45 protein-coding genes (2 of these 45 cut by a window edge) are annotated in these 57,671 nt (G+C 65.7%); 28 read left to right on the plus strand and 17 right to left on the minus strand.

Annotated elements, in window-relative coordinates:
* Positions 1-592, minus strand: the beginning of a protein-coding gene (locus ACNFG0_RS10480) for a lytic transglycosylase domain-containing protein (RefSeq protein ID WP_196145732.1). The gene continues 833 nt to the left of window position 1, outside the view; the window shows 592 of its 1,425 coding nt (coding positions 1-592); the start codon lies at positions 590-592; its stop codon lies off the left edge, out of view.
* 100 nt (positions 593-692) lie between these two features.
* Positions 693-1,460: a hydroxyacylglutathione hydrolase gene (gene gloB / locus ACNFG0_RS10485; RefSeq protein WP_416764745.1), complete on the minus strand. Its 768-nt coding sequence runs from the start codon at positions 1,458-1,460 to the stop codon at positions 693-695.
* An 83-nt stretch (positions 1,461-1,543) separates the two neighbouring features.
* Between gloB and ACNFG0_RS10490 the strand changes: the two genes are divergently transcribed.
* The 3 genes from ACNFG0_RS10490 to dnaQ all read left to right on the plus strand — a co-directional run bounded on the left by ACNFG0_RS10490 (position 1,544) and on the right by dnaQ (position 3,954).
* Positions 1,544-2,302 carry a class I SAM-dependent methyltransferase gene (locus ACNFG0_RS10490; protein ID WP_196145730.1) on the plus strand — a complete coding sequence of 253 codons (759 nt, stop codon included), beginning with the start codon at positions 1,544-1,546 and terminating at the stop codon, positions 2,300-2,302.
* 32 nt (positions 2,303-2,334) lie between these two features.
* The gene (rnhA, locus tag ACNFG0_RS10495) at positions 2,335-2,781 is read left to right on the plus strand and encodes a ribonuclease HI (protein WP_196145729.1); all 447 of its coding nucleotides are present in this window, start codon (positions 2,335-2,337) and stop codon (positions 2,779-2,781) included.
* Positions 2,782-3,198: 417 nt separating this feature from the next.
* Positions 3,199-3,954, plus strand: a complete 756-nt coding sequence (gene dnaQ, locus ACNFG0_RS10500; protein WP_416764748.1) for a DNA polymerase III subunit epsilon — start codon at positions 3,199-3,201, stop codon at positions 3,952-3,954.
* A 56-nt stretch (positions 3,955-4,010) separates the two neighbouring features.
* On the opposite strand, the gene ACNFG0_RS10505 is transcribed toward dnaQ, so the two are convergent.
* Complete coding sequence (locus ACNFG0_RS10505) at positions 4,011-4,295, minus strand: pyrimidine/purine nucleoside phosphorylase (protein ID WP_416764750.1); 285 nt, start codon at positions 4,293-4,295, stop codon at positions 4,011-4,013.
* 73 nt (positions 4,296-4,368) lie between these two features.
* Positions 4,369-4,920 carry an exonuclease domain-containing protein gene (locus ACNFG0_RS10510; protein WP_196155086.1) on the minus strand — a complete coding sequence of 184 codons (552 nt, stop codon included), beginning with the start codon at positions 4,918-4,920 and terminating at the stop codon, positions 4,369-4,371.
* A gap of 161 nt (positions 4,921-5,081) precedes the next feature.
* Here ACNFG0_RS10510 and ACNFG0_RS10515 point away from each other — a divergent pair, with 161 nt between their 5' ends.
* Together ACNFG0_RS10515 and ACNFG0_RS10520 are read left to right on the plus strand one after the other, a co-directional pair.
* Complete coding sequence (locus tag ACNFG0_RS10515) at positions 5,082-5,885, plus strand: substrate-binding periplasmic protein (protein ID WP_196155087.1); 804 nt, start codon at positions 5,082-5,084, stop codon at positions 5,883-5,885.
* 63 nt (positions 5,886-5,948) lie between these two features.
* Positions 5,949-6,962: a GNAT family N-acetyltransferase gene (locus tag ACNFG0_RS10520; protein WP_416764752.1), complete on the plus strand. Its 1,014-nt coding sequence runs from the start codon at positions 5,949-5,951 to the stop codon at positions 6,960-6,962.
* Positions 6,963-7,093: 131 nt separating this feature from the next.
* Here ACNFG0_RS10520 and ACNFG0_RS10525 read toward each other — a convergent pair whose 3' ends face one another.
* Complete coding sequence (locus ACNFG0_RS10525) at positions 7,094-7,621, minus strand: RNA polymerase factor sigma-70 (RefSeq protein WP_196145723.1); 528 nt, start codon at positions 7,619-7,621, stop codon at positions 7,094-7,096.
* A gap of 327 nt (positions 7,622-7,948) precedes the next feature.
* Between ACNFG0_RS10525 and ACNFG0_RS10530 the strand changes: the two genes are divergently transcribed.
* A complete protein-coding gene (locus tag ACNFG0_RS10530; RefSeq protein ID WP_416764753.1) occupies positions 7,949-20,893 on the plus strand; it encodes a non-ribosomal peptide synthetase in 12,945 nt (4,314 codons plus the stop codon).
* 95 nt (positions 20,894-20,988) lie between these two features.
* Here ACNFG0_RS10530 and dsbG read toward each other — a convergent pair whose 3' ends face one another.
* The 3 genes from dsbG to dsbD are packed head-to-tail and all read right to left on the minus strand — an operon-like array spanning position 20,989 to position 24,297.
* On the minus strand, positions 20,989-21,747 hold the full coding sequence (gene dsbG, locus ACNFG0_RS10535) for a thiol:disulfide interchange protein DsbG (protein WP_196145721.1): 759 nt from the start codon (positions 21,745-21,747) through the stop codon (positions 20,989-20,991).
* Between the two features lies 1 nt (position 21,748).
* A complete protein-coding gene (locus tag ACNFG0_RS10540; protein ID WP_196166622.1) occupies positions 21,749-22,585 on the minus strand; it encodes a TlpA disulfide reductase family protein in 837 nt (278 codons plus the stop codon).
* A complete protein-coding gene (gene dsbD, locus ACNFG0_RS10545) occupies positions 22,585-24,297 on the minus strand; it encodes a protein-disulfide reductase DsbD (protein ID WP_416764754.1) in 1,713 nt (570 codons plus the stop codon). The genes ACNFG0_RS10540 and dsbD overlap by 1 nt, the downstream gene beginning before the upstream one ends.
* Before the next feature lie 291 nt (positions 24,298-24,588).
* Between dsbD and ACNFG0_RS10550 the strand changes: the two genes are divergently transcribed.
* The 3 genes from ACNFG0_RS10550 (at position 24,589) to ACNFG0_RS10560 (ending at position 28,515) form a co-directional block, all read left to right on the plus strand.
* Positions 24,589-25,272 carry a response regulator transcription factor gene (locus tag ACNFG0_RS10550; protein WP_196145718.1) on the plus strand — a complete coding sequence of 228 codons (684 nt, stop codon included), beginning with the start codon at positions 24,589-24,591 and terminating at the stop codon, positions 25,270-25,272.
* A complete protein-coding gene (locus ACNFG0_RS10555; protein ID WP_196145717.1) occupies positions 25,269-26,591 on the plus strand; it encodes an ATP-binding protein in 1,323 nt (440 codons plus the stop codon). The genes ACNFG0_RS10550 and ACNFG0_RS10555 overlap by 4 nt, the downstream gene beginning before the upstream one ends.
* 523 nt (positions 26,592-27,114) lie before the next feature.
* On the plus strand, positions 27,115-28,515 hold the full coding sequence (locus ACNFG0_RS10560; RefSeq protein ID WP_416764756.1) for an aspartate aminotransferase family protein: 1,401 nt from the start codon (positions 27,115-27,117) through the stop codon (positions 28,513-28,515).
* 92 nt (positions 28,516-28,607) lie between these two features.
* Here the strand turns inward: ACNFG0_RS10560 and ACNFG0_RS10565 are convergent, their stop codons facing one another.
* Positions 28,608-29,534 carry a siderophore-interacting protein gene (locus ACNFG0_RS10565; RefSeq protein ID WP_196166624.1) on the minus strand — a complete coding sequence of 309 codons (927 nt, stop codon included), beginning with the start codon at positions 29,532-29,534 and terminating at the stop codon, positions 28,608-28,610.
* A gap of 149 nt (positions 29,535-29,683) precedes the next feature.
* Between ACNFG0_RS10565 and ACNFG0_RS10570 the strand changes: the two genes are divergently transcribed.
* Positions 29,684-31,306, plus strand: a complete 1,623-nt coding sequence (locus tag ACNFG0_RS10570) for a twin-arginine translocation signal domain-containing protein (protein ID WP_196145714.1) — start codon at positions 29,684-29,686, stop codon at positions 31,304-31,306.
* A 47-nt stretch (positions 31,307-31,353) separates the two neighbouring features.
* Here the strand turns inward: ACNFG0_RS10570 and ACNFG0_RS10575 are convergent, their stop codons facing one another.
* The 3 genes from ACNFG0_RS10575 to ACNFG0_RS10585 are packed head-to-tail and all read right to left on the minus strand — an operon-like array spanning position 31,354 to position 35,916.
* Positions 31,354-32,775 (minus strand): efflux transporter outer membrane subunit, encoded by a 1,422-nt coding sequence (locus ACNFG0_RS10575; RefSeq protein WP_416764757.1) that lies wholly within the window; start codon positions 32,773-32,775, stop codon positions 31,354-31,356.
* Between the two features lie 3 nt (positions 32,776-32,778).
* The gene (locus ACNFG0_RS10580; protein ID WP_416764759.1) at positions 32,779-34,743 is read right to left on the minus strand and encodes a MacB family efflux pump subunit; all 1,965 of its coding nucleotides are present in this window, start codon (positions 34,741-34,743) and stop codon (positions 32,779-32,781) included.
* Entirely contained in the window at positions 34,744-35,916 is a 1,173-nt protein-coding gene (locus ACNFG0_RS10585) for an efflux RND transporter periplasmic adaptor subunit (RefSeq protein WP_416764760.1), read from the minus strand.
* A gap of 206 nt (positions 35,917-36,122) precedes the next feature.
* Here ACNFG0_RS10585 and ACNFG0_RS10590 point away from each other — a divergent pair, with 206 nt between their 5' ends.
* From ACNFG0_RS10590 to ACNFG0_RS10600, 3 genes are all read left to right on the plus strand, one after another.
* Positions 36,123-36,599 carry a sigma-70 family RNA polymerase sigma factor gene (locus ACNFG0_RS10590; RefSeq protein ID WP_196145734.1) on the plus strand — a complete coding sequence of 159 codons (477 nt, stop codon included), beginning with the start codon at positions 36,123-36,125 and terminating at the stop codon, positions 36,597-36,599.
* 201 nt (positions 36,600-36,800) lie between these two features.
* Positions 36,801-37,286 carry a histidine kinase gene (locus ACNFG0_RS10595; protein ID WP_416764761.1) on the plus strand — a complete coding sequence of 162 codons (486 nt, stop codon included), beginning with the start codon at positions 36,801-36,803 and terminating at the stop codon, positions 37,284-37,286.
* Between the two features lie 66 nt (positions 37,287-37,352).
* Complete coding sequence (locus ACNFG0_RS10600; RefSeq protein ID WP_196155098.1) at positions 37,353-38,678, plus strand: MFS transporter; 1,326 nt, start codon at positions 37,353-37,355, stop codon at positions 38,676-38,678.
* 213 nt (positions 38,679-38,891) lie between these two features.
* On the opposite strand, the gene ACNFG0_RS10605 is transcribed toward ACNFG0_RS10600, so the two are convergent.
* Positions 38,892-40,556 carry an electron transfer flavoprotein-ubiquinone oxidoreductase gene (locus tag ACNFG0_RS10605; RefSeq protein WP_196145708.1) on the minus strand — a complete coding sequence of 555 codons (1,665 nt, stop codon included), beginning with the start codon at positions 40,554-40,556 and terminating at the stop codon, positions 38,892-38,894.
* 547 nt (positions 40,557-41,103) lie between these two features.
* Between ACNFG0_RS10605 and ACNFG0_RS10610 the strand changes: the two genes are divergently transcribed.
* The 9 genes from ACNFG0_RS10610 to ACNFG0_RS10650 all read left to right on the plus strand — a co-directional run bounded on the left by ACNFG0_RS10610 (position 41,104) and on the right by ACNFG0_RS10650 (position 48,265).
* Positions 41,104-41,853, plus strand: a complete 750-nt coding sequence (locus ACNFG0_RS10610; protein ID WP_196145707.1) for an electron transfer flavoprotein subunit beta/FixA family protein — start codon at positions 41,104-41,106, stop codon at positions 41,851-41,853.
* Positions 41,854-42,783 (plus strand): electron transfer flavoprotein subunit alpha/FixB family protein, encoded by a 930-nt coding sequence (locus ACNFG0_RS10615; protein WP_196155099.1) that lies wholly within the window; start codon positions 41,854-41,856, stop codon positions 42,781-42,783.
* 207 nt (positions 42,784-42,990) lie between these two features.
* Complete coding sequence (locus ACNFG0_RS10620) at positions 42,991-43,812, plus strand: substrate-binding periplasmic protein (protein ID WP_196145705.1); 822 nt, start codon at positions 42,991-42,993, stop codon at positions 43,810-43,812.
* 9 nt (positions 43,813-43,821) lie between these two features.
* Positions 43,822-44,175: a DUF4398 domain-containing protein gene (locus tag ACNFG0_RS10625; RefSeq protein WP_196145704.1), complete on the plus strand. Its 354-nt coding sequence runs from the start codon at positions 43,822-43,824 to the stop codon at positions 44,173-44,175.
* Positions 44,172-44,981, plus strand: a complete 810-nt coding sequence (locus ACNFG0_RS10630) for an OmpA family protein (RefSeq protein WP_196155101.1) — start codon at positions 44,172-44,174, stop codon at positions 44,979-44,981. Before ACNFG0_RS10625 ends, ACNFG0_RS10630 begins: the two co-directional genes overlap by 4 nt.
* A 267-nt stretch (positions 44,982-45,248) precedes the next feature.
* Entirely contained in the window at positions 45,249-46,691 is a 1,443-nt protein-coding gene (locus ACNFG0_RS10635; RefSeq protein WP_196145702.1) for a PLP-dependent aminotransferase family protein, read from the plus strand.
* A gap of 61 nt (positions 46,692-46,752) precedes the next feature.
* Positions 46,753-47,253, plus strand: a complete 501-nt coding sequence (locus ACNFG0_RS10640; RefSeq protein ID WP_416764765.1) for a hypothetical protein — start codon at positions 46,753-46,755, stop codon at positions 47,251-47,253.
* A 118-nt stretch (positions 47,254-47,371) separates the two neighbouring features.
* Positions 47,372-47,626: a YkgJ family cysteine cluster protein gene (locus ACNFG0_RS10645; RefSeq protein WP_196145700.1), complete on the plus strand. Its 255-nt coding sequence runs from the start codon at positions 47,372-47,374 to the stop codon at positions 47,624-47,626.
* Positions 47,627-47,659: 33 nt separating this feature from the next.
* On the plus strand, positions 47,660-48,265 hold the full coding sequence (locus ACNFG0_RS10650; RefSeq protein WP_196145699.1) for an START domain-containing protein: 606 nt from the start codon (positions 47,660-47,662) through the stop codon (positions 48,263-48,265).
* 210 nt (positions 48,266-48,475) lie between these two features.
* Here ACNFG0_RS10650 and ACNFG0_RS10655 read toward each other — a convergent pair whose 3' ends face one another.
* Positions 48,476-50,983 carry an ABC transporter permease gene (locus ACNFG0_RS10655; RefSeq protein WP_416764766.1) on the minus strand — a complete coding sequence of 836 codons (2,508 nt, stop codon included), beginning with the start codon at positions 50,981-50,983 and terminating at the stop codon, positions 48,476-48,478.
* A complete protein-coding gene (locus ACNFG0_RS10660) occupies positions 50,983-51,666 on the minus strand; it encodes an ABC transporter ATP-binding protein (RefSeq protein WP_196145697.1) in 684 nt (227 codons plus the stop codon). Before ACNFG0_RS10660 ends, ACNFG0_RS10655 begins: the two co-directional genes overlap by 1 nt.
* A gap of 10 nt (positions 51,667-51,676) precedes the next feature.
* On the opposite strand from ACNFG0_RS10660, the gene ACNFG0_RS10665 reads away from it, so the two are divergent.
* The 3 genes from ACNFG0_RS10665 (at position 51,677) to ACNFG0_RS10675 (ending at position 53,692) form a co-directional block, all read left to right on the plus strand.
* Positions 51,677-52,282 carry an arylesterase gene (locus ACNFG0_RS10665; RefSeq protein WP_416764768.1) on the plus strand — a complete coding sequence of 202 codons (606 nt, stop codon included), beginning with the start codon at positions 51,677-51,679 and terminating at the stop codon, positions 52,280-52,282.
* Between the two features lie 58 nt (positions 52,283-52,340).
* A complete protein-coding gene (locus ACNFG0_RS10670) occupies positions 52,341-52,622 on the plus strand; it encodes a hypothetical protein (protein ID WP_196145695.1) in 282 nt (93 codons plus the stop codon).
* Between the two features lie 95 nt (positions 52,623-52,717).
* A complete protein-coding gene (locus ACNFG0_RS10675) occupies positions 52,718-53,692 on the plus strand; it encodes a L,D-transpeptidase family protein (RefSeq protein WP_196145694.1) in 975 nt (324 codons plus the stop codon).
* A gap of 155 nt (positions 53,693-53,847) precedes the next feature.
* Here the strand turns inward: ACNFG0_RS10675 and oprI are convergent, their stop codons facing one another.
* Positions 53,848-54,099, minus strand: coding sequence for an outer membrane lipoprotei OprI (oprI, locus tag ACNFG0_RS10680; protein WP_003259780.1), 252 nt, complete (start codon positions 54,097-54,099; stop codon positions 53,848-53,850).
* Positions 54,100-54,592: 493 nt separating this feature from the next.
* On the opposite strand from oprI, the gene ACNFG0_RS10685 reads away from it, so the two are divergent.
* The gene (locus ACNFG0_RS10685; protein WP_084854752.1) at positions 54,593-54,874 is read left to right on the plus strand and encodes a GNAT family N-acetyltransferase; all 282 of its coding nucleotides are present in this window, start codon (positions 54,593-54,595) and stop codon (positions 54,872-54,874) included.
* A 65-nt stretch (positions 54,875-54,939) separates the two neighbouring features.
* On the opposite strand, the gene ACNFG0_RS10690 is transcribed toward ACNFG0_RS10685, so the two are convergent.
* Positions 54,940-56,016, minus strand: a complete 1,077-nt coding sequence (locus ACNFG0_RS10690) for a 3-deoxy-7-phosphoheptulonate synthase (protein WP_196155105.1) — start codon at positions 56,014-56,016, stop codon at positions 54,940-54,942.
* A gap of 317 nt (positions 56,017-56,333) precedes the next feature.
* Here ACNFG0_RS10690 and ACNFG0_RS10695 point away from each other — a divergent pair, with 317 nt between their 5' ends.
* Positions 56,334-56,831, plus strand: a complete 498-nt coding sequence (locus tag ACNFG0_RS10695; RefSeq protein WP_196145692.1) for a universal stress protein — start codon at positions 56,334-56,336, stop codon at positions 56,829-56,831.
* A gap of 127 nt (positions 56,832-56,958) precedes the next feature.
* Positions 56,959-57,671, plus strand: the 5' portion of a protein-coding gene (gene cysB / locus ACNFG0_RS10700) for an HTH-type transcriptional regulator CysB (RefSeq protein ID WP_084854749.1). Its footprint extends 262 nt past the window's final position; only the first 713 of its 975 coding nucleotides appear in the window; the start codon lies at positions 56,959-56,961; its stop codon lies off the right edge, out of view.

The following is a 57,671-nucleotide window of genomic DNA, read 5'->3' on the forward strand; positions in this document are numbered from 1 at the left end:
ACATGTCATGCAGGCGGCTCAGGTAATCCAGCGCGGCATTGGTCGATGCGGTGATGTCGCGACGCCCGTCGTAGAAGTTGGTCTGGCGCAGCTTGAAGTGGCGGCCGGTGGACGGGATGAACTGCCACAGGCCGACCGCATGGGCGCGCGAGTAGGCCATCGGGTTGTAGGCGCTCTCGATCGCCGGCAGCAGGGCCAGCTCCAGCGGCATGTCGCGTTCTTCGAGGCGCTCGACAATATAGTGCAGGTAGAGGCTGCCGCGTTCGCCCGCGCTCTCCAGGAACGTGGGGTTGCTGGCGAACCACAGGCGCTGCTGTTCGATGCGCGGGTTGACGCCGATATCGTCCTGAAGGGCGAAGCCCTGGCGCATGCGCTCCCAGACATCCTGCGGCGCCTGCTCGACCGGCTTCACCAGCAGGGGGGCAGGCTTGTGCTTGACGCGCGCCTGGTAGCTTGCGCGAACGCTGTCGGATTCGTCGTGCTGACGGGTGCTCTGGCAGCCCACCAGAGTGGCGGCCAGGGCCAGCGCACTGATTTGGGCCAGACGCGTCAGGGCGACGGATTGAGAGGTTCTGCGGCTACGGGAAGACATCGGCTGGGACAGGTTTCCGGGCGAAAAATTTCGGCGATTCTAGAAACCGGCCCCCGCGTGGTCAACCTTTGACCACACCTTGCGATATATCGTGGGGTTATCAGAAGGTGTCCTTCCAAGACCTCAAGGCAGCAAAAACAGCGGCTTGGCTTGGATTGGAATGCCCCTTCCATTCGTCTGCTTTTTGTTTAACGGATGTTTCAGCCGTGCGAAGAAAGGGGTTGGTGGCCCGTTCCAGGGCGATGGTTGATGGCAATGTGATGCGATCGTTGGCGCGCAAGCGGGTAACGTCGTCGAACCGTTGACCCAGCTCGCGGTTCGAAGGTTCCACTGCCTTGGCGAAACGCAGGTTGCTCAGGGTGTATTCATGGGTGCAATACACCTGTGTTTCGGCCGGCAGTGCGGCCAGGCGCGACAGGGAGTGGTGCATCTGTTCCGGTGTGCCTTCGAACAGACGGCCGCAACCGCCGGCGAACAGCGTGTCGCCACAGAACAGCAGTGGCGCGCCGTAGTAGGCGATGTGCCCCAGGGTGTGGCCAGGCACGGCGATGACCTGTAAATCCATGCCCAGCACCTGGACCTGGTCGCCATCGTCCAGCGCCAGGTCGCAGGCCGGGATACGCTCGCGGGCCGGGCCGCACACCCGTGCGCCGGTGGCCTGCTTCAGGGCCTGCACGCCGCCGACGTGGTCGTGATGGTGGTGCGTCACCAGGATGTCTTCCAACACCCAGCCCGGGTGGGCCTCGAGCCATTTCAGCACAGGGCCGGCGTCACCCGGGTCGACCACCGCGCAGCGACGTTTGGCAGTATCCTGTAACAGCCAGATGTAATTGTCGGAGAAAGCGGGAAGAGCATCGATCTGTATCATGTGCGTAACCGAATCGCCTGGCGTGAACATGAAGGCATCTTAACTGCGATGGCGCAGGGGGAGAACCTTCGAGGGAGAACGCAATGACCGACAAAGCCTTTGCCCAAGCCGATCCTGACTGGATCGAGCTGACCCGCCTGGCCCGTGACTGGTTCGATGGGCCGCTGGGGCAAATGATGCTGCGCGAGGAGGAACAACTCCTCGAGGACGAGCTTGGCCGCTTCTTCGGCGGCTTCCTGGTGCACTACGGCCCGTGTGCCGAACCGCCGCCCAACGCGCCGCAGGTACAGCGCAACGTCCGCCTCGGCGCGCCGTTGCCGGGGGTCGAGATCGTCTGTGAGGAGCAGGCCTGGCCGCTTTCCGAGCACGCCGCCGACGTGGTGGTGCTGCAACATGGCCTGGACTTCAGCCTGTCGCCCCATGGGCTGCTGCGCGAGGCGGCCAGCGCGGTGCGCCCCGGTGGCCACCTGCTGATCGTCGGGATCAACCCGTGGAGCAGTTGGGGCATGCGCCATTGGTTCAGCCGCGGCGCCTTGCGCAAGGCGCGCTGCATCTCGCCTTCGCGGCTTGGCGACTGGCTCAACCTGCTGGGCTTCGCGCTGGAGAAACGCCGCTTCGGGTGCTATCGTCCGCCGCTTGCCTCGCCGGTCTGGCAACAACGCCTGGCCGGGTGGGAGCGCATGGCCGGAGGTTGGCAGGGCGCCGGAGGCGGCGTCTACCTGGTGGTGGCGCGCAAGATGGTGGTGGGCCTGCGGCCGCTGCGCCAGGAGCGGCGCGAGCCGATGGGCAAGCTGCTGCCGTTGCCGCTGGCCAAGGTCAACCGCCGCCATAGCGAGCCTTGAAGGGCCTGGCGTCGATAATACAGAGCGAGTACATGAGCGATAGCGTCGAGATCTACACCGATGGTGCCTGCAAGGGCAACCCGGGCCCGGGTGGCTGGGGTGTGCTGATGATTTACAAGGGCGTCGAGAAGGAGCTGTGGGGCGGCGAGCGCGAGACCACCAATAACCGCATGGAGCTCATGGCGGCGATCCAGGGCTTGATGGCCCTCAAGCGCGAATGCGAGGTGGTGCTGACCACCGATTCGCAGTATGTGATGAAGGGCATCAACGAGTGGATGGCCAACTGGAAGAAGCGCGGCTGGAAAACCGCCGCCAAGGAACCGGTCAAGAACGCCGACCTCTGGCAACAGCTCGACGAACAGGTCAACCGCCACAAGGTGACCTGGAAGTGGGTGCGCGGGCACATCGGCCACCCCGGCAACGAGCGCGCCGACCAATTGGCCAACCGCGGGGTCGATGAGGTCCGCGCCAAGCGTTGAACCCTGGCACAGGGCCGCTACCCACCGCATCGCCGGCAAGCCGGCTCTCATAGAACAACGCATAACTATTTGATTTTGCGGGCCTTGTGGGAGCGGGCTTGTCCCGCGATTGGGCCGGGCCGGATATCACCGTCGCCTGGCAAGGGCTTCGCCCTTGATCGCGGGACAAGTCGGACCGCCGCACCGCCGCTCCCACAGGGGGGCGGCGCTAGCCGCTTGTTCTCTGCGCGACAGCGCAGCCCGAAGGGCTGGGTAATCTCCCACCTGCCTGGCGCTGGTCTCGCAAGCATCGCCGTACCTATGGGAGCCGGCTTGCCGGCGATGCGGTGAAGCTAATGCGCATGGATGGAGCTTGACGCCTGTCGTTTGGGTTACAATCCCCGGCTTAGTCATGTGATGCAAGTTGGAGCTATCCGCGTGGAGCAGCAAGTCAACCGGTACGTCGTCCTCGATACCGAAACCACCGGCATGCCGGTCAGCGAAGGCCATCGGATCATCGAGATCGGCTGCGTCGAGGTCATCGGCCGGCGCCTGACTGGGCGCAACTTCCACGTCTACCTGCAACCGGACCGCGAGAGCGACGAAGGCGCGATCGGGGTGCACGGCATCACCGATGCCTTCCTGGTCGGCAAGCCGCGTTTCGCCGATGTCGCCGAAGAGTTCTTCGAGTACATCCAGGGTGCGCACCTGGTCATCCACAACGCGGCGTTCGACGTCGGCTTCATCAACAACGAATTCGCCCTGCTGGGCCAGCACGACCGTGCCGACATTTCCCAGCATTGCACCATCATCGATACCCTGATGCTGGCGCGGGCCCGCCATCCGGGCCAGCGCAACAGCCTCGACGCGTTGTGCAAACGCTACGGCATCGACAACTCCGGCCGTGAACTGCACGGCGCACTGCTCGACTCGGAACTGCTAGCCGATGTCTACCTGGCGATGACCGGTGGCCAGACCAGCCTGTCACTCGCGGCCCATGGGGTCGAGGGCGAGGAAGGCGGCGAGGGTGGCACCGGCAGCGAGATCCGGCGGATCGTCGGGCGCCAGCCGGGGCGGGTGATCATGGCCAGCGCCGAAGAGCTCGAGGCCCATGCCGAGCGCTTGGCGGCGATCGCCAAGTCGGCGGGTGCGCCCTCGATGTGGCAGGCATTGAGCGAGCCTGCCGCGAACTGACTGTTGGAACCTGGGGCGCGTAGCGGCCCCAGGACCTGCACTCGCCGCCGATTCGATCAGTCGCGGTACTCGCACAGATAGGCCGTATCGACTGCCACTTTCAGCTGGAACTTGCTGTCGGCCGGCACGTTGAACTGGCTGCCTGCCTTGAACACTTCCCAGTTGTCGCTGCCTGGCAGCTTGACGGTCAGCGCACCGGACACCACATGCATGATCTCGCGCTTGGCGGTGCCGAACTCGTACTCGCCGGGCGCCATGACGCCTACGGTCGCCGGGCCTTCCTCGCCTGTGAAGCCGATCGACTTGACGGTGCCATCGAAGTATTCATTGACCTTGAACATGGAGCGACTCCTGAAAGAAGGATGAAAAAGGGCTGGCCAGTATGCCCAAGCCCCCACACGCCGTCATCTGAATTCAGGTGCCGGTGGCCGGCAGGCTCAAGGGCAATAGCCGGGCGGTGTTGCGGGCGTCCTCCAGGGCGCGGTGCTGCTGGCCGGTGAACTGCATCCCGGCCAGTTGCAGGGCACTGTTGAGCCCCAGGGGGCGTTGCAGGTGGCGAGCCTTGGCGAAGCGTTGCTTGAGGTTGATATGGGGCAGGGTCTGCAACAGGCTCGTGACCTGATGCTGTTGCCATTCCTGGCTCAGCTGCTGGCGGTCGTAGTCGCCCCAGCTGACCCAGGCCTGCAGGCGTTCACTGTGATGGCCCAGCCAACGTTCGAATTGCGCCCAGACGTCGGGGAAGGTCGCCGCGCTGTCGACGCTGGCCTGGCTGATGTGCGTCAGGGTGCGGCAGAAGGGCGTCAGTTGCGGCCGCCGCCGGGGGCGCACGAAACGTTGGAAGTGATCGACCTCGCGGCCTTCGCGGGTCACCAGGCTTGCACCGATTTCAATGATTTCCATCTCCGTGACCGGCCAGCCCCCATCGTCGGTGGTGGCTTCCAGGTCAATCACCAGCCAATGGCCCATACCAGGGCTCCCTTCAAGACGCAGCAACTGCGTGGTCGCTAGAGCGTAGCCAATGTCTGCGCCGAGGGCATCCCCTGGCACTTTGGCATAAGCTGTTGTGCCTTGGCGGGAAAACGCCTAGGTTAGTTGGATCCCGTTCGAACCGTGACGAGTGCCCTCTCTTGATTCGCGTACCCGGCCTCAAGGCCCTGTCTCGTTTGTTGGTCTTCGCTGCGTTGTCGCAGGCCTTGCTCGCGCAGGCTGGCCCGGTAGTGGAGGTGAGGGTTGGCGGCGCGCATTTTCCTCCCTATACCGTGCGGCCCGAACAAGGCGCCGAAAGCGGCTTGCTGCCGCAGGTGCTCAAGGCGCTCAACCAACTGCAACAGCAGTACCATTTCGTGCTCGTGCCTACCTCCGTGCCGCGGCGCTTCGGCGATTTCCAGCAGGGGCGTACTGACATCGCCATGTTCGAAAACCCCGAGTGGGGCTGGGACCGCTTTCCCCACCAGAGCGTGGACCTAGGCCTGGAAGACGCCGAGATCTTCGTCGCCCGCCAGCAGCCCGGGCGCGGCCAGGAGTACTTCGAGAACCTGCAGGGCAAACGCCTGGCCCTGTTCAACGGCTATCACTACGCATTCGCCAACTTCAATTCCGACCCGTACTACCTGGGCGAGACCTACGACGCGATCCTGACCTATTCACACGACAGCAACCTGTTGATGGTCGAGCGCGGGCGTGTCGATATCGCCTTGGTCACGCGTTCCTATTTCATCGATTTCTGCGCCCGCCGCCCTGACATCGCCAAGCAGTTCCTGGCCTCCGAACGCATCGACCAGCGTTATCGCCACTACGCCATCCTGCGCCCCGAGTCGCCCATCGACGCCAAGGCGTTTGCCTCGCTGATACGGCGCCTGCATGACAACGGCGAGATGCTGCGGATCTTCCAGCCTTACCGGGTCAAGGTGGTGAGGCCGTCGGCCGACTAAATTCCCTGGTGTAGGTCACGTCTACCGGATTGAACCCTTCATTCCTTTTCGTGAGCCGTGACCATGCCGTTCGATGCCGCTTCGCTGCCTCTTTCCTTGCCCCGCTGGCGCAGCCTCAGTGCCGATGAAGGGGCTACCCACTTGAGCCTGACACTCGAGGGCCGCCCGCTGATCCAGGTGCGCCTGGCCCCTGGCGCTGTCCTTGAGGTGCACCTGGAGCGTCTGTGCCCGGAGCGCCCCGAACAAGCCTTGTGGGCGGCATGCTATTGGCTGCTGTCGCGTGACCCGGCCTGCCAGCGCCTGGCCTGGCACATGCACCAGGCGCTGCCCCAGGCGCTGGCCAGCGGGCTGCTGGTGGCTGGCGAGCGTCCGGGCGTGTACCTGTGCGAGCGTGGGCTGTTCTGGCAACTGCCCCAGCCGTGGCTTGGCGATGCGGCTGCCGGTAGCTACCCCCAGCAGATGATGATCAGCGACGGCAAGCGCCACCCCAGGCGCCCGCCCAAGCCGCGCGGTGAGGTGTACCGGCGTTTCGATGCGCGGCTGGGTGCCTGGGTGTCGCTGCGCACGTTGGAGATCGACCGGGACCTGGCGCGTTTCAACCGTTGGCAGAACGATCCGCGTGTCGCGCAGTTCTGGCAGGAGGCCGGCAGCCTCGAGCAGCACCGCGAATACCTGGCGAAACTCGAGGCCGATCCGCACACGCTGACCCTGGTCGGTTGCTTCGATGACGAGCCGTTCGCCTATTTCGAGGCCTACTGGGCCAAGGAAGACCGGATCGCCCCGTTCTACCCGGCTGGCGACTACGACCGCGGCGTCCACATGCTGGTGGGCGAGCAGGCGCATCGCGGCCCGCACAAGGTGGCCAGCTGGTTATCGGCGCTGGTGCACTACCTGTTCCTGGACGACCCACGCACCCAGCGGGTGGTCGCCGAGCCACGCGCCGACAACGGCAGGATGATCGGCTACCTGCACGACCAGTGCTTCCATTGCGAGAAGGAGTTCGATTTTCCGCACAAGCGGGCGGCATTGATGATCCTGGGGCGGGAGCGGTTCTTCGATCGCTGCAGGCTGGTTTGAGCGGGTTCGGCCGCTCCACCGCCGTTCCCACAGAGGTCAGCGCTTGCCACTAGTGCTTTGTGGGGACAGCGCGCCATTTGATTTTTCGGGCTCTGTGGGAGCCGGCTTGCCGGCGATGGGGGCGAGGGACCTCAGCCCTGACGGCTGTGCTTGCGGCAATGGATCAATGCATCGCGAATCATGAAGTTCACCAGTGTCGGCGATACGCCCAGCTCCTTGGCGATGTCCTTCTGTGGCACCCCGTGCAGGCGATACATCTCGAAGGCATAGCGGGTGCGCTGGGGTAACTCGCCCAGGGCCTCGGCAATGTGTTCGAGGGTGGCAAGGTTGATATGGGTGGCTTCGGGCGAGGCGTTCTGCAGGACGACATTGAGGCCTTCCTCCTCACTGCCCGAGTACTTGAGCTCCATGGCTTGCTTGCGATAGTGGTCGATCGCCAGGTTGCGCACGATCTGGAACAGGTAACTGAGCTGGGCCTTGAACGAGGATGTGATGTGTGGCGCCGCGCTGAGCCGGAAGAAGGCGTCCTGCACCACGTCTTCGGCCCGCGAGCGGCAGCCGGTGATGCGTGCGGCGATCTTGACCAGGATGCTGCGGTTGTCGACGAATGCCTGGAGTAGGGGTGAATCGCACTTACTTGTGGATAGTTGTTCCGCCATGGAAATCACCTTGTCTCGAAGAGAGGAGGGAGCACACCTGAGTGGGACGCTTCCTACGACGTGCGACAAGCTATGCTCAGTGATAATGATTGTCAAATGCGAAATAGAATTAATAGCTGAAGGCAAATCGTCTAAGCCCCGGAGCGTGAGCCGGTTCACTTTGCGCTTTTGCACATCGCGTCCACCGCTGCCTCGGTGCCGCGCGCCCGTCTAATTATTTCCCTGGCCCATCCGTTCCCCTGTGTACATCCAGCTGCCGAACGCTGCCCGCCGACCGGCGTGGCACCGCCCCGGCGCGACCCACCCAGACACTGGCAGGAACTCCCCATGACGGACGCCTTCGAACTCCCGCTCTCGCTGGTCCAGGCCCTGGCGCAACGCGCCGCGCAGACCCCGGACCGGATCGCCTTGCGCTTTCTGGCCGACAATCCCGACGAGCAGGCCGTGCTCACCTATCGGGACCTGGACCTGCGCGCACGCGTCATCGCCGCCGCCCTGCAGGCACGGGCCGGCCTTGGCGATCGGGCGGTGCTGCTGTTCCCCAGCGGCCCGGACTACGTCGCGGCGTTCTTCGGCTGCCTGTATGCGGGTGTCATCGCCGTGCCGGCCTACCCACCGGAGTCGGCGCGTCAGCATCACCAGGAGCGCTTGCTGTCGATCATCGACGATGCCGAGCCGCGCCTGCTGCTGACGGTGCAGGCGCTGCGCAGCAGCCTGCAAGGCCTGGCCGGCGACGCTGCGCCAGGCCTGCTGGCGGTGGATGAATTGGACCCTGCCTTGGCCGGCCAATGGCGCGAGCCGGCATTGACCGCCGAGGACATCGCGTTCCTGCAATACACCTCCGGTTCTACCGCGCAGCCCAAGGGCGTGCAGGTCAGCCACGGCAACCTGGTGGCCAACGAGCAACTGATCCGCCACGGGTTCGGGATCGACCTGAACCCGGATGATGTCATCGTCAGCTGGTTGCCGCTGTACCACGACATGGGCCTGATCGGCGGCCTGCTGCAACCGATCTTCAGCGGCGTGCCCTGCGTGTTGATGTCGCCGGGGTATTTCCTCGCCCGGCCGTTGCGCTGGCTGCAGGCGATCAGCGAATACGGCGGTACCATCAGCGGCGGCCCTGACTTCGCCTACCGCCTGTGCAGCGAGCGGGTCAGCGAGGCGGCCCTGGCCGGCCTCGACCTGAGCCGCTGGCGCGTGGCGTATTCGGGTTCCGAGCCGATCCGCCAGGACAGCCTGGACACCTTCGCCGACAAGTTCCGCCCCTGCGGTTTCGACCCGGCCAGCTTCTTCGCCAGCTACGGCCTGGCTGAGGCGACCCTGTTCGTCAGTGGCAGCCGGCGTGGCCAGGGTATCGCCGCCCTGGAGCTGGATGCCGAGGCCTTCGCCGCCAACCGCGCCGAGCCGGGAAAGGGTAGTGTGCTGATGAGCTGTGGCTACCCACAGCCCGGGCATGCCGTGCGTATCGTCGACCCGCAAGGCCTGCAGGCCCTGGGCGACAATCAGGTCGGGGAACTGTGGGCCGCCGGCCCGAGCATCGCCCTGGGCTACTGGCGCAACCCGCAGGCCAGCGCCCGGACTTTCGTCGAGCAGGACGGCCAGACCTGGCTGCGCACCGGCGACCTGGGCTTCCTGCGCGCAGGCGAAGTGTTCGTCACTGGGCGCCTGAAGGACATGCTGATCGTGCGCGGGCAGAACCTCTACCCGCAGGATGTGGAAAAGACCCTGGAGCGCGAAGTCGAAGGTTTGCGCAAAGGGCGCGTGGCGGTGTTCGCGGTCGACGACCAGGGCGAGGAGGGCATCGGCGTGGCGGTGGAGGTCAGCCGCAACGTGCAGAAAGCGATCAAACCCCAGGACCTGATCCGTACCCTGCGTCAGGTGGTTGCCGATGCCTGCCGCCAGGCCCCGGCGGTGGTGTTGTTGCTCAACCCCGGCGCATTGCCCAAGACCTCCAGCGGCAAGCTGCAGCGCTCGGCCTGCCGTCTGCGCATGGCCGACGGCAGCCTGGACTGCTATGCGCGCTTCCCCGACACCGAGGCGCAGGCCGAAGCGGCTGCGACCGTTGACGACCTGCAAGGGCGCATCGCCGCGATCTGGCGTGAGCGGCTCGATGTCGAGTCGGTCGCACCGGACGACCACTTCCTGCTGCTGGGCGGCAACTCCATCGCCGCCACCCAGGTGACGGCGCGCCTGGCCGACGAGCTGGGCATCGACCTGGGCGTGCGCACCCTGTTCGAGGCGCCGACGCTTGCCGCCTACAGCGCTGCGGTGGCTGCCGCCCTGGCCGAGGGCGGCCCAGGCAGGCAAGCCATCGCCGCGCTGGACCGTGCCCAGGCCCATCCGCAAACCCTCGCGCAGAACCGTCTGTGGCTGCTCTGGCAGCTTGAACCGCAATCGGCCGCCTACAACATCCCCGCCGGCTTGCACCTGCGCGGCGAACTGGACGAGGCGGCATTGCAGGCCAGTTTCCAGGCGCTGGTGGCGCGGCACGAATCATTGCGCACGCGTTTCAGCGAAGTGGATGGCCAGGGCCTGCAACAGGTCGTGTCCGAGGCTGCCTTCGACTTGCAGCGCGCCGACCTGCAGGGGCTTGATGCCGAACAGGTGGCGGCACGTCGTGAAGCCGAGGCGCGCCAACCCTTCGACCTCACCCAGGGGCCGCTGTTGCGGGTTACCCTGGTGCGCCTGGGCGACGACGACCACCAGTTGTGGGTGACGCTGCACCATATCGTGGCCGATGGCTGGTCGCTGAACATCCTGCTCGACGAGTTCGCCAGGCTGTATGCCGCCCATTGCCAAGGCGTGCAGGCCGACCTGGCCGCATTGCCCCTGGGCCAGGCCGACTACGGCCACTGGCAACGTCAATGGCTGGCAGGCGGTGAAGCGGCCCGGCAGTTGGCCTATTGGAAGGCGCAACTGGGCGACGAGCCGAAGGTTTTGGACCTGTGCCCCGACTACCCGCGTTCCGCCCAGCGCGCGCCCCGGGCCGGGCGATTGAGCGTCAAGGTGCCGGCCAGCCTGACGACAGCCTTGGATACCCTGGCGCGGGAGCAGCAAGCGAGCCTGTTCATGGTGTTGCTGGCCGCCTGGCAAGGTTTGCTGCACCGTTACACAGGCCAAGGCGATATTCGTGTCGGTGTGCCCAACGCCAACCGCCCGCGGCTGGAAACCCAGGGTATGGTCGGCTTCTTCATCAATACCCAGGTCCTGCGCGCCGAGGTCCATGGCCGCCTGCCGTTCGACCAGTTGCTGGCTCAGGTGCGCGATACCACGCTGCAGGCCCAGGCCAACCAGGACCTGCCGTTCGAGCAACTGCTCGAAGCATTGCCCGATGCCCGCGAGCAGGGCTTGTTCCAGGTCATGTTCAACCACCAGCAGCGGGACCTCTCGGCGCTGCGCCGCCTGCCAGGCCTGCTCGCCGAAGAGCTGCCCTGGCACAGCCGCGAAGCCAAGTTCGACCTGCAACTGCACAGCGAGCAGGACCACCAGGGGCGCCTGAGCCTGGCCTTCGACTATGCCGCCGAACTGTTCGAGGCCAGCACCATCGAGCGCCTGGCCGGGCAATTGTTGGCCTTGCTGGAGCAGGTCTGCGCCAACCCGCAGCTGGCCTTGGGCCAGATTTCCCTGCTCGACGAGGCCAGTCGCGCACAGTTGCTGACCTGGGGGCAGGCACCGGCACCGAAGGCGCACCGCCTGTTGGTGGAGCAGCTCAACGAACAGGCGCGCCTGACCCCGACCCGCACCGCCCTGGCGTGGGAAGGTGGCAGCCTCGACTATGCCACGCTGCACCAGCAGGCCAACCGCCTGGCCCATTACCTGCGCGACAAGGGCGTCGGCCCTGATACCTGCGTGGCCATCGCCCTGGAGCGTTCGCCTCAGCTGTTGGTCGGCCTACTGGCCATCCTCAAGGCCGGGGGGGCCTACGTACCGCTGGACACCGATTACCCGGCCGAGCGCCTGGCCTACATGCTGGCCGACAGCAAGGCCGGCCTGCTGCTCAGCCACAGCGACCGGCTGCAGCGCCTGCCGCAGGTCGCCGGGGTCAGCATCATCGCCCTGGACCAGTTGCACCTGGACAGCTGGCCGAGCCATGCCCCGGGCCTGCACCTGGATGGCGACAACCTGGCCTATGTGATCTACACCTCCGGCTCCACCGGCCAACCCAAGGGCGTGGGCAATACCCACGCGGCCCTGGCCGAGCGCCTGCAATGGATGCAGGACACCTACGTCCTGGATGACAGCGACGTATTGATGCAAAAGGCCCCGATCAGTTTCGACGTGTCGGTATGGGAATGCTTCTGGCCGCTGGCCCAGGGGTGCAAGCTGGTGTTGGCCGGCCCCGGCGAGCATCGCGACCCCCAGCGTATCGCCGAGCTGGTGCAGGCCCACGGCGTGACCACGCTGCACTTCGTGCCGGCGCTGTTGCAGGTGTTCATCCAGGAGCCGTTGGCGCTTGGCTGCACCGGCCTGCGTCGGCTGTTCTCCGGCGGCGAGGCGCTCTCGGCCAACCTGCGCGACCGTGTGCTGCAAGTGCTGCCACAGGTGCAGTTGCACAACCGCTACGGCCCGACCGAGACCGCGATCAACGTCACCCACTGGCATTGCCGAGCGCAGGATGGTGCGCGTTCGCCCATCGGTCGCCCGCTGGGCAATGTGCTGTGCCAGGTGCTGGACGCTGAGCTGGAACTGACGGCCCCTGGTGTGCCGGGCGAGCTGTGCCTCGGCGGAGCGGGCCTGGCCCGTGGCTACCTGGGCCGCCCAGGGCTTACCGCCGAGCGCTTCGTGCCCCGGCTGGGCGGCGACGGCGAGCGCCTCTACCGCAGTGGCGACCGTGCCCGCTGGCAGGTGCAGCTCGGCGCCCTGGAGTATCTCGGGCGCCTCGATCAGCAGGTGAAGGTGCGTGGCTTTCGTGTCGAGCCTGAGGAGGTCCAGGCCTGCCTGCTGGCCCAGCCTGGAGTCGACCAGGCGCTGGTGGTGATCCACCAGGATGAGGTCGGCGCGCAACTGGTGGGCTACTACAGCGGTGTCGAGCAGTCCGAGGCGCTGCTCGCCGCGCTGGCGGTGCGCCTGCCGGCCTATATGGTGCCGGCGCAGCTGGTGCACCTGGCCCGGATGCCCCTTGGGCCGAGCGGCAAGATCGATCGCAAGGCGTTGCCGGCGCCGGTCTGGCAGCAGCGTGCCCATGTCGAGCCCCAGGGCGCCTTGCAACAACAGGTGGCGGCGATCTGGCGCGAGGTGCTGAAGTTGCCGCAGGTGGGCATGCAGGATGACTTCTTCGCCCTGGGCGGCCACTCGCTGCTGGCCACCCAGATCGTGTCGCGTACACGCCAGGCGCTGGATATCGAACTGCCGCTCAAGGCCTTGTTCGAGGCCAGCGAGCTGGGCGCGTTCTGCGCCGAGATCGCGCGCATCCAGGCGGCCGGCGAGCACAACCGGCAAGGGGCGATTGCCCGGGTCGACCGTCGCCAGGCGGTGCCGCTGTCGTACTCGCAGCAGCGCATGTGGTTCCTCTGGCAGATGGAGCCGGACAGCCCGGCCTACAACGTCGGTGGCATGGCGCGCCTGCGCGGCGTGCTGCATGTGGATGCGTTCGAGCGTGCCTTGCAGGCGCTGATCGTGCGCCATGAAACCCTGCGCACCACCTTCCCCAGTATCGATGGCGTGCCTTGCCAGTGCGTGGCCGAGGACAGCCCGCTGCGCGTGCACTGGCATGACTTCTCGACGCTGGCCGCCGAGGTTCGCCAGCAGCGCCTGCGCCAGTTGGCCGACGAACAGGCGCACCAGCCATTCGACCTGGAGCGCGGCCCGCTGCTGCGTGCTTGCTTGGTCAAGGCCGGCGAGCGCGAGCACTACTTCGTGCTGACCCTGCACCACATCGTCACCGAAGGCTGGGCCATGGACATCTTCGCCCGCGAGCTGGGCGAGTTGTACGAAGCGTTCGTCGACGAGCGTGAATCGCCGCTGGCGCCGTTGCCGGTACAGTACCTGGATTACAGCGTATGGCAGCGCCAATGGCTGGAAAGCGGGGAAGGGGCACGCCAGCTGGCCTACTGGAAAACCCGCCTGGGGGATGAACACCCGGTGCTGGCGCTGCCCTCGGATCGACCACGCCCGGCCGTGCAGAGCCACCGCGGCGAGCTATACCGCTTTGACCTGGACCCTGCGCTGGTCGCACGGGTGCATGCCTTCAACAGTGCGCGCGGCCTGACCCTGTTCATGACCATGACGGCCACCTTGGCCGCTGTGCTGCACCGCTATAGCGGCCAGCGCGACCTGCGCATCGGCGCGCCGGTGGCCAACCGTATCCGCCCGGAAAGCGAAGGCCTGATCGGCGCCTTCCTCAACACCCAAGTGCTGCGCTGCGAACTGGACGGGCAGATGACCGCCGCCGAACTGCTGGAGCAGGTGCGGCGTACGGTGATCGAAGGCCAGTCGCACCAGGACCTGCCTTTCGACCAGTTGGTCGAGGCGTTGCAGCCGCCGCGCAGCAGCGCCTACAACCCGCTGTTCCAGGTGATGTGCAACGTGCAGCGCTGGGCCTTCCAGCAGAGCCGCACGCTGTCGGGCATGACCGTGGATTACCTGGTCAACGACGCCAGCGCCACCAAGTTCGACCTCTACCTGGAGGTCACCGACCTGGATGGGCGCCTCGGCTGCTGCCTGACCTACAGCCGCGACCTGTTCGACGAGCCGCGTATCGCGCGCATGGCCGAGCACTGGCAGCAGGTATTGGTCGGCCTGCTCGACGACCCGAGCCTGCGCCTGTGCGAGCTGCCGATGCTGGGCAGCGCCGAGCAGCAGGTGCTGATCAGCCAGCTCCAGGGCGAGCAGGATTTCGAGCCTGACCATACCCTTCACGGCTTGTTCGCAGCCCAGGCCGCGCGCAGCCCGCAGGCCCGTGCGCTGACCTTCGCCGGCGAGCACCTGAGCTATGCCGAACTGGACCGGCAAGCCAACCGCCTGGCCCGCGCCCTGCGCGAGCGTGGTGTCGGCCCGCAGGTGCGGGTAGGGCTGGCCCTGGAGCGCTCGCTGGAAATGGTCGTGGGGCTGTTGGCGATCCTCAAGGCCGGCGGTGCCTATGTGCCGCTGGACCCTGAGTACCCGCTCGACCGCCTGCGCTACATGATCGAAGACAGCCGCATCGGCCTGCTGCTCGGCCAGCGTGCGCTGCTCGACGTCTTGGGAGCGTTGCCGGTCGGTGTGGGGCAATGGTGCCTGGAGGACGATCGCGCGTCGCTGGCGAGCTACAGCGATGCGCCGCTGGACAATCGCAACCTGCCGCAACACCAGGCCTACCTGATCTACACCTCCGGCTCCACCGGCAAACCCAAGGGTGTGGTGGTCAGCCATGGCGAGATCGCCATGCACTGCCAGGCGGTGATCGCAGCGTTCGGCATGCGCAGCGACGACTGTGAGCTGCACTTCTATTCGATCAACTTCGACGCCGCCACCGAACGCCTGCTGGTGCCATTGCTCTGCGGTGCCCGGGTGGTGCTGCGTGGCCAGGGCCAGTGGGGCGCCGAGGAGATCTGCCAGCTGGTGCGTGAGCAGCAGGTGAGCATCCTGGGTTTCACCCCCAGCTATGGCAGCCAGTTGGCCCAGTACCTGGCCGGGCAGGGCGAGCGCCTGCCGGTGCGCCTGGTGATCACCGGCGGCGAGGCGTTGACCGGTGAGCACCTGCAGCGTATTCGCCAGGCGTTCGCGCCGCAGCAGTTCTTCAATGCCTACGGGCCGACCGAAACCGTGGTCATGCCGCTGGCTTGCCTGGCGCCCGAGCAGTTGCCCGCAGACGCCGGCAGCGTACCCATCGGCCGAGTGATCGGTGCGCGCACCGCGTACGTCCTCGATGAGGACCTGGCCTTGCTGCCCCAGGGTGGTATCGGTGAGCTGTATGTCGGCGGCGTCGGGCTGGCCCAGGGTTACCACGACCGGCCGGGGCTGTCGGCCGAGCGCTTCGTCGCCGACCCGTTCAGCCATGGGGGCGGGCGCTTGTACCGCACGGGCGACCTGGTGCGCCTGCGGGCCGATGGCCTGGTGGAATACATCGGGCGGGCCGACCAGCAGGTGAAGATTCGTGGCTTTCGCATCGAGCTGGGCGAGATCGAGAGCCGCCTGCAGGAGCATGCCGATGTCGCCGAGGCGGTCGTGCTGGCGCTGGACCTGCCGGGTGGCAAGCAACTGGTGGGCTATCTCGTGTGCCCACAGGCCGACGCCGAGCCGGATGCCCAGGCCAGCCTGCGCGAGGCGGTCAAGGCCCATGCCCGGCAGCACCTGCCGGACTACATGGTGCCCGCACACCTGGTACTGTTGGGCAGCCTGCCGCTGATGGGCAACGGCAAGCTCGACCGCCGAGCCTTGCCCATGCCGGATCTTGCCCAGGCGCGCCAACAGTACCAGGCCCCGGCCAACGCGCTGGAGCAGCAACTGGCGCAGGTCTGGGGCGAGGTGCTCAACCTCTCTCGGGTAGGCGTGCACGACAACTTCTTCGAGCTGGGCGGCGACTCGATCCTGTCGATCCAGGTGGTCAGCCGCGCCCGCCAGTTGGGCCTGCATTTCACCCCGCGGGACCTGTTCCAGCATCAGACCATCCAGACTCTGGCCGCGGTGGCCAGCCGCAGCGAGCACACGAGCCAGGTCGAACAGGGCCTACGCCAGGGGCGCAGTGCCTTGACGCCGATCCAGCACTGGTTCTTCGACAGTGAAATCGCCCAGCCCCAGCATTGGAACCAGGCGCTGCTGCTGGACATCCGCCAACCGTTGCAGGCCGAGGCACTGGAGCGCGCCCTGGGGGCATTGCTGGCACACCACGACAGCCTGCGCCTGCGCTTTACCCAGGCCGATGGCCGTTGGCAGGCCGAGTATGCCCAGCCGGCCACGCAACAATTGCTGTGGCTCGCCACCGTGGCTGACCTGGATGACTGCCAGGCCTTGTACACCGATGTGCAACGCAGCCTTGACCTGGCCGAGGGGCCGCTGCTGCGTGCCTTGCTGGTCAGCGACGGGCAGGGTGCCCAGCGCCTGTTGCTGGCGATCCACCACCTGGTGGTGGATGGCGTGTCCTGGCGTGTGCTGCTCGAAGACCTGCAAGCGCTCTACCGGGGCCAGCCGCTGGCCGCCAAGACCCATGCCATGGGCGACTGGGCCGCACGCCTGGCCAGCTACGCCAGCAGCGACTCGCTGCGCGACGAGCTGGGCTGGTGGCAAGACCAGCTGGGCACGGCCCACCGCGAATGGCCATGCGACCACCCGCAGGGTGGCAACCTGCATCGCCATGCCCGTACCCTGGCCATCAGCCTGGACGCGGCACAGACCCGCCAACTGCTGCAACAGGCACCTTCGGCGTACCACACCCAGGTCAACGACCTGCTGCTGACCGCGCTGGCCCGTACCCTGTGCCGCTGGAGCGGTGACAGCGAAGTCTTGGTGCAACTGGAGGGCCATGGCCGCGATGGGCTGTTCGAGGACATGGACCTGACCCGCAGCGTCGGCTGGTTCACCAATGCCTACCCGCTGTGCCTGAGGCCTCAGGCGGGCGACGACGACCCGGCCCGTGCCGGTTCCATCAAAGCCATCAAGGAACAGCTGCGCCAGGTGCCGCACAAGGGGCTCGGTCATGGCGTGCTGCGTTACCTGGCCGACGATGCCGGGCGAGAGGCCATGGCTGCCTTGCCCCAGGCACGGGTCACCTTCAACTACCTGGGCCAGTTCGACCAGCAGTTCGACGATGCGGCGCTGTTCCAGCCACTGGATGCCCCGGCAGGCCTGGCCCACGACCTGGACGCACCGTTGCCCAACTGGCTCAGCGTCGACGGCCAGGTATATGGCGGTGCGCTGCAACTGCGCTGGACCTACAGCGCCGAACGCTACGGAGAAGCGACCATCGCCGCGCTGGCCGACGCCTATCGCGAGGAATTGCTGGCCCTGGTCACCCATTGCCTGGCCGATGGCAACGGCAGCTTCACGCCGTCGGATTTCCCGCTGGCGCACCTGACCCAGGCCCAGATCGACGCCTTGCCGGTGCCGGCGAACCGGATCGAAGACGTCTACCCGCTGACGCCGATGCAGGAAGGCTTGCTGTTGCACACCTTGCTGGAGCCGGGCACGGGGATCTACTACATGCAGGACCGCTACCGCATCGACAGCGCCCTGGATCCCGAGCGCTTCGCCCAGGCCTGGCAGGCCGTGGTGGCACGTCACGAGGCCCTGCGCGCGTCGTTCAGCTGGAATGCCGGCGAATCGATGCTGCAGATCATCCACAAGGCAGGCCACACGCCGGTCGACTATCAGGACTGGCGCGGCCTGGATACGCCTGCGCAGGAGGCGCGCCTGCAGGCCTTGCACAAGCAGGAGCGCGAAGCCGGCTTCGACCTGCTGCGCGAGGCGCCCTTCCACCTGCGCCTGGTGCGGGTGGCCGATGCGCGCTACTGGTTCATGATGAGCAACCACCACATCCTCATCGATGCCTGGTGTCGCTCGTTGCTGATGAACGATTTCTTCGAGATCTACCAGGCCCTTGGCGAAGGCCGCCAGGCGCAGTTGCCGGTGCCGCCACGCTACCGCGACTACATCGGCTGGCTGCAGCGCCAGGACCTGAACGAGGCGCGTCAGTGGTGGCAGCGCAACCTGGCCGGCTTCGAGCGTGCCACGGCCATCCCGAGCGACCGGCCGCTGCGCCATGACCACGCCGGTGATGGCATGGTCGTCGGCGACTGCCATACCCGCCTGGATGCGCCCGACGGCGTGCGGCTGCGCGAGCTGGCCCAGGCCCATCAACTGACCGTCAACACCTTCGTCCAGGCGGCCTGGGCCTTGGTCTTGGCCAGTTACAGCGGCGAGCGCGACGTGGTCTTCGGCGTCACCGTGGCCGGGCGCCCGGTGAGCCTGCCACAGATGCAGCGCACCGTTGGGCTGTTCATCAACAGCGTCGCCTTGCGTGTGCAACTGCCCGAACTGGGCCAGCGCCAGAGCGTGCACCAGTGGCTGCAAGGCCTGCTGGCGCGCAACATGGAGCTGCGCGAGCATGAATACCTGCCGTTGGTGGCGATCCAGGAATGCAGCGAGCTGCCCAAGGGCCAGCCGTTGTTCGACAGCCTGTTCGTGTTCGAGAACGCGCCGGTGGAAACCGCGGTGCTGGACCATGCCCAGCACCTCAATGCCAGCTCCGACTCAGGCCGCACCCACACCAACTTCCCGTTGACCGCAGTGTGCTACCCCGGCGACGACCTGGGCCTGCACCTGTCGTTTGACCAACGCTACTTCGACTTCCCGACCGTCGAGCGCCTGCTGGCCGACTTCAAGCGCCTGCTGCTGGCGCTGGTGGACGGGTTCGATGGCGAGGTGGCCGAGCTGGCGCTGCTTGGCCAGCGCGAACAGCGCTTCCTGCTGGAGGATTGCAACCGCACCGAGCAGGCCTACCCGCTGGAGCAGAGCTACGTGGCGCTGTTCGAGGCGCACGTCGCGGCGCACCCGCAGCGCACCGTTGCCCGCTGCCTGGACGCAAGCTACGACTATGCCGGGCTGAACCTTGCCGCCAATCGCCTGGGCCATGCCTTGGTGGCAGCCGGCGTGGGCGTCGACCAGCCGGTGGCGTTGCTGGCGGAGCGGGGCCTGGCGCTGCTGGGCATGATCGTCGGCAGCTTCAAGGCAGGCGCCGGCTACTTGCCGCTGGACCCAGGCCTGCCCTCGGCGCGCCTGCAACGCATCATCGAGCTCAGCCGCACGCCAGTGCTGGTGTGTTCGGCCGCCTGTGCCGAGCAGGCGCGCCAGTTGCTGGACGAGATCGGCGGTGCGGTGCGCCCGCAGTTGCTGGTCTGGGAGCAGGTGCAATCTAGCCAGGTCGCCAGCCACAACCTGGGCATCCACAGCGCGCCGGACAACTTGGCATACGTGATCTACACCTCCGGCTCCACCGGCCTGCCCAAAGGCGTGATGGTCGAGCAGCGCGGCATGCTCAACAACCAGTTGAGCAAGGTGCCGTACCTTGAGCTCGACGCGCAGGACGTGATCGCCCAGACGGCCTCCCAGAGCTTTGACATCTCGGTCTGGCAGTTCCTTGCCGCGCCGCTGTTCGGTGCTCGGGTGGAGATCGTGCCGAACAGCATCGCCCATGACCCGCAAGGGTTGCTGGCACACGTACAGGCCACTGGTATCACGGTGCTGGAGAGCGTGCCGTCGTTGATCCAGGGCATGCTGGCCGACGAACCGCGAAATCTGGGCAACCTGCGCTGGATGCTGCCGACCGGCGAAGCCATGCCCCCCGAGCTGGCTGCCCAATGGCTGCAGCGCTATCCGGGTATCGGTCTGGTCAACGCCTACGGCCCGGCGGAATGTTCGGATGATGTGGCGTTCTTCCGGGTCGATGCGGCGTCCACCCAGGGCAGCTACCTGCCGATCGGCATGCCGACCGACAACAACCGCCTGTACCTGCTCGATGAGGCCCAGTGGCTGGTGCCGGTGGGGGCGGTCGGTGAGCTGTGCGTCGCCGGGACCGGTGTTGGGCGCGGGTATGTGGGCGACCCGGTGCGCACCGCGCTGGCGTTCGTGCCGCATCCCTACGGCGAGCCGGGCGAGCGCCTGTACCGCAGTGGTGACCTGGCCAGGCGCCGCGCCGACGGCGTGCTCGAATACGTGGGCCGTATCGACCACCAGGTGAAGATCCGTGGCTACCGGATCGAGCTGGGCGAGATCGAGGCGCGCCTGCACGAGCAGGCCGAGGTCCGCGACGCGGCGGTAGGTGTGCAAGAGGGGGCCAACGGCAAGCACCTGGTGGGCTACCTGGTGGCGCACCCGCATGTCACGGCTGACGCTGCGCTGCTGGAGCAGTTCAAGCAACGCCTGCGCGCGGAACTTCCGGAGTACATGGTACCGCTGCACTGGGCCTGGCTCGACAGCCTGCCGCACAACGCCAATGGCAAGCTCGACCGCAAGGCCCTGCCGGCCATCGACATCGGCAGCCAGCACCGCCTGGCCTACCTGGCGCCGCGTGACGCGCTGGAGCAAACCCTGGCCGGGATCTGGGCCGACGTGCTCAAGGCCGAACGGGTCGGGGTGCGCGACAACTTCTTCGAGTTGGGCGGGCATTCATTGCTGGCCACTCAGATCGCTTCGCGGGTGCAGAAGCAGTTGCAGTTGAATGTACCGCTGCGGGCGATGTTCGAGTGCAGCACGGTGGAGGCATTGGCCGATTATGTGCGTGCGCTGGAGGGGCGCGCGCTGGATGACGACAAGGTCGACCGGCTCAGTGACCTGATGGCGGAGCTGGAGGCGCTGTAAGACAGAGGCACTTCGGTGACTGTTGCATCGAGCGCCGCCCGTGCGGCGCTCGATATCACAGGCACCCCGGGCCCCAAGGCATCTCCTGGCGAGCCTCAGCGCTTGCCCAGGATCTGCCCCAGCATCTCCGGCCGCGGTGCCCCTTGCTGGCTCTGCAGGCGGCCTTGCGCATCCTGGTAGAAGATTGCCGGGGTCGCTGCCAGGCCCATCTCCTCCATCAACGCCAGGTTGCCTTCCAGCTGCTTGCGCACTGCCTCGGGGATGTTCTGCAGCGGCTTGAGGGTACTGGCCTTGCCGGCCTTCTCATGTTGCTGCAGCGCCTTGGCTGGGTCCTTGGCGGCCAGCAGCGCCGCCGACTTGCCAGGGCTGTCTTCGCGGATGATGCCGACCATGATGTGGCGCAGCTGCACCTTGCCCGACTCGACCCAAGGCCGCGCCTGCTGCCAGAACATATTGCAGTACGGGCAGTTGGGGTCGCTGAACAGGTACACCGTGCGTGGTGCGTCGGCCTTGCCGTCGGCGATCCAGGCGGTCTTTTCCATCTTTGCCCAGATGGCCTTGCTCATCGGGGTGTACACCAGTTTGTCCAGCGGTTCGGCGCTCAGGTCCTTGCCCTGTTCGTCGAACAGGCTGCCGACCAGCACGTGCTTGCCATCGGGCGTCAGGTACAGGGCGATACCGTTGTTCTGGTAGGCGGCGGCATAGCCTTTGAGGCCATTGGGTGCATCGAAGCTGCCCTTGATCTCGGCACCTTTGGCTTGCAGTTGCTGGATCGCCTTGGGCAGCTCCTCGGCCTGCAATGCGGGGGCGGCGAGCAGGCCGAGGGCCAAGGGCAGGAGGGCATTCAATCGCATGTCAGTTTCCTTGTGCGGCGGGGGCAGGCGCGGCGGCCTGCTCGAAAGGTTCCAGGGCGCGGTGCAGGCTGGCGCGAGACAGCTCGCCCAGGTGGCTGCCGATCAAACGCCCGTCGGCGGTGTAGAACAGGGTGGTGGGCAAGGCCATGGAACCGACCTGTTTGGCCAGCTGGCCGGTGCCATCGAACAGCACGTGGGTCAGGCTCAGGCCCGTGGTGGCGAGGAAGGTGCTGACGTTTTCCGGCGTTTCGCCTTGGTTGACGAACAGGAAGGTCACGTGCGGGTAGTCATCTTGCGCCTGTTGCAGCACCGGCATCTCCCGGCGGCAGGGTGGGCACCAGGTGGCCCAGATGTTGATCACCAGCGGCTCGCCACGGTAGGTGTGCAGAGCCACGGATTGCCCGGCGGCGTTGCGCAGGCTCAATGCCGGCAGTTCGGTGCCCTTGCTGTACAGATGGCTGCCAAGGCTGGCCAGCCCCCAGAACACGGCACCGCTGAACAATGCCCAGCCCAGCGGGCGACGCAGGCCAGGGTGGCGCCGGTACTGCCACAAGGCGCCGACGACGATGCCGGCCAGGCCGGCCCAGGGCAGGAAGCCGCCGTCGCGGATGTCGATGATCTGCAGCGGCTCTTCGCGGAACATCGGCCAGTAGGCCGCCACGAAGCCGAGGCGGGCGCATACCAGCCCCAGCAGGAACAGGTTGAACAACGCCGACTCGGGGTTTTCGCCACCGCGTCGGGCCACCCACCAGCCGACCACGCTGGCCACGCACAGGGCCGCGAGCAACAGCAGGTGGTTGAGGGCCATGGTCAGCGGCCCCAGGGTCACGCTCAGCATCAGCCTTGGCTCCTGGTCTGGGCCCAGTGTCGTTGGAATGCGGCAGCGTCTACCTCGCCGGTGATGCGCCTGGCACGGCGCTCGTCGCCTTCCGGGCCGATCCAGATCAGGCTGGGCGGGCCTGGCACCTGGTAGCGTTGCAGCAATTCGCGGCTGGCGGGTGTATCGGCGGTGACGTCCAGGCGTACCAGGTGTACCCCGGCAAGGCCAGCGAGGACATCAGGGCGGGCGAACACCTGCTTTTCCATCACCTTGCACGACACGCACCAGTCGGCATAGTAGTCCAGCATCACCCATTGGCCACGTGCCTTGGCCGCGTCCAGCTCACGTTGCAGATCCTGGGGCTGGCTGACCGTGACGAAGGCCTCGTCGGCCTTGGCCGTCGCGCTTGGCGTGCCGCTCCCGGCGAAAGGGTGCAAGGGTTGCCAGAGGTCATCGCCACCGGCTGCCGCGCCGACCAGCAGCAGGCCACCCCAGAGCGCGCCGAGCAGCGGCACCGCGCGCAAGGCCGGCAGGCGCTGCAGGGCAGGCCAGGCCGCCCAGGCCAGGGCGATCAGCCAGGCGCCGCACAGGGCCAGCAGCAACGGGGCTGGCAACAGGCTGCGCAGGGTGTACAGGGCCATGGCCAGGAAGACGAAGCCGAACAGGCCCTTGACCCGGTTCATCCAGGCGCCCGGGCGCGGCAGGTAGCGGTTGCCGACGGTGACCAGCAACAGCAAAGGTGCGCCCATGCCCAGGCCCAGGCTGAACAGCACCAACGCACCCTGCAGCACGTCGCCGCTCTGGGCGATGTACAGCAGGGCTCCGGCCAACGGTGCTGTCATGCAGGGGCCCATGAGCAGGCCCGACAGCGCACCGAGCAAGGCCGCGCCATACACATTGCCGCCACGGGTGCCCTGGCCGGCCCGGTCGAGGCGGTCGCGCAGGGCCGAGGGCAGTTGCAACTCGAAGGCGCCGAACATCGGCAGGGCAAGGATCACGAACAAACCCGCCAGGCTACCCAGCAGCCAGGGTTGTTGCAGCCAGGCCTGCAGGCTGGCACCGAGCAGGGCGGCGACCACGCCGAGGGCGGCGTACACCAGGGCCATGCTCAGTACATAGACCCCGGCCAGCAGCCAGCCGCGGCGGGCGCTGGCGCCATTGCCCAGCACCAGCCCGGCGAGAATCGGCAACATCGGCAGGGAGCAGGGCGTAAAGGCCAGCAGCAGGCCCAGGCCGAAGAAGGCCGCCAGGCTCCAGGCCAGGCTGGCCTGTTGCAGGCCGCTGGCCAGCGCCTGATCGCTGGCCTGCTCGGCAACGGGCGCGGCCTGACCGCCGAGGTCGATGGCGGTGGTCTGGGGTGGGTAGCACAGGCCAGCGTCGGCGCAGCCCTGCCAGCCCAGGCGCAACTGGCCTTGGGCGCCTGCCGGTATCAGCAACTCGAGCTGGTGGCGGTAGACCGCACTGTCGCCGAAGAATTCGTCGTGGTGGTTCTCGGCGGCAGGCAGGGACGGGTGGTGGTCAGCTGCAAGGCCATCGAACTTCAAGCGCTTCTGGTAGAGGTAGTAGCCATCCTTGATCTGGAAGTACAGGCGCAGTTGGCCATCGGGCAGGCGGTCATGGGAGAGGACGAAGGCCTCGTTGACCGGCAGGAAGTCGGGCTTGGTCTCGAAGGGGTTGGCCTGCAGAGGCCCCGCCAGGAGGAATGTCAGGAAGAGCAGGAGGACGCGCATGTCTTCGCCTTGGCAATGCATGGAATGAGGCCATGCTGGCCTGGGACGATTAACCCAAGGTTAACCGTCGATTAGGCACGGTAAGATCGACCGGTATCCGCAAAGCGGCGCAAGCCCTATAGGCACGCCAATCGCGGGACCAGCCCGCTCCCACAGAGGCCGCCCCGGCCATTTGTTCTCTACGCGACAGCGCAGCTCTGCATAACCCGCTGGCAGCCAGAACACGTCATAATCCCCCCTTAATCCCCCGAGCGTGCAATAAACACCCGCATCACCACCGGAGACCCTCTCATGCACGTACTGCTCTGCGAGGACGACGACCTGATCGCCAGCGGCATCTGCGCCGGCCTCACTGCCCAGGGCCTGACTATCGACCGGGTGGCCAGCGCCTCGGCTGCCCAAGCCTTGCTGCAGGCCGCGCAGTTCGACGTGATGATCCTCGATCTCGGCCTGCCCGACGAAGACGGCCTGAAGCTGTTGCGCCGCCTGCGCCAGCAGGGCGTGACGCTGCCGGTGCTGGTGCTCACCGCCCGCGATGCGGTCACCGACCGGGTCGACGGGTTGCAGGCCGGGGCCGACGACTACTTGCTCAAGCCGTTCGACCTGCGTGAGCTCGCCGCCCGCCTGCACACGCTGCTGCGCCGCGTGGCCGGGCGGGCGGTGAATGTCATCGAGCATGGCCCGCTGCGCTACGACCCGAGCAGTTGCGAGGCCACCTTGGCAGGCCAGGCCGTGGACCTGTCGCGCCGTGAACAGGCGCTGCTTCAGGCATTGCTGCAGAACCCCGGGCGGGTGCTGTCCAGCGAGCAGCTCAAGGACTGCGTGTACGGTTTCAGCGACGAAGTCGAGAGCAACGCCTTGAACGTCCACATCCACCATTTGCGGCGCAAGCTGGGCAACAGCATCGTCGAGACCGTCCGCGGCCTGGGCTACCGCCTTGGCCCGGCCCAGGCCCCGCAGGGCACCACGCCATGAGCCTGCGCGCGCGCCTGACGCTGATCCTCGGCATCGCCTTCGTCATCATCTGGGCCCTGGCCGCTGCGTGGATGCTGCGCGACCTGCGCCAGCAGATGATGTTTTCCCTCGACCAGCGCCTAGTGGCCTCGGCACGCATGGTTGCCGGGTTGATCGAGCAGTTGCCGCAGCCGCTGGCGAGCAAGGGCGAGGATGCGCATTTTTCTGCCGACCAGCTCAGCGTGCCGGACGGTATGGCCTGCCAGGTCAGTTCCCTGCGCGGCGAAATCCTGGCCAGCAACCACAAGCACGACGGCGCCATGGACGACCAGCGCAGCGGCTTCCGTGACCAGACCATCGACGGCGCGCTCTGGCGAACCTTCACCTACAACCACGGCGATGTGCGGATCACCACCGCCGACCGCCACCAGGAGCGCGAGGCGCTCAACCGCTCGATCCTGCTGGCCGCCTCGGCGCCGGTGTTGATGGCCTTGCTCGGCAGCCTGGGCTTGTTGTGGATCGGCGTGGGCAAGGGCCTGGAGCCGCTCAACCGGATGCGCGACGCCCTGCGCCGGCGCCGCGCCGACAGCGTCGAGCCGTTGCAGGTGGCAGGCATGCCCAGCGAACTGCAGCCGCTGCTCGAAACCCAGAACCAGTTGTTCCTGCGCATCGCCCAGACCATCGAGCGCGAGCGCCGCCTCACCGACGACGCCGCCCATGAACTGCGCAGCCCGCTGACCGCGATCAAGACTCACCTGCAGGTAGCCCGCATGACCGACGGCGCGGTACGCGAGCAGGCGCTGGAACATGCCGAGCAGGGTACCGACCGCATGCACCGAACCCTGGAGCAGTTGCTGATGCTGGCGCGGGTGGAGGGCAGCCTGTCGTTCGACGACGGCGTGCAGTGCAGCGCCGAGCAGGTGGCCCGCCAGGCGGTGCAGGATGCCGGCGGTGGGGATAACAGGCGCATCGTGGTGCGCCTGCCGGAAGAGGCCACGCGTGTCTACCTGGGCATGCCGGCGCCGTTGGCGGTGGCAGCCTTGCGCAACCTGCTGGACAACGCCTTGCGCCATGGCGGTGACGCTGCCGTGGAACTGGAAGTGCAGATGGCCGATGGGCAAGTGGGCTTCATGGTCCGTGACCACGGGCCCGGAATCGCCGAGGAAGACATGCAGCACCTGACCGAACGCTTCTGGCGCCACGACCAGAGCGGTGGCTGCGGCCTGGGGCTGGCGATCGTCCAGGCCATCGTCCAGCGTTGTGCCGGCAGCCTGCGCTTCGAAAACCCTGGCGATGGCTTGCGTGTCTGGTTGCAGGTGCCGGCGCGCCAGGGCAACTGAGCGCCCGTGAGTGCGCGATAGCACCGCCGCCTGGCAAGGGCTTCGTCCTTGATCGCGGGACAAGCCCGCTCCCACAGGGTGTGGTTGGCGAAGTACCGGTGGGAGCCGGCTTGCCGGCGATTGGCCAGAACGGGCAACAGCATCATGAATCCTGAGCGAGCAGGGCTGGTTGAGTGCATGGTGATTACCCACACCGGGATGCGATCTGGCTTTGGGTAAAGGGTTGTCTTCATCGCCGGCTTGCCGGCTCCCACAGGGTGTGGTTGGCGCTGCACCAGTGGGAGCCGGCTTGCCCACAACCATAGAATCTCCCACAGGGGGGGCGCGCTAGCGTCCTACAGAAAAATAACTGCTCGAAGCCTGCGGGCCCGCCAAGGGCCACTCTGCCGTCTCCGACCGAAATCCGACATCAACCGGTAAATCCTTGGCCCGCTGACGCGTTCTCCAAGCGACAACCACCCGACACACATCCGGTTACAGGGAGCGTGGCGGGGCACATTCGCTTGCTCGCGAGGATTTTCCGATGTCGACCGCTTCCAGCCTTGCCCAGGTCCTGCCGCCCAGCGCCCCGCAGGTGTTGTACGAATTCGAGGAATCGCCCCTGCTGCTGCGCCAGCAGCGACAGGAATCCAATGCCCGCAGCTACCCGCGGCGCATCCCTCTGGCGCTCAAGCGTGCCCGTGGGATTCATGTGGAAGACGTCGAGGGCCGCCAGTTCATCGATTGCCTGGCCGGCGCCGGTACCCTGGCCCTGGGCCACAACCACCCGGTGGTAATCGAGGCGATCCAGCAAGTACTGGCCGATGAAGTGCCCCTGCATACCCTGGACTTGACCACGCCGGTCAAGGACCGCTTCGTCCAGGACCTGTTCGGCCTGCTGCCCGAGGCCCTGCGTCGGGACGCGAAGATCCAGTTCTGCGGGCCGACCGGTACCGATGCGGTGGAGGCTGCGCTGAAACTGGTGCGCACGGCCACCGGGCGCAGCACCGTCCTGGCGTTCCAGGGGGGCTACCATGGCATGTCCCAGGGCGCGTTGAGCCTGATGGGCAGCCTGGGGCCGAAACAACCTTTGGCGGCCCTGCTGGGCAATGGCGTGCAGTTCATGCCGTACCCCTACGACTATCGTTGCCCATTCGGCTTGGGTGGCGAGGCGGGCGTGCGGGCGAACCTGCACTACCTGGAGAACCTGTTGTGCGACCCGGAAGCCGGCGTGGCGCTGCCGGCGGCGGTGATCGTCGAGGTGGTGCAGGGCGAGGGCGGTGTGATACCGGCGGATGTCCAATGGCTGCGTGGCTTGCGAGCCATCACCGAGCGGGCGGGTGTGGCACTGATCGTCGATGAGATCCAGAGCGGCTTTGCCCGCACCGGACGGATGTTCGCCTTCGAGCACGCCGGCATCGTGCCGGACGTGGTGACGCTGTCCAAGGCCATCGGTGGCAGCTTGCCCCTGGCCGTGGTGGTCTACCGGGACTGGCTGGACACCTGGCAGCCCGGGGCCCATGCCGGCACCTTCCGTGGTAACCAGATGGCCATGGCGGCCGGCTCCGCGGTGATGGGCTATCTGGTGGAGCATCGCCTGGCCGAGCATGCCGAGGCCATGGGCCAACGCTTACGCGACCATCTATTGGGCCTGCAACAGGACTACCCGCAACTGGGAGATATTCGCGGGCGTGGCCTGATGCTGGGGGTGGAGCTGGTGGACCCGACCGGCGAGCGGGACGCGCTGGGGCATCCACCGGTCAGCCGGACACTGGCGCCGAAGGTGCAGCGCGAATGCCTGAAGCGTGGGCTGATCCTCGAACTGGGCGGGCGCCATGGGGCGGTGGTGCGCTTCCTGCCGCCGTTGATCATCAGTGTCGAACAGGTCGATGAAGTGGCCGGGCGGTTTGCCGAGGCGGTGAGGGCGGCGGTGGCTGCGGGATAAATGGCGGGGCGTTTTGTGTAATGCCTTGAGATCGAGCGCCGCCCGCGCGGCGCTCGATCTCACAGGCACCGCATCTGCTGCGAAAAATGCCGTCAATCGAACGTCCTGCCGGCGCGCCAATAGCCCATCAGGGTCAGGCAATCGCGCCCGAGTCCTCGCACCTTGATCAGGTATCGGCGGATATCCATGACCGTGGCCGACTCGCCGGCAACCCAGGCGTGGAATTCGCCTCCCTCGCCGCGGCCCTGCTCCCAGAGAATGGTGCGCTCGATGTTTACCTCCTCGAGCTCCACTGCGCTTGCCGTGCCCACGGGTAGGCAAGCAAGTTCACGTATCGCGTGGCGCATGGCTTGACCATGCTCGCAGCGCAGCAGGTCGCGGGGTAGCCAATGCACCTGTGCTGTCGGGCCATGGTGCAACGCAAGGCAGTCGGCTTCCAGCGGCACCTCGATGAACGCATGCACGGTAAGCTCCGGGCGGGTGTCGGCCAGTTGCTCGAGGATACCGGCGATGGCCGGCAGCGCAGTTTCGTCGCCCACCAGGAGCACGTGCCGGGCGCTGTGTGGTGGTTTCCATTCATAGCCACCGGGGTCGCCTTCATAAGCCAGGTTCGGCGCCACCATCTGCAGCCGATCGCCAATGCACGCGTGGGTCGCCCAGGTCGAGGCCGGGCCATTGATGCCATGCAGGACGAAATCCACATCGACTTCCAGGGCCTCGCGGCGCAAGGCGCGAATGGTGTAGGTGCGCATCGGCGGGGTGTGCTCGGGCGCCAGCCCCTGGCGTGCCTGTTGCCAGTGGCCATCCTTGGGCAACTGGGGCGGCTGCCCGGCGGGCGTGGGGAAGAACAGTTTGACGCGCTGGTCGGGTGCCAGGGTAGTCATCTGCGCCACGTCGGCGCCGGAGAAGGTGAACCGGCGCAGGGAAGGGCTCAACGGCTCGATGCTCTTGAGTTCGATGTCGAACAGGCGATAGGCCGGGGCCTTCGGTCGCAGCAGGCGAGAGAGGAGGGATGTCATGGTCGATGCCTCTGGCAGACGGAGTCCAGGAAGTAACGAGCCCGCCTGGCCGTGAATTAAGGCAACGTCCAGCGCAGTAAATTTCCCGCCCCAGGTTACGTCCTAGCTTGGATAGAAACCGCCGCGTGGCAGTAACGGATAGAGGCGCAATGACCATTTCCCGACGAGGATTCATCGCAGGCCTGGCAGTCGCGGGGGCGACCGGTACGGCGGCCTACTACGCGCACAAGGAACTGACCCATGACCCCGAGGACGACATCGTCACACCGGGCGAGGCGAGCGTGGAACTGGCCGACTATGCCGGGCAGGTGTTGGCCGACCGTCTGCGGGGCATCTGGGATCTTCGTTTCGAAGGCGCCGAGTCGGGCCTCGATGGCTTGCCGATGGCCGGTGTCGAGCTGTTCCTCGACGTGGCCACCAAAGGCCGTGGCCTGCGTGGCTTCGTCGACACCGGCGAGCGCTTGCGTGGTCAAGTGCCGGCCCATTACCGAGTCCTGGGCGACCTGGTGGGGGCATCCGCTGCCCAGGTGCGCTGGCGCTTGCTGAACCAGCACGGCGGCCCGAGCTATGAATGCGTGGCCAGCCTCGACGAGGTCTGGGGCAGTTTCGCCAACGCCGGCAGCGGCACCCTGAGTGGTCGCGTGCAACGCCTGGACCGGCCCTTGACGCTGCCGATTTCCGACAGCCGCTTCGTGGCGGTCAAGCGCCTGTTTCCCGAGGCGCGGGAGCGTATCGGCTATACCCCACAGATGCAGGCATGGGTGGTCAGCCCCGAGCACCGCCTGTTCCACCAGCTCTGGCATGCGACCCGGGACAAATGGCACAGGCTGTCGGACAAGCAACGTGGTGCCTTGCGTGGCCTGGGCTGGCAGCCCGGCCCGCGTGACCATGAGCGCGATGCCAGGGGGCCGCGCAAGCACCGCAACGGCTCGGGGGTGGATTTTTTGTTCATGCACCGGCACATGCTCGATGCGGCGCGTCGCTTGCAGGATTTGCCGTCCTGGCCGCATTTCCCGCTGCCGCAGCCAAGCGTGGAGTTCGACCGCGTGGGGTTTGCCCGCTACCACGAGAATCACGACGGCTGCTGCGTGCCGCCCAGCTGGCAGGCACCGGGCGATGATGCCTACGGGCAATGGGTCTCGGCGATCAAGGCTGGTGAAACCTTCTGCAGTAACTTCCAGGTGTGGGAGTCGCAGTACCAGGACCCGCAGTACCTGTCGACACTGAGCCTGGGCGCGCTCGGCTCCGAGATGGAGATGACCCTGCACGACTGGCTGCACATGTGCTGGGCCTCGGTACCGCGCGACCCGGTCAACGGTGCTCCGGTGCCGTTCGCCCGTGACCCTGCCGACTTCGACACGCGCTGGTTCGGGGCCGAGAACGATTTTCTCGGCGACCCATTCTCGTCCCACGTCAACCCGGTGTTCTGGGGCTTCCATGGCTGGATCGACGACCGTATCGAGGACTGGTACCGCGCCCATGAGCGGCACCATCCTGGCCAGGTGCGGCGCCTGCAGGTCAATGGCGTGAAATGGTTCGCCCCAGGGCGCTGGGTCGAAGTCGACGACCCCTGGCTGGGGCCGGATACCCATGGCTGCAGCACCTTGCCAGGTACACGCCCTGGCAAGTCGGTGGAAATGGATGTGGAAACCATGAAACTGGCGCTGCGCATCGTCTTTGGCGAGGACGACAAGCTGGACGGGCTGTTGCGCCGGGTGCCGCGTCGGCCCTGGTATGCGCGGCACCTGTCGTTGAAGAATATCGTTTCCTGAAATAGAGGGTTGGGGCGCTTTGCGCCCCTTTCGCGGGGCAAGCCCGCTCACAGGGGCGGCGCAGATCCGGCTTGAACCTGCCAGCCACCGCCCAAGGCCTTGAACAGCGCCACGCTGCCCTGCAGCCGGGCCAGGCGCAGCTGCGCCTGCTGGTCCTGGGCGTCGTACAAGGTGCGCTGGGTCTGGAGCACGCTGAGCAGGGTCTCGGCACCTGCGCCATAGCGTTGCTGGGCCAGCTCGAAGGCGATGCGCGCCTGGCGCACTTCCTCGTCTTGCCATTGGCGTTGGCGGTCCACGCCGTGGATGGCGTTGAGGGCCTGCTCGACGTCCGAGAAGCCGGCCAGGATGCTGCTGCGGTAGTTTTCCAGCAGCTCTTGCCGTTCGGCGCGAGCCAGGTCTCGGGAGGCGCGCAGGCGGCCATTGTCGAAGACCGGTGCGAGCAGCCCGGCGGTCAGGGTGTAGAACGGGCTGTCGAGGATATCGGCGAAGGTCCGCGCACCACTGCCCAGTTCAGCACCGAGCTTGAATTGAGGCAGCATGGCGGCCCGGGCAACCTGCACGTTGGCGTTGGCGGCCGCCAGGCGCGCCTCGGCGGCGGCGATGTCGGGGCGTCGGCCGAGCAGGTCGCTGGGCACGCCGCTGCCGATCCGTGGCCATTGCAGGGCGAGGATTGACTCGGCGCTGGCCGGCAGTCGCTGCACCGGGTCGCCAAGCAGGGTGGCGAGGGTCACGCGGCTGTCTTGCCATTGCTGCTCGAGCAGCGGCAGCTGCCGCTCTTGGGCTGCGACCAGGCTGCGTTGCTGGGCCAGCTCGAGGCGGGTGGCCGAACCTGAACGTTCGCGTGCTTCGACCAGGCGCAGCACATCACGGGCGTTCGCCAGGTTCAGGCGGGCGATGCGCAGCCGCTCCTGCAAGGCCACGCCGAGCAGGTAGGTGTCGGCCACCGCGCTGGTAAGCGTCAACTCGACCGTCTGGCGATCGAAGCGGCTGGCGTCGAGCGCATGCAAAGCACTGTCGCGTGCCGCGCGCAGGCCGCCCCAGAAGTCGATCTCGTAACTGGCGCTCAGGCGCGTGCCGAAGGTGGTGCGGGTGCGTTCGCTGCTGCTGGTGTCGAGCAGGTCGTTGCCATCGCCGCGCAGCCGGTGCTGACGGCTGCCGTCCAGGCGCATTTGCAGTTCTGGCAGCAACGGGGCGCCAGCGACCACGGCCCGGGCCTGGGCCTGGCGTACCCGTGCGCTGGCCGCGGCCAGGTCATGGCTATTGTGACGGGCACGTTCGATCAGGCGCCCCAGCTCCGGGCTGGCGAAGGCCTGCCACCAGGCAGCGTCCGGCAAGGGTAGGGCGGTATCGAAGGTATCGGCCTGCCAGCTCGCCGGTGGGGTGATGCCGGCACCGGGCGGTGGCTGGGAGCTGCAGGCCGCCAGGGCCAGGCTCAGGGTCAATAGGCTGATGCGGGTTGGCAATGTCATGGGTCACACGCTGGTAAGGGCTTTGACCGGGTCGAGGCGGGCAGCCTTGCGGGCCGGCATGAAGCCGAACACCACGCCGGTGATGACGGCGCAGGCGAAGGCGCCGAGGATGGCAGGCAGGGCGAAGGCCACGGCGATCTCGGCGAGCATCAACACGCCGCCGAGACACAGGGCGAGCACGATGCCGGTCACGCCGCCGACCATCGACAGCATCACCGCCTCGCTGAGGAACTGGCGCAGGATGTCGCGCTGGCGTGCCCCGGTGGCCATGCGTATGCCGATCTCGCGGGTACGCTCGCGCACGGTCATGAGCATGATGTTCATCACGCCGATGCCGCCCACCAGCAACGAGATGGCGGCGATGGCGCCGAGCATCAACGACAGGCTGTTCTGCGTGCGCGCCTCGGCCTGGATCAGTGCGGCGTCATTGGTCAGCTCGAAATCCTGCTTGCCTTGGTGGCGCTGGCGCAGCAGCCGGTCGATGGCGGCCTCGGTGTCGTTGACTCGTGAGGAATCCAGGGCGGCGATGGTGACGTATTCGGGCTCGTAGCGGCCGAACAGGCGGATGGCCGCAGCCGAGTACGGCACCACGATGCGCCCGTCGCTGTCCTGGTCGCCCGAGCTGGCGCCCTTGCCGGCAAGGATGCCGACCACCTGGAACGGCACGTTGCCGATGAGCAAGTACTGGCCGAGCGGGTCGCGCTGGCTGTCGAGCATCTTCTCGCGCACCTTCTGGCCGATCACGGCCACCGCTGCGCCGCTGGCTTCGTCAGCTTCGCTGAAGAAGCTGCCTTCGACCACCGGCCAGTTGAAGATTTCGGGGAACCAGGTGTTGTTGCCGCCGACATAGAACTGCTGGCTGTTGTTGCCATGGCGCACCATCAGTTTCTCGCCGATCACCGGCATGATGCGCTTGACCTGCGGCAGCTCGCCGATCGCGGCGACGTCATCGAGGGTGACGATACCCGCCGGTTCGCCCAGGCTCGCCGGCTTGCCGTTGAGGTAGAGAATGTTCGAGCCGAACGCTGCCATCTGCGCCATGACTTGGCGCTTGCTGCCTTCGCCCACGGCGAGCATCACCACCACCGAGGCGACGCCGATGACGATGCCGAGCAGGGTCAGGGCCGTGCGGAAGCGGTTGATCCACATCATTCGCCATGCGGCCTGCAATGCCTCCAGCAGTTCCCCCTTCCAGGCGCCGCGCTGGGTGGCGCCGCGGTCCAGGCGCTGGCGCAGCTCGTCGGCCTGCACGCCAGGGCGGGTGTCGCCAAGGCCTGCTCCTGACACCGAGTCGCTGGTCTTGAGGCCATCGCGGATCTCGATGACCCGGTGCGCACGCGCCGCCACCTCGCGGTCGTGGGTGATGAGGATGATCACATGGCCCTGGCTGGCCAGCTCGTCGAGCAACGCGATGACCTCGGCGCCGCTGTGGCTGTCCAGGGCGCCGGTGGGCTCATCGGCAAGGATGATGTGGCCGCCGTTCATCAGGGCCCTGGCAATCGACACCCGCTGCTGCTGGCCGCCGGACAGCTGGTGCGGGCGGTTGCCGGTACGGCTGGCCAGGCCCAGGCGTTCGAGCAGTGCCGCGGCGCGCGCATGGCGTTGGGCGGCCGGGGTGCCGGCATAGATGGCCGGCATCTCGACGTTCTCCTGGGCCGAGCCGGACGGGATCAGGTGGTAGCCCTGGAACACGAAACCGAAGGCCTCGCGGCGCAGCCAGGCCAGCTCGTCGCCGTCGAGCTCGGCGACGTCCTTGCCGGCGAAACGGTAACGGCCGCTGGAAGGGCGGTCGAGGCAGCCAAGAATGTTCATCAAGGTCGACTTGCCTGAGCCTGAGGCGCCGACGATGGCGACGAACTCGCCGGGATGGATGCTCAGGCTGATGCCCCGCAATACCTCGACCTCAGGGGTATCGATGCCGCCGTAGGTCTTGCGGATATCGGTCAGTTCGATCAATGGCGCTGGCATTCAACCTCCGCTGGCGGCTGGCGCGCCGATGACCAGGTGCTCGCCTTCGCGCAGGCCGTCGAGGATCTGCACGCGCAAGCGGTCGCTCAGCCCCGTGCGTACCTGGCGCTGTTCGACCTTGCCATCGCGGCCCAACACCTGAGCCAGGCGCAGGTCATCCCCGGCGGTATCCTCCAGGGCGGCCAAAGGTGCGGTAAGGACCTGCCGGGCCTGGCCTGCGACGAAGAACACCTGGGTGGTCATCTCCGCCATCAGCGCTCCATCGGGGTTGTCGACATCCAGCAGTACGGTGTACTGCACCACCTTGCTGCCGGTGGTGCCGGCGCTGGCCGGGCTGCCGCCACCCTGGTTGGCCTGGTCCAATGGCTTGGGTGGGATCGGCAGGATCTGCCGGACGGTGCTGGTCCAGCGCCGCTTGCCGCCGGCCAGGGTGGTGAAATAGGCGGTCATACCGGGTTGGACCTTACCGATGTCGGCCTCCGAGACCTGGGCCCAGACGGTCATCGGCGAGAGCTTGGCGATGCGCAGGATCAACGGGGTCTGCTGTTGGGCGTTGAGAGTCTGGCCTTCCCGGGCATCCACCGCTACCACGGTCCCGGCCATGGGCGCATAGATGCGCGTGTAGCCCAGCTCGGCCTCGTCGCTGCGCAGGCTGGCCTGGGCTTGGCGGATCTGCGCCTGGTACATGTCGATGCGGGCCTGGGTCACCTTGAGCTGGGCCTGTGCCGCCTGCAGGTCCTCGGCCCGTGTGGCACCGGCGGCGGCCAAGTCGCGCTGGCGCTTGTACTGCTGGCTGGCCAACTGGTACTGGGCGCGTTGTTCGGCCAGCTGGGCCTTGAGGTTGTCGATCGAAAAGCGCCCGGCGTCGAGCCTGGCCTGCTGGGTGGAGGGGTCGATCTCCACCAGCAGTTGGCCCTGGCGCACGGTCTCGCCCACTTCCACATGCAGTTTGCGGATCTGCCCGGAGGCCTGGGCGCCTACATCGACATAGCGCCGTGGCTGCAGTGTGCCCAGGGCGGTCACGCTGCTTTCGATGTCGGCGCGGGTGACGGCCACGGTGCTCACCGGCTGTGCGCCGAAGGGCAGGGTCTTCCAGGCCAGCAGGCCACCCAGGCCAAGCAGGCCCAGGCCACCGAACAAGATGCGACGGCGGGTGATGGTCAAACGTCTCATGGGGAACTTCCAGCCAGGAGTAATGGCCATGCGCCGCCAATCAGGGTGCGCAAGGAGGTCACCGATAGACGAAGGCCAGGTGGCGGGATTTAACCGAGGGCTCGCTGTTGCTGAGAATCATTATAATTTGTAAGATGCCGCGCTGATATCACGCTGTCCCGTGGGCCGGTCTACTAGTGTCGAGCAGGGAAATGCCAGGTACCGTCGTGGAACATTACTATCGTGAGCTGGTGAGTTTCCTTTGCGCGCGCCTGGGCAATCGCCAGGCGGCGGAGGATGTCGCCCATGATGCCTACCTGAGGGTGCTGGAGCGGACCGACGCGCAGCGCATCGAACACCCGCGCGCTTTTCTCTATCGCACCGCCTTGAACCTGGTGGTCGATCGCCACCGGCGGCATCAGGTGCGTCAGGCCGAGCCGCTGGAAGTGCTCGACACCGACGAGCGCTGGCATGGGCCGGGGTTGTCCCAGCGCATGCAGCTGGACCAGCGCCTGGAGTTGATGCAGCGGGCTCTGGACGAGCTCAGCGGGCCGTGCCGGGACAGCTTCCTGTTACGCAAGCTCGAAGGCCTGTCGCACCAGCAGATCGCCGAGCGCCTGGGCATCTCCCGCAGCCTGGTGGAAAAGCACATCGTCAACGCCATGAAACACTGCCGCGTGCGCATGCGCCAATGGGAATCCTGAGGTGCCTGCGAGCAGGCGTATCAGCCCTGTTACACCCTGGGAAGCAGCTCGAAAATTCCCCCTGTCGGCGACTTGATTTCTCCCCGTTTCACGACAACTATCAAGAAAGACCCCCGCCCGGCACCGTTCTGGCGGTTGCCTCAACTGGCGCAGTAATGGTCAGGGAATTTCCCTCAACACCTTGTTGCCCAGGTCCAGACGATGCCAAACAAGACCCTGCGCATCCTCATTGCCGATGAGCATCCGTGCCAGCGCCTGCAGCTGGAAAAGATGCTCAATGGCCTGGGCTATTACCGCATCGCCCCCGTAGAGAGCTTCGAAGACCTGCAGCGCCTGGTGCAAAGTGCGCTGCAGCCATTCCACCTGCTGATCGGCAGCATCGAGCTGGCCAGCCACGCCGGCGTCGACCTGGTGCGGTTCTGCCGTTGCAGCGCGCAGATCCAGCATGCGCTGTTGTATCACTCCCAGCACCCGAAGCTGCCTGCGGTACCCAAGGCGCAGCGCCAGGCTGTCAGTGTCAGCCTGCCCCAGGTACCGGACGACGAAGCCTTGCAATCGTTCATGGCGATCATCGATGAGCCCGCCCTGGTGGGGCAGGTGCTCCTGCCGCCAGGGTTGCCCCGTGACGCGCTCGGTTCCAGCCGACGGATGAACTTCGGCCGCACGGTGTTCAGCCGCTCGACCTGAGTCGCGTGGGGCTGGCCGCGGGCATTTGTTATCCTCTTGCCCTTTGCCGATCTGTGGAACCTTGCCATGACAGCCATCGATACCGCCCGCCCGCCCCGGTTCAGCCGCGGCGACCACAGGACCCTGGGCCTGGCGGCGCTGGGCGGCGCGCTGGAAATCTACGATTTCATCATCTTCGTATTCTTTGCCCTGACCTTGAGCCAGCTGTTCTTCCCCCCGGAAATGCCCGAGTGGCTGCGGCTGCTGCAGAGCTTCGGGATTTTCGTCACCGGTTACCTGGCCCGGCCCCTGGGCGGCATCCTCATGGCCCACTTCGCCGACCACCTGGGGCGCAAGCGGGTGTTCAGCCTGAGCATCCTGATGATGGCCTTGCCCTGCCTGCTGATCGGGGTGATGCCGACCTATGCCGACATCGGCTATGCCGCGCCGCTGATCCTGCTGGCCTTGCGTATCCTCCAGGGTGCGGCGGTGGGCGGCGAGGTACCCAGCGCCTGGACCTTCGTCGCCGAGCACGCACCCCAAGGCCGGCGTGGCTATGCCCTGGGGTTCCTGCAGGCCGGGCTGACCTTCGGCTACCTGCTCGGCGCCCTGACCGCGACCTTGCTGGCGCAGGTGTACAGCCCGCAGGAGATTCTCGACTATGCCTGGCGCTACCCATTCCTGCTGGGCGGTGTGTTCGGCGTCGTTGGCGTGTGGCTGCGCCGCTGGCTGAGCGAAACCCCGGTGTTCCTGGCCCTGCGCGAGCGCCAGGAACAGCCGGTGGCCTTCCCGCTGCGCAGTGTGCTGGGCGAGCATCGCCGGGCACTGATCCCGGCGGCGCTGCTGACGTGCGTGCTGACCTCGGCGGTGGTGGTGCTGGTGGTCATTACGCCGACCGTCATGCAGCAACGCTTCGGCATCGCTGCCGGGCATACCTTCGCCTTGAGCAGCGTGGGCATCGTGTTCCTCAATATCGGCTGCGTGCTGGCGGGAATGCTGGTCGACCGCATCGGCGCCTGGCGTGCGCTGATGCTCTACAGCCTGTTGCTGCCCCTGGGCATTGGCGCGCTGTACGCCAGCCTGGTCGGGCAGGCGGGCTGGATCTGGCTGGCCTATGCGTTGGCCGGGTTGTGCTGTGGCGTGGTAGGGGTGGTGCCGTCGGTGATGGTCGGGTTGTTCCCTGCGCAGATCCGCGTGTCCGGCATTTCGTTCACCTATAACGTCGCCTATGCCCTGTGGGCCAGCACTACCCCGTTGGCATTGATTGCGTTGATGCCATGGAGCCCCTGGGTGTGTGTCGGCTTTTGTCTGCTGATGGGCCTGGTCGGTGCGCTCACCGCCTGGTATTTCGGGCGCCGCGAGCCGCTGGGCGTTGCCGCTGAACCGGTGCCGATCATGTGTGGTGACAAATGAGGTTCTTCACGGAATGTAGGGAAGGGTATGGGCTTGTCGGAAGATGAGTAGGGTGGTGGGTGCCTATCTTGGGGTTTGAGGTGATGCGTAGATCGCGCGCCGCCCGCGCGGCGCGCGATCTCACAGGCGCCGAACCTTTCACGACGAACACTTCTAAGGCCATAAAAAAGCCCCCGAAATCGGGGGCTTTTCGTGGCCGCGAGGGCAGGGTGTTTACATGTTCGGGTAGTTCGGCCCGCCTGCGCCTTCAGGAGTGACCCAGGTGATGTTCTGGGCTGGGTCCTTGATGTCGCAGGTCTTGCAGTGCACGCAGTTCTGCGCGTTGATCTGGAAGCGCTTGCTGCCGTCTTCCTGGGTGACCACCTCGTACACGCCCGCCGGGCAGTAGCGCTGGGCCGGTTCGTCGTACAGCGGCAGGTTGCTGGCGATCGGCACGTTCGGGTCAGCCAGCTTCAGGTGGCAGGGTTGTTCCTCTTCATGGTTGGTGCTGGAGAGGAATACCGAGCTGAGCTTGTCGAAGCTGAGCTTTCCGTCCGGTTTCGGGTAGTCGATCTTCTTCGCGTCGGCGGCCAGCTTCAGGCAGGCGTAGTCCGGCTTGGTGTCGTGCAGGGTGAACGGCAGCTTGCCGCCGAACCAGTTCTGGTCGACATAGTTGAAGGCCGCGCCGAGGATCGGGCCGAACTTGTGCATGGCCGGGCCGAAGTTGCGGCTGGCGTACAGCTCTTCGTACAGCCAGCTGGCCTTGAAGGCGCTGACATAGCTGTCGAGCGTATCGCCACCTTCGCCGCCGGCGAGCAGGGCATCGGCCACCGCGTCGGCAGCGAGCATGCCGGATTTCATCGCGGTGTGGCTGCCCTTGATCTTGGCGAAGTTCAGGGTGCCCAGGTCGCAACCGATCAGCGCGCCGCCATTGAATACCATCTTCGGCAGCGAGTTCAGGCCGCCCTTGCAGATGGCGCGGGCACCATAGCTGATGCGCTTGCCGCCTTCGAGGTACTGGCTGATCACCGGGTGGTGCTTCAGGCGCTGGAACTCGTCGAAGGGCGACAGGTACGGGTTGGCGTAGGAGAGGTCGACGATCAGGCCGACCACCACCTGGTTGTTTTCCAGGTGATAGAGGAAGGAACCGCCGGTGTTCTCGGCGCTCATCACATCCAGCGGCCAGCCAGCGGTGTGCACCACCAGGCCCTGCTCGTGCTTGGCCGGGTCGATTTCCCAGATTTCCTTCAGGCCGATGCCGTAGTGCTGCACGTCGGCTTCGCTGTCGAGGTTGAAGCGCTTGATCAGCTGCTTGCCGATGTGGCCACGGCAGCCTTCGGCGAACAGGGTGTACTTGGCGCGCAGTTCCATGCCTGGGGTGTACAGGCCGTCCTTGGGGTTGCCTTCGCGGTCGACACCCAGGTCACCGGTAATGATGCCGCGGACCACGCCGTTCTCGTCGAACAGCGCTTCCTGGGCGGCGAAGCCCGGGTAGATCTCGACGCCCAGGTTCTCGGCCTGCTGGGCCAGCCAGCGGCACAGATTGCCCAGGGAGATGATGTAGTTGCCCTGGTTGTGCATGGTCTTGGGCACGAACAGGTCAGGGACCTTGGTCGAACTGGCGGCATCCTTGAGTACATAGATGTCGTCGCGTTTGACCTCGGTGTTCAGCGGTGCACCGAGCTCCTTCCAGTCGGGGAACAGCTCGTTCAGGGCACGGGGCTCGAAGACCGCGCCGGAGAGGATGTGGGCGCCCACCTCAGAGCCTTTCTCGACCACGCAGACGCTGATCTCGTTACCGGCTTCGGCGGCCTTCTGCTTCAGGCGGCAGGCGGCGGACAGGCCCGCCGGGCCTGCGCCGACGATGACCACGTCGAATTCCATGTATTCGCGTTCCACTGGTTCTCTCCTACTCAAGGCTCATCGCTGTTGCTTGTCTTGTCTTTTTGGGTGATGGAGGGTCATGCACGGCTGTGTAAGCTGTAGCTTCGTGGATGACGGACTACACCGCTTTGTCTTGGCCGCGCATTATATCTACACCACTTGGCGGGTCCAATACAAACGTTTGTTTGAATTTGCCGGAGCCCAGTAAAATCACTGGGACGCAGCTGGAGGCTGGCCGATTTGCCGTATTGACCGGATTGGGTGTTACGGTCAAGATACGAGCGGTTTTACGCTCGCCGTAGGCTGACCGCCGGGCGCAGGCGCACCCCTAAAGACCAGGCGTGGAGCAGGGTTTTCGGGCCGAATCCGGTTTTGTAGTGGAGTCTACACGCCACGACAGGAAATGACCCGTGGGTTTTGCCTGTGGAGTCGATACAAGACTGTTCGGTCACAGAAATACCTTTGTAGCCAGGAACGTTTTTAGAGGTGCCCTTGTACCCACGCGCAATCGCCGGGCCCGCCCCAGGCGACATTCTTTTCACCGGAGAGTAACGAGGAATCCATGAAGGTTCTTGTAGCTGTCAAACGAGTGGTCGACTACAACGTCAAGGTTCGCGTCAAGGCGGACAACTCCGGCGTCGACCTTGCAAACGTCAAGATGTCCATGAACCCCTTCTGCGAGATCGCCGTCGAAGAAGCCGTACGCCTGAAAGAGAAGGGCGTGGCCACTGAGATCGTCGCCGTTGCCGTCGGCCCGACCGCAGCCCAAGAGCAGCTGCGTACCGCCCTGGCCCTGGGTGCAGACCGCGCCATCCTGGTCGAAACTGCCGAAGAGCTGAACTCCCTGGCCGTGGCCAAGGCCCTCAAGGCCCTTGTCGACAAAGAGCAGCCGCAGCTGGTCATCCTCGGCAAGCAAGCCATCGACAGCGACAACAACCAGACCGGCCAGATGCTGGCTGCGCTGACCGGCTACGCGCAAGGCACCTTCGCCTCCAAGGTGGAAGTCGCCGGCGACAAACTGAACGTGACCCGCGAAATCGATGGCGGCCTGCAGACCGTCGCGCTGAACCTGCCGGCGATCGTCACCACCGACCTGCGTCTGAACGAGCCGCGCTACGCGTCGCTGCCGAACATCATGAAGGCCAAGAAGAAGCCGCTGGAGACTGTCACTCCAGACGCGCTGGGCGTCTCCACCGCTTCCACCACCAAGACCCTGAAAGTCGAAGCCCCGGCTGCTCGCAGCGCAGGCATCAAGGTCAAGTCGGTGGCCGAACTGGTCGAGAAACTGAAGAACGAGGCGAAGGTAATCTAAATGACTATCCTGGTTGTCGCTGAACACGAAAACGGTGCCGTTGCCCCGGCCACCCTGAACACTGTTGCCGCTGCCGCCAAGATCGGTGGTGATATCCACGTGCTGGTCGCAGGCCAGAACGTCGGTGGCGTCGCCGAAGCTGCCGCCAAGATCGCCGGCGTTGCCAAGGTGCTGGTCGCGGACAACGCTGCCTACGCCCACGCCCTGCCGGAAAACGTCGCACCGCTGGTGGCCGAGCTGGGCAAGGGCTACAGCCATGTACTGGCCCCGGCCACCACCAATGGCAAGAACATCCTGCCGCGCGTTGCCGCGCTGCTGGACGTCGACCAGATCTCCGAGATCATCGCGGTCGAGTCGGCCGATACCTTCAAGCGCCCGATCTATGCCGGTAACGCCATCGCGACCGTGCAGTCCAGCGCTGCGGTCAAGGTCATCACCGTTCGCGCCACCGGTTTCGACGCCGTGGCCGCCGAAGGTGGCTCGGCGGCGGTCGAGGCTGTCGGTGCCGTTCACGACGCGGGCAAGTCTGCCTTCGTCGGCGAAGAGCTGGCCAAGTCCGATCGTCCTGAACTGACCGCTGCCAAGATCGTCGTGTCCGGCGGTCGTGGCATGGGCAATGGTGACAACTTCAAGCACCTGTACGCGCTGGCCGACAAGCTCGGCGCTGCCGTCGGTGCCTCGCGTGCCGCGGTCGACGCAGGCTTCGTGCCCAACGACATGCAGGTCGGCCAGACCGGCAAGATCGTGGCCCCGCAGCTGTACATCGCCGTCGGTATCTCTGGCGCGATCCAGCACTTGGCCGGCATGAAGGATTCCAAGGTGATCGTCGCGATCAACAAGGACGAAGAGGCGCCGATCTTCCAGGTTGCCGATTATGGCCTGGTCGCCGACCTGTTCGAAGCGGTTCCGGAGCTGGAAAAGCTGGTCTGATCCGCCTGCTTCACTTATAAAGAAACCCGGCCCTCGTGCCGGGTTTTTTTATGGGCCCATCGCCGGCAAGCCGGCTCCCACAGGGCCTCGCAAAATCAATTGGTTACACCTGTTCTATGAGAGCCGGCTTGCCGGCGATGGGCTGCGAGGCACCCCTTCTTTCCCAGGATGTGGTGACGTATTTTTTCTGGTTGCAAGGAGTAACGCATGGAGTTTCGCAAAGCGGGCAGGGCGCTGGCTTGCATGGCGGCGTTGTTGTCGCCCATGGCGATGGCGGCAGGCAAGTGCGAACGCCTGGTGGCGACCGGTAGCCCGGATGCGCCGCCGTATTCCTGGCAAGACCCGAAGGACCCCAAGCACTTGATCGGCGCCAACGTCGACCTGCTGCGCCAGGTCGCCGCCGAGCTGGGTGTGTCGGTCGAGGTGCTGCACGCCGGCAAGCGCGACCAGGCCTTGGAAGAAGTGCGCAGCGGGCGCATGGACCTGTTGATCGACACACCGATGCAGATCGACCAGCTCAGCACGCTGGACTATATCCACCCACCCATGCAGCTCAACGAATACCTGGTCTGGACCCGGCACGACGCTAACGTGGTGTTCGATGGCCCTGCCGACCTTGCACAATACCGCGGTAGCCTCTCCGAGCGGGCTCGCCTGACCCCGGCGTTCGAGGCGTTCGCCAAGGCCCAACTCAAGCTCACGCCTGCGCAGAATCTGACACAGGCTTTCCAGCAGCTGGTGCTGGGCCAGGTCGACTACGTGCTGGCCGGGCGCTACGCCGGCATGGGCATGGTCCAAGGCCTGGGCCTGGGCAATGAACTGATAGCCCGCGGCCTGCCGGTGGATCGCCCTGGCCTGTACCTCGCCGTGTCGCACAACTCGGCCTGCAATGACGCCTGGCTGCGCGGACAACTGGCAAAAAAACTGACAGAATTGCCGATCTCCGGGGCGTCCCAGGCCGTGCTGCAGCGTAATGTCGAACGCTGGAAGGCGCAGATGCAGGCGCCGCTGGACGCCCCTAAACAGTAGGAAGATTGCGTGAGAACCCAACCCCTGATCCTTGCCCTGGCCGTGCTCGGCTTGGGTGGCTGTGCCAATGACCCGGCGCCCAACGAGCAGATGCGTCTGTCCGAGCAGGCCCTTGAGCAGGCGCGGGCCGTCGGTGCCACCGAGCAGGTGGCGGAACTGAAGCTGGCTGAAGACAAACTGGCCCGGGCCAAGAGCGACATGCTCACCGAGGACTACCGCGACGCCCGCCTGCGTGCCGAACAGGCCGAGCTGGATGCGCGCCTGGCCGAGGCACGGGTGCTGACCCAGAAAAGCGAAGAGCAGCTCGATGTGCTGCAGTCGCGGGTCAAGCGCCTGCGCAAGCAGCTGGAGGTGCAGCCATGATGCGCACGTCTTCGATGGCCGCTCTGGCGCTGCTGGCACTGGTCGGGTTGCAGGGCTGTGCCAGCCAGCGCAGCGAGTCTGCGCTGAACGAGGCCAGTGCCGCGTTCCAGAAGGTCAAGGATGATTCCGACGTACTGCGCAGCGCACCGCGGGACGTGATCCGCGCGGGCGAGTCGCTGGCTCGCGCCGAGCGCCTTTCGAGCTATATCGGCACCGGTTCCGATGTGCGTCACTATGCCTACTTGAGCAAGCGCTACAGCGAGATCGCCAGTGAGCATGCCAAGCTGGCGTCGAACCAGGAGCGCCTGGCCAAGCTGGACCTGGAACGTCAACGCCTGCAGTTGGCCCTGCGCGAAGCCAAGCTCGCCAGCGTGCAGCAGCAAGGCAAGTGGGTCGAGGCGCAGATCGCTGCGCTGACATCCGAGCAGAGTGACCGGGGCCTGGTGATGACCCTGGGGGACGTGCTGTTCGACACCGGTCGCGCAGAGCTCAAGACCTCTGCCAGCCGTACCGTGCTCAAGCTGGTCCAGTTCCTTCAGCTCAACCCGCGTCGGGTGGTGCGGGTCGAAGGCTATACCGACAGCACCGGTGCGCCGCAAGACAACCTCAAGCTGTCACGCGACCGCGCCCAAGCGGTGGCCGATATGCTGGTGGACCTGGGTGTCGACGACAAGCGCATCCAGGTCGAAGGCTACGGTGACCAGTATCCGATCGACGCCAATGCCTCCGAGCGTGGCCGGGCGCAGAACCGCCGGGTGGAAATCGTCTTCTCCGACGACAAGGGCAAGCTCGCACCGGCGCGTTGATGCAGGCTTGCGCAACCTGTGGGAGATCCCCCAGCCCGAAGGGCTGAGGATCTCCCACAGCGGCAGCCCCATTGGTCTCCCATGGCACTCCTCCACACCGATGCGTTCGTCGGTAGCCGCTTTGTTCGTTGATTCTGTAGCTGTTACTCGGCTGTATGGTTGAGTATTCTGCAATCTGTCCCAGTACACTTGGCAACTGTTACGGTATTCTGACTCGGCTTTGAGTCGCACAAGAACAACGAACCCGTCAGCGTTTCGAGAGCCATCATGACCAACCTGCTGCTGTACCAGCGCATTGCCCAGCAACTGGCCGACGATATCCGCCGGGGCGTCTACCAGCCCGGCGAGCGCGTACCCTCGGTGCGCAAGATGAGCGCCCAGCTCAACGTCAGCCATGCCACGGTCCTGCAGGCCTATGCCAACCTCGAGGACCAGGGCCTGATCCGTGCGCGGCCGCAGTCGGGCTACTACGTGCACCAGACCCCCGCACTGACTGCCCAGACCCCGGAGATCGCCAGGGTCGAGCGGCCCGGGCTGGTCACCCGGGCGAGCATCATCCAGCAGGTACTGACCGAGGCGCGGCGCGATGGCGTGTTTCCGTTCGGCGCGGCGGTGCCGCACGTGGACTACCTGCCAGTGCGCGCGCTGCACCAGCAATTGGCCAAGGTCACGCGCTTCCACAGCCCACGGGCCTTCAGCTACATGTTCAGCCCCGGCTTCGAGCCGCTGCGCAGGCAGATCGCCATCCGCATGCGGGACGCCGGCGTTCTGGTCGACCCGCGCGAGGTGGTGGTCACCCATGGCTGCGTCGATGCCCTGCAGATGTCGTTGCGGGTGCTGACCCGCCCCGGTGACCTGATCGCCGCCGAGTCGCCCACCTATTACGGCCTGCTGCAGTTGGCCGATCTGCTGGGGCTCAAGGTGATCGAGATTCCCAGCGACCCGTCCACCGGTATCAGCCTGGAAGCCCTGCAGTTGGCGGCAAACCAATGGTCGATCAAGGCGCTGGTGCTGACCCCGCGCTTGAGCAACCCGTTGGGCGGCACCATCCCCGAAGACCGGCAGAAGCAGTTGCTGCGCCTGGCATCGGACTTCGATATCCAGATCGTCGAGGACGATATCTATGGCGAGCTGATGTTCGAGCAGGGCCGGACCAAGGCGCTCAAGGCCTTCGATCGGCTGGACCGGGTGATTTACTGCTCGAGCTTCTCCAAGACCTTGTCGCCTGGCGTGCGCGTGGGCTGGATGATCGCCGGCCGCTACCAGGACGAGATCCAGCGCCTGCAGACCTTCACCACCCATTCGGCCTGCAGCGTGACCCAGATGGGCGTAGCCGCGTACCTGGAGAACGGCGGCTACGACCGCCACCTGCGCTACATCCGCCAGGAGTACCGCAAGAACCTCAGCGCCTACCAGTTGGCAGTGCAGCAGCACTTCCCGGAAGGCACGCAGATGACCCGGCCGACCGGCGGCTTCATCCTCTGGGTCAGCTTGCCCGGGCGGGTCAACACCCAGGAATTGCACGTGCGTGCGCTGGAGCAGGGTATCAGCATCGCGCCGGGGCTGATCTTCAGCAACACCGAGCAGTTCAACCACTGCATCCGCCTCAACTGCGGTATCCCTTGGAACAAGGAGTCGGAGCGGGCGGTGATTACCCTGGGCCTGTTGGCGCACCAATTGTGCAAGGCGTCGACCGGTTCACTGCTGTAGGCTTGCCAGCTGTCACCGGAACAGAGAGCATAGGCATCTTTCCACCATGTTCCCGATGTCCATGAAAGCGCTGCGCTCTCTTGTCCTTTTACTGTGCCTGGCGCCCTTGTGCTTGGCCAGTGGCCAGTCTCATGCCGCCCAGTCGACCGACAAGGGGGCCTCGGCCCATGCCCAGGCCGCGTCGGCCAAGCCGGTGCGCAAGCAGGCGACGCACAAGCCCAAGGCGGCGACCAAGGTGCCTGCCCGCGCCAAGGCGAAGTCCACGGCCAGAGCGGCGCGCAAGAAACCCCTTGCCAAGTCGGTGACCCAGCCGCTGCCCAAGCCGAAACTGGACCTGAGCCTGCCGGCCTCGATGGTGGAGAACCTGGAACCTGAGGTGGGGGAACCCGTTGCGCGGCGCAAACCGTTGCTGCCCTCGATGTTCCCGCAAAAGCCCCTCAGCGATGACAGCCCATTCCAGCTCAACGGGCGGCTGATCAACAACGAGATGCAGCTGCAACTGCGCAACGACAGTCGCCATGACGTGGAAGGGGCGGCCATCGATTTCGAGTTTCGCCAATAGGTATGAACTGACTGCCGGGTCACGGCATATTTCATCCGTTTCGCAATTTCAAACGAATGTTTGAGCGGTTACTATCCAGGGACGTTCGTCCCGTTTTGCTCTTGGGAGTCCTGTTTTCATGAAATGCCGAGAGGGTTGTGGCGCCTGTTGCATTGCGCCTTCGATCAGCTCGCCGATGCCGCGCATGCCCCAGGGCAAACCGGCGGGTGAGCGCTGCCTGCACCTGACAGCGGGCAATCTCTGCGAGCTGTTCGGCAAGCCTGAGCGCCCGTCGGTCTGCGGTGGTTTCAAGGCCGATGTGGAGGTGTGTGGCAGCGATCGCGATGAGGCGATCAGGATTCTCGGTTGGTTGGAGCAGATGACGGCGGCGTGACAGGTTGGATCTTCGACAACAAGGAACAAGACGATGAGATCGATCAAGCGTATTGCACTGCTGTGTGGCATGGGTGTTCTGCTGTCGCCGGTGGCCTGGGCCGAGAACTGGCAGGTGGCCAAGGACGAGGACGGCATCAAGGTTTCCCTCAGCGAAGTGCCGGGCTCCAAGTACAAGGCCTACCAAGGCGTCACCGTGATCAAGGCGCCGCTGGCCAAGGTCAAGGCGTTGCAGGAGGACGTGGCCGGCGCCTGCAAATGGATTCATGAATGCAAGACGCAGAAGCTGCTCAAGCAGGAAGGTGATCAGAGCTGGACCTACACCCAGTTCAATACGCCTTGGCCGGTTACGCCGCGTGATTCGATCCTGCATGTGACCACCACGCAGGCGGCCGATGGCACCCTTACACGTAAGCTCGAGGAGCAGCCGAAGTACCTGCCCGAGGAGAAGGGCTATGTCCGGGTGGCGCAGGTCCAGGGCTTCTGGAAGCTCGTGCCCAAGGGCGACAGCACCGAAGTGACCTACCAGGTCCATACCGAGCCTGGCGGCAGCGTGCCCTCCTGGCTGGCCAACAAGTTCGTGGTCGATGCCCCGTTCAACACGCTCAAGGGCTTGCGCACCTTGGCCGAGCAGCCTTGACGCGCGGGTAACGCCCGCGATTGCGGAACCTCAGAAGCCGCGCGGATTTAGAGCGCGGCGCGGGCCATGTAGAAGTCACTGTCCTCTGTTTGCCTGTTCTGGCCAATCGCCGGCAAGTCGGCGCCCACTGTTGCGCGCCACTCTCGAGAGTGACGCAGGGCAGGGTGGGCGCTGGCTTGCCAGCAAGTGAATCACGCGGCGGCCCCGGGCCTAGGCCTCACGCAATACCGCCAGGGGGCTGGCATTCAGCGCCCGGCGGGTTCCGACCACGCCGGCTGCGCCTACTAGCAGTGCGCCCGCCAATGGCAATAGCAGTAACCACGGGTGCGGCGTCCAGGCCAGATCGAAGGCGTACCGGTACAGCACCCCGGTAATCACCTCGCATCCCACCGCCGCCAACAACCCGCTCACCGCCCCGAGCAGGCCGAATTCGATGCGCCTCGCCTTGACCAGCAACGGCCGGGCGGCCCCCAGCGCCCGTAGCAAGGCGCCTTGGCGAATGCGTTCATCGAGCGTCGCCTGGAGCCCTGCGAACAACACCGCCAACCCGGCCGCGAGTACGAACAACAACACGTATTCGACCGCCAGGGTCACCTGGGCCAGGATGCTGCGTAACTGTGCCAGTAGCGCATCGACCTGAAGAATGGTCACGGCCGGAAACGCCCGCGACAGTGCGACCACCTCGGCGTCATGCCCTGGCGCCAGGTAGAAGCTGGTCAGGTACGTGGTGGGCAGGCCTTGCAGGGTGCCGGGCTGGAAGATCATGTAGAAGTTGGGCTGGAAACTGTCCCAATGCACGGTGCGCAGGCTGCTGACCCGTGCCTGGCGCTGCTGGCCGCCGATATCGAAATCGAGGACATCACCAAGCTTGAGCGTGAGGCTTTCGGCCAACTGCGCCTCCACCGAAACCCCGGGAAGCCCGTCGTCGGCCGGCGGTGCGTTCCACCAGACCCCGGCGCTCAGGGCATTGCCCTGGGGCAGGTCGGCAGCCCAGGTCAGGCTGAGGTCGCGCTGCACGGCGCGCTCGCCGGTGGATTCCTTGCTCACCCGTTGGCGTACCGGCTGCCCGTTGATCTGCGTCAGGCGCCCTGGAATCACTGGGTACAAGGGCGCCGAGCTGGCATTGATCGCTTGCAGGCGCTGGGCGAAGGGATCGCGCTCGCTGGGCAGGATGTTCAGGGCGAAATGGTTGGGTGCGTCCTTGGGCAATTGGGCTTGCCAGGTATCGAGCAGCTCGCCACGCAGCAGTGCGACCAGGGCCATGGCCAGCAGGATCAGGCCGAAGGCCAGGGCCTGGCCTGCCGCAGCCATGGGGTGGCGCAGCAGTTGACCCAGGCCCAGGCGCCAAGGCAGGGGCGCTGCGGCTAGCAGGCGGCGCAGGCTGCGCAGACCGAGCAACAACAGGCCGCCGAGCAGCAGGGCGGCGAGCAGGCCACCGCCGAGCAAGGCGAAGGTCAATAGCAGGTCGAGGCTCAAGCGCCACATGATCAGGCCCAGGGCAAGCAGGGCGGCGCCGTATACCAGCCAACTGCTCGGCGGCATCGGCAACAGGTCGCGGCGCAGCACCCGCAGCGGTGGCACACGCCCTAGGGCTGCCAAGGGCGGCAGGGCGAAGCCGGCCAAGGCCACCAGGCCAGTGCCGACCCCAGCCAGGGCCGGCGCGATGCCGCCGGGCGGTACGTCGCCCGGAACCAGGCCATGCAGCAGGCCGAACAGGCCCAGTTGCGCCAGCCAGCCGAGCAGAGCGCCGGCCAGCGCTGCCACCAGGCCAAGCATGGCCAGTTGCAGGCAATACAGGCCCAAGGCCTGATGGCGTGATAGCCCCAGGCAGCGTAACAGCGCGCTGGCGTCCAGGCGGCGGGCGGCGTAGCGGCTGGCCGACAGGGCCACGGCAACGCCGGCCAGCAGCACCGCCACCAGGCTGGCCATGTTCAGGTAGCGCTCCGCCTTGCCCAGGGCGCCGCCGATCTGCCGGTTGCCATCGCGGGTATCGAGCAGGCGCTGGTTGGCTGCCAGGCCGTTTTCCAGCCCTTGACGGTACTGGGCCAAGGCTTGCGGTGTGCCTCGCCACAGCTCGCGGTAGCTGACCCGGCTGCCGGGCTGGATCACGCCCGTGGCTTCCAGGTCGGCGATGTTCATCAGCACGCGGGGCGTCAGGCTGTAGAAATTGCCGGCGCGGTCCGGCTCGTAGGTCAGCACCCGGGTCATGCGCAAGGTCTTGCTGCCGACGTCGATGCTGTCGCCGATCGACAGCCCCAGCGCCACCAGCAGGCGCGCTTCTACCCAGGCCTCGCCGGGCGCGGGGCCGCCCCCCGGGGTTTCCGGGCCGTAGGGCATGGCGGCGCTGCGCAGTTGGCCGCGCAGGGGGTAGGCCGTGTCGGCCGCCTTGACGCTCGACAGCTGGATGCCGGCATCCGCGCCGACCACGCTGGTGAACTCCACCACCTGCGCATGTTGCAACCCGGCGGCCCTGCCAGCGGCAAGCTGGTCGGCGCGCGCCGGGGAGCTGCCTTGCAGGACCAGGTCGGCGCCCAGGAACTCGCTGGCACGCAGTTGCATGGCGCCGTTCAGGCGCGCCCCGAAATAGCCGATGGCGGTACTGGCCGCCACAGCCACCAGCAGGGCGAAGAACAGCACCCGAACTTCGTTGGCGCGGGCATCGCGCAGCAACTGGCGCAGGGCCAGGCCGACCAGGCGGGAAAAGGGCAGGTGGGTCATCAGGGCTCCAGGGGCGCCACCAGGCGGCCGGCATCCAGGCGGATCAGACGACGGCAGCGCTGAGCCAGGCGCTCATCGTGGGTGACCAGCACCAGGGTGGTGCCGCGCTCCTTGTTCAGTTCGAACAACAGGTCGCTGATGCGTTCCCCGGTGTGGCTGTCGAGGTTGCCGGTGGGCTCGTCGGCGAACAGCACGGCCGGCTGGGCGGCGAAGGCGCGGGCGATCGCCACCCGCTGCTGCTCGCCGCCGGACAACTGCCGCGGCGTATGGCTCAGACGCTTGCCCAGGCCAACCCGTTCCAACAGGCTGCGGGCGTGCTCGCGGGCATCGCGGCGGCCGTCGAGCTCCAGCGGCAGCATGACGTTTTCCAGCGCATTGAGGCTGTCGAGCAACTGGAACGACTGGAAGACGAAGCCCACATGCTCGGCCCGTACCCGGGCGCGCTGGTCCTCGTCCAACGGGCCCAGGTCATGGCCGGCGAGGATGACCTTGCCGGCGCTGGGGCGGTCGAGGCCGGCGAGCAGGCCGAGTAGGGTCGACTTGCCCGAACCCGAGGCGCCGACGATGGCCAGGCTGTCGCCTTGCTCCAGGGCGAGGGAGAGCGGGTGGAGGATGGTCAGGTCACCTTCCGCGCTGGGGACCACTTTGCTAAGGTGCTGCGCAACGAGAATGCTGGGGCCCATGGAGAATCCGATGCGAGTGTGGTGGTTGAGTGCCGGCCTGGCCCTGTATTGCCTGGCCCAGACTGCGGCGGCGGGTACACTGCTGGTCGTCGGGGATAGTATCAGCGCCGGTTTTGGCCTGGATACCCGCCTGGGGTGGGTTTCCCTGCTGCAGCAGAAGCTCAGGGACGAGGGTTATGACGATCGGGTGGTCAATGCCTCGATCAGTGGCGACACCAGCGCAGGCGGCCAGGCGCGGCTGCCGGCGCTGCTTGCAACCCACCAGCCGAGCCTGGTGGTGCTGGAGTTGGGAGGCAATGATGGGCTGCGTGGCCAGCCGCCGCAGCAATTGCAACAAAATCTTGCCTCGATGATCGATCAGGCCCGCGAGGCCGGTGCCAAGGTGGTGTTACTGGGCATGCGCCTGCCGCCCAATTATGGCGTGCGCTACACCCAGGCGTTCGCCCTGGTCTACGAGCAGCTGTCGACCCAGAAACAGGTGCCGCTGGTGCCATTCTTCCTCGAAGGTGTCGGCGGCGTGCCGCAGATGATGCAGGCCGATGGCATCCATCCGGCCCAGGCTGCGCAGCAGCGATTGCTGGAAAATGCCTGGCCGGCGATAAAACCGCTGTTGTGACGCTTTTATCGGGGGCGGCTTTCGGCTAATGTTGCGCCCCCCGTTCCGAGAGCCCCCGATGCCACGCCCCGCCTGGTCCCTGTATGCCTATCAACTGATCGAGCCCGATGAGCAGCTCGACCTGTTCGCCTGCCAGGAGGTTCGCGTGCACCTGGTGGCTCGCCAGCTCGAGCTGGGCGTGCCGGTCGACCGCACTTTGTGCGGCGGCCTTCTGCCCGCTCAACCGCGCTGGTCCGGGGTGGAGCGCTCGGTCTATCGTGACGGTCGCCTGTGCCCGTTGTGCCGGGCGATCCTCGATGCCCAGCGGCGCGGCATGCGTCCGGTATGGCCGGAACTCTGAGCGCCTTCCATCATCTGAAGGGCAGACGCCTCCCGCTTGTATCGGCGCAGGTGTACAATCGATTCTCTTGACCTCTCTTTCGAAGGATTTACCGGATGTTGCCGCGCCTTCCCGCCGTCACCCGTAGCCTCTCCCTGGCCGCCCTGCTGGTAGCGGGGCCCACCGTTGCGTTGGAATTGCCGTTGCCACCTCCCGGTGAAGACATCGTCGGGCAGGTCCAGGTGATCAAGGCCAAGTACGAGGACACCTTTGCCGACATCGGTACTGCCAATGACCTTGGCTACACCGAAATGATCGCGGCCAACCCAGGCGTCGACCCCTGGCTGCCGGGCGCCGGCACCGAAATCATCCTGCCGACCCGCTACATCCTGCCGCCGGGGCCGCGTGAAGGCATCGTCATCAACCTGGCCGAGTATCGCCTGTACTACTACCCGAAAGGGCAGGGCGTGGTGCACACCTTCCCGCTGGGTATCGGCCGCGAAGGTTGGGGTTCGCCGATCGCCAACACCAAGATCACCGCCAAGACCCCGAACCCGACCTGGACACCACCGGCCTCGATCCGTGCCGAGCATGCCGCCGACGGCGACATCCTGCCCGCCGTGGTGCCAGCTGGGCCGGACAACCCGTTGGGGCCGTTCAAGTTCACCCTGGGCGTGCCGGGCTACCTGATCCATGGCTCGAACAAGAAGTTCGGTATCGGCATGCGCACCAGCCATGGCTGCTTCCGCATGCTCAACAACAACGTGCTGGAACTCTCCAAGATGGTGCCAGTGGGTACGCCGGTGCGCATCATCAACGAGCCCTATAAGTTCGGCATCAGTGGCGGCAAGGTCTATCTCGAGGCCCACACGCCTTTGGACGATCATGGCGATCCATCGGTGGTGGATAAACACACCGCGGTTATCAATGCCTTGCTCAAGCGCGAAGACTTGGCCAACAACCTGCGCATGAACTGGGACATGGTGCGCGATGTAGTGGCGGCGGAAGATGGCATGCCGGTGGAAATCGCTGTACCGGTCAGCGGGCAAGCGGCGCCGATGGTATCGAGCATTCCGCCAGAGCTGCAGTAACGGCGTTGTGTTTAACCCAGGGCCGGTGCCCAGTTAAACCCATAGCGAGGCCTGCCTTAGTGCAGGCCTTGTTCGTTTTTGCGGTGCGCTTTTCGCCAGGCAATAAAAAAGCCGACCCACTAGTGGGTCGGCTCCATAACAATCCGTGAGGATTATTACTTGCGGCTGGCTTTGTCCAGCATGCGCAGAGCGCGCTCGTTGGCTTCGTCAGCGGTCTGCTGAGCCTTCTGAGCGGCAGCCAGAGCGTCATCAGCCTTACGGTAGGCTTCATCGGCACGAGCTTGAGCGCGAGCTGCTGCGTCTTCGGTAGCAGTCAGGCGAGCTTCGGTTTCTTTGGAGACGCTGCTGCAACCGGTAGCCAGAACTGCGGCCAGGGCCAGAGCAGAGAATTTCAGAACGTTGTTCATCGTGTTCCCCTTCAAGGACTTTCTATTAAATAGCCATCTCTCGGAAAAGAGAAACTGGCCGGCGTACATAGTACCCATTACTTGTAGTAAGTAAACTGACTGAGCGCAAGAACTGCAAAAAAAATGTTGCCGGAAGGGGAGGAGGTGACAACCTTTGTATGGCCGGTGTGAAAATTTTGCGCAGCCTCCGTAAAGGGTTGTGTTACAGAAACTTTTTGTTGAACTAAAGGTGACTTCAACGGTCGGCTGGCGTCTTAGCCCTAGAACAAACGGGGGCTGTCGCAAAACGGTTCGAGGCATGCCTTGGGCATTTTTACCTGCTGCCACCTTGAGCAATCCTGCTTGTGGCGCCTACTATTTGTAGGTGCCCATGCTGCAGAACGATTCGGATCGCCTTGCGGTCCAAGGGGCAGGGGTGGCGTAGAGGTTCCTCCGCCGGAAAAAACCATCGGTAAAGGTAAGGGTCTGCCGACAAGACCTGCGAGGAGTAGTGATGAGTGAAGCGTTGACCATCCACCATGACCAGGCCGGTCATCAGTTCGAGACCAATGTGGACGGTCACCGGGCGTACCTGACGTACATGGACCTGGGCAAGCAGACGCTGGATATCTATCGCACCTTCGTGCCCAACGCCCTGCGCGGGCGGGGTATCGCCGCTGCCTTGACCGAAAAGGCCCTGGAGTACGCTGAACAGATGGGCTACACGGTGATCCCGTCCTGCTCGTATGTGGAGCGCTATATGGAACGCCAGCAGCGCCATTCGAGCAAGGCCTGAACCCGCTTGGTTCACCGAACATGAAAACGCCGGGCATTGCCCGGCGTTTTCGTTACTGCAAGGCGTCAGCCGCGCTGGCGCTGTGGCAGAACGTCCTTGAGCTTGGTACGCATGCTGCGCAGGGCCTTCTCGGTGGCACTCCAGTCGATGCAGGCATCGGTGATGGAAACGCCGTATTGCAGTTCGCCCAGGTCCTTCGGAATCGCCTGGCAGCCCCAGTTCAGGTGGCTCTCGACCATCAGGCCGATGATCGACTGGTTGCCTTCGAGGATCTGGTTGGCGACGTTCTCCATCACCAGCGGCTGCAGGGCCGGGTCTTTGTTGGAGTTGGCGTGGCTGCAGTCGACCATGATGTTGGGCTTGATCTTGGCCTTGGCCAGGTCCTGCTCGCACAGGGCGACGCTGACCGAATCATAGTTCGGCTTGCCGTTGCCGCCGCGCAGTACCACGTGGCCGTAGGCGTTGCCCTTGGTGGTGACGATGGACACGCCGCCTTCCTGGTTGATACCCAGGAAACGGTGCGGCTTGGAAACAGACTGCAAGGCATTGATGGCCACGGTCAGGCCGCCATCGGTGCCGTTCTTGAAACCGACCGCCGAGGACAGGCCCGAGGCCATTTCCCGGTGGGTCTGGGATTCGGTGGTGCGGGCGCCGATGGCCGACCAGCTGATCAGGTCCTGCAGGTACTGCGGCGAGATCGGGTCGAGGGCTTCGGTAGCGGTCGGCAGGCCCATTTCGGCCAGGTCCAGCAGCAGCTTGCGGCCAATGTGCAGGCCGTCCTGGATCTTGAAGGAGTCGTCCAGGTACGGGTCGTTGATCAGGCCCTTCCAGCCGACGGTGGTGCGCGGCTTCTCGAAGTACACGCGCATCACCAGGTACAGGGTGTCGGACACTTCTTCGGCCAGCACCTTCAGGCGCTCGGCGTATTCATGAGCAGCCTTGATGTCATGGATGGAGCAGGGGCCAACCACGACGAACAGTCGATGGTCCTTGCCGTCGAGGATATTGCGCACTACTTCGCGGCCGGCAGTCACGGTCTGCAGGGCCTGGGCGCTGAGGGGGAGTTCCTTCTTGAGCTGATCGGGGGTGATCAAGGTCTCGTTGGAGGCAACGTTAAGGTCGTCGATCGGTAAATCAGCCATCGTGTTACTCGTCAGGTCACGGGTGCCGGCCGCCAGCCCCGTGCGGCCCAGCAGCAAGATTGTTCGCAACGGGGAGCCGAACCTTAGCGCGTTACAAGGTGGCTCGACAATGGGCTGACCCCTGTCGTTACGGGGTTTTTACCGTCAAAACGACTTTTCATCGCCAAGTGGTATCCGACGGGCCCCCAGCGCCCCATCAAATCCCCTGTCCGGGCCCGCCAAGCCCGCGGCACCAGCGCGCCGGATGGCACGGGCGGCCTTGCACGGCGCTGCTAAGCTGAACCTTGCTCTGCCGTTGCGGCAGTCAAGGAGGTCGAATGATCCATTCCATGCTGTATGCCACCGACCTCGGGGTATACGCGCCTTTTGTCATGCAGCACGCCTTGGCCCTGGCGCGGACCTTCAACGCAGAGCTGTATGTGATCCATGCCGTGGAGCCCATGGGGCAGTTCGCCGAATCCCTGTTGCAAAGCTACCTCGATGAACAGACCTTGGATGCGCTGCACAGCGAGGGCGTGAATACGGTCCTGGCCAACATCGAGCAGCGGGTGCTGGAGAATTTTCGCGACGAACTGGGCGAGGAAGCGGACCTGGCCCTGATCCGTGCGGTCAGGGTACGCCAGGGTGACCCGGCCCACGTGATCATCGAGCAGGCCCGGCGGCTGAATGTCGACCTGCTGATCTTCGGCAGCCACAGCCAGGGGGCAGGGGTGGATGTACCGATTGGCCGCACCGCGGCGCGGTTGCTGCAATTGTCGCCGGTGCCCGTCTACATGGTGCCGCTGGCCCAGCATTTAGGGCGTAGGAAGGGGTGAAGACGGGGGTAGGTCGAATCCGTGGCATGTAACAAAATAGTTCTAGATTTATTTCGAGAACCACTAATATAGTTATATCTCGTCGCTGCCAGCTGCCGGTGACCTACCGCTGATCCGAGGGAAACCTATGAAGCTTCAACAACTGCGCTACATCTGGGAAGTGGCGCACCATGACCTCAATGTCTCCGCGACAGCGCAGAGCCTCTATACCTCCCAGCCCGGGATCAGCAAGCAGATCCGCCTGCTCGAGGACGAGCTAGGCGTCGAGGTCTTCGCCCGCAGCGGCAAGCACCTGACCCGCGTCACGCCGGCCGGTGAGCGCATCATCAACACCGCAGGCGAGATCCTGCGCAAGGTCGAGAGCATCAAGCAGATCGCCCAGGAATTCTCCAACGAGAAGAAGGGCACGCTGTCTATTGCCACTACCCACACCCAGGCGCGCTATGCGTTGCCGCCGGTGATCAGCAACTTCATCAAGCAATACCCGGAAGTCGCCCTGCACATGCATCAGGGCTCGCCGATGCAGATCGCCGAGATGGCCGCCGACGGTACCGTCGACTTCGCCATCGCCACCGAGGCGCTGGAGTTGTTCGGCGACCTGATCATGATGCCTTGCTATAAATGGAACCGCTGCGTGGTGGTGCCCCAGGGCCACCCGCTGACCAAGCTGCCGAAACTGACCCTCGAGGCGGTCGCCGAATACCCGATCGTCACCTATGTGTTTGGTTTCACCGGCCGTTCCAAACTCGACGAAGCCTTCAACCATCGCGGCCTGACGCCCAAGGTGGTGTTCACCGCGGCCGATGCCGACGTCATCAAGACCTATGTACGCCTGGGCCT

This window comes from Pseudomonas sp. NY15372 (assembly GCF_048068215.1).
Taxonomy (GTDB): domain Bacteria; phylum Pseudomonadota; class Gammaproteobacteria; order Pseudomonadales; family Pseudomonadaceae; genus Aquipseudomonas; species Aquipseudomonas guariconensis_A.

Bases quoted from the DNA above. Each gene is read 5' to 3' on its own strand.
- ACNFG0_RS10570 (WP_196145714.1), top strand. From the start codon at position 29,684: ATGACCATTTCCCGACGAGGATTCATCGCAGGCCTGGCAGTCGCGGGG.
- gloB (WP_416764745.1), bottom strand. From the start codon at position 1,460: ATGATACAGATCGATGCTCTTCCCGCTTTCTCCGACAATTACATCTGG.
- ACNFG0_RS10585 (WP_416764760.1), bottom strand. From the start codon at position 35,916: ATGAGACGTTTGACCATCACCCGCCGTCGCATCTTGTTCGGTGGCCTG.
- ACNFG0_RS10490 (WP_196145730.1), top strand. From the start codon at position 1,544: ATGACCGACAAAGCCTTTGCCCAAGCCGATCCTGACTGGATCGAGCTG.
- oprI (WP_003259780.1), bottom strand. From the start codon at position 54,099: ATGAACAACGTTCTGAAATTCTCTGCTCTGGCCCTGGCCGCAGTTCTG.
- ACNFG0_RS10650 (WP_196145699.1), top strand. From the start codon at position 47,660: ATGAGATCGATCAAGCGTATTGCACTGCTGTGTGGCATGGGTGTTCTG.
- rnhA (WP_196145729.1), top strand. From the start codon at position 2,335: ATGAGCGATAGCGTCGAGATCTACACCGATGGTGCCTGCAAGGGCAAC.
- ACNFG0_RS10560 (WP_416764756.1), top strand. From the start codon at position 27,115: ATGTCGACCGCTTCCAGCCTTGCCCAGGTCCTGCCGCCCAGCGCCCCG.
- ACNFG0_RS10645 (WP_196145700.1), top strand. From the start codon at position 47,372: ATGAAATGCCGAGAGGGTTGTGGCGCCTGTTGCATTGCGCCTTCGATC.
- ACNFG0_RS10615 (WP_196155099.1), top strand. From the start codon at position 41,854: ATGACTATCCTGGTTGTCGCTGAACACGAAAACGGTGCCGTTGCCCCG.
- ACNFG0_RS10665 (WP_416764768.1), top strand. From the start codon at position 51,677: ATGCGAGTGTGGTGGTTGAGTGCCGGCCTGGCCCTGTATTGCCTGGCC.
- dsbG (WP_196145721.1), bottom strand. From the start codon at position 21,747: ATGCGATTGAATGCCCTCCTGCCCTTGGCCCTCGGCCTGCTCGCCGCC.
- ACNFG0_RS10685 (WP_084854752.1), top strand. From the start codon at position 54,593: ATGAGTGAAGCGTTGACCATCCACCATGACCAGGCCGGTCATCAGTTC.
- ACNFG0_RS10690 (WP_196155105.1), bottom strand. From the start codon at position 56,016: ATGGCTGATTTACCGATCGACGACCTTAACGTTGCCTCCAACGAGACC.
- ACNFG0_RS10550 (WP_196145718.1), top strand. From the start codon at position 24,589: ATGCACGTACTGCTCTGCGAGGACGACGACCTGATCGCCAGCGGCATC.
- ACNFG0_RS10530 (WP_416764753.1), top strand. From the start codon at position 7,949: ATGACGGACGCCTTCGAACTCCCGCTCTCGCTGGTCCAGGCCCTGGCG.
- ACNFG0_RS10565 (WP_196166624.1), bottom strand. From the start codon at position 29,534: ATGACATCCCTCCTCTCTCGCCTGCTGCGACCGAAGGCCCCGGCCTAT.
- ACNFG0_RS10505 (WP_416764750.1), bottom strand. From the start codon at position 4,295: ATGTTCAAGGTCAATGAATACTTCGATGGCACCGTCAAGTCGATCGGC.
- dsbD (WP_416764754.1), bottom strand. From the start codon at position 24,297: ATGCGCGTCCTCCTGCTCTTCCTGACATTCCTCCTGGCGGGGCCTCTG.
- ACNFG0_RS10675 (WP_196145694.1), top strand. From the start codon at position 52,718: ATGTTGCCGCGCCTTCCCGCCGTCACCCGTAGCCTCTCCCTGGCCGCC.
- ACNFG0_RS10510 (WP_196155086.1), bottom strand. From the start codon at position 4,920: ATGGGCCATTGGCTGGTGATTGACCTGGAAGCCACCACCGACGATGGG.
- ACNFG0_RS10525 (WP_196145723.1), bottom strand. From the start codon at position 7,621: ATGGCGGAACAACTATCCACAAGTAAGTGCGATTCACCCCTACTCCAG.
- ACNFG0_RS10580 (WP_416764759.1), bottom strand. From the start codon at position 34,743: ATGCCAGCGCCATTGATCGAACTGACCGATATCCGCAAGACCTACGGC.
- ACNFG0_RS10670 (WP_196145695.1), top strand. From the start codon at position 52,341: ATGCCACGCCCCGCCTGGTCCCTGTATGCCTATCAACTGATCGAGCCC.
- ACNFG0_RS10610 (WP_196145707.1), top strand. From the start codon at position 41,104: ATGAAGGTTCTTGTAGCTGTCAAACGAGTGGTCGACTACAACGTCAAG.
- ACNFG0_RS10595 (WP_416764761.1), top strand. From the start codon at position 36,801: ATGCCAAACAAGACCCTGCGCATCCTCATTGCCGATGAGCATCCGTGC.
- ACNFG0_RS10600 (WP_196155098.1), top strand. From the start codon at position 37,353: ATGACAGCCATCGATACCGCCCGCCCGCCCCGGTTCAGCCGCGGCGAC.
- ACNFG0_RS10555 (WP_196145717.1), top strand. From the start codon at position 25,269: ATGAGCCTGCGCGCGCGCCTGACGCTGATCCTCGGCATCGCCTTCGTC.
- ACNFG0_RS10695 (WP_196145692.1), top strand. From the start codon at position 56,334: ATGATCCATTCCATGCTGTATGCCACCGACCTCGGGGTATACGCGCCT.
- ACNFG0_RS10575 (WP_416764757.1), bottom strand. From the start codon at position 32,775: ATGACATTGCCAACCCGCATCAGCCTATTGACCCTGAGCCTGGCCCTG.
- ACNFG0_RS10655 (WP_416764766.1), bottom strand. From the start codon at position 50,983: ATGACCCACCTGCCCTTTTCCCGCCTGGTCGGCCTGGCCCTGCGCCAG.
- ACNFG0_RS10620 (WP_196145705.1), top strand. From the start codon at position 42,991: ATGGAGTTTCGCAAAGCGGGCAGGGCGCTGGCTTGCATGGCGGCGTTG.
- ACNFG0_RS10660 (WP_196145697.1), bottom strand. From the start codon at position 51,666: ATGGGCCCCAGCATTCTCGTTGCGCAGCACCTTAGCAAAGTGGTCCCC.
- ACNFG0_RS10640 (WP_416764765.1), top strand. From the start codon at position 46,753: ATGAAAGCGCTGCGCTCTCTTGTCCTTTTACTGTGCCTGGCGCCCTTG.
- ACNFG0_RS10520 (WP_416764752.1), top strand. From the start codon at position 5,949: ATGCCGTTCGATGCCGCTTCGCTGCCTCTTTCCTTGCCCCGCTGGCGC.
- ACNFG0_RS10635 (WP_196145702.1), top strand. From the start codon at position 45,249: ATGACCAACCTGCTGCTGTACCAGCGCATTGCCCAGCAACTGGCCGAC.
- ACNFG0_RS10540 (WP_196166622.1), bottom strand. From the start codon at position 22,585: ATGCTGAGCGTGACCCTGGGGCCGCTGACCATGGCCCTCAACCACCTG.
- ACNFG0_RS10630 (WP_196155101.1), top strand. From the start codon at position 44,172: ATGATGCGCACGTCTTCGATGGCCGCTCTGGCGCTGCTGGCACTGGTC.